General features: G+C 37.0%; 39 protein-coding genes (1 of these 39 running past the window's edge). 7 read left to right on the forward strand and 32 right to left on the reverse strand.

Annotated elements, in window-relative coordinates:
- On the reverse strand, positions 1-227 hold a 227-nt coding region (locus tag ACRD62_RS11905), incomplete at its 3' end, for a helix-turn-helix domain-containing protein (RefSeq protein WP_430820336.1).
- A gap of 370 nt (positions 228-597) precedes the next feature.
- On the opposite strand from ACRD62_RS11905, the gene ACRD62_RS11910 reads away from it, so the two are divergent.
- Together ACRD62_RS11910 and ACRD62_RS11915 are read left to right on the forward strand one after the other, a co-directional pair.
- Positions 598-834 (forward strand): DUF4248 domain-containing protein, encoded by a 237-nt coding sequence (locus ACRD62_RS11910; RefSeq protein WP_430820337.1) that lies wholly within the window; start codon positions 598-600, stop codon positions 832-834.
- Positions 835-1,361: 527 nt separating this feature from the next.
- The gene (locus ACRD62_RS11915) at positions 1,362-1,598 is read left to right on the forward strand and encodes a DUF4248 domain-containing protein (protein WP_430820338.1); all 237 of its coding nucleotides are present in this window, start codon (positions 1,362-1,364) and stop codon (positions 1,596-1,598) included.
- Positions 1,599-2,210: 612 nt separating this feature from the next.
- Here the strand turns inward: ACRD62_RS11915 and ACRD62_RS11920 are convergent.
- The 7 genes from ACRD62_RS11920 to ACRD62_RS11950 all read right to left on the reverse strand — a co-directional run bounded on the left by ACRD62_RS11920 (position 2,211) and on the right by ACRD62_RS11950 (position 11,641).
- On the reverse strand, positions 2,211-2,687 hold the full coding sequence (locus ACRD62_RS11920) for a GNAT family N-acetyltransferase (RefSeq protein ID WP_430820339.1): 477 nt from the start codon (positions 2,685-2,687) through the stop codon (positions 2,211-2,213).
- 4 nt (positions 2,688-2,691) lie between these two features.
- Entirely contained in the window at positions 2,692-3,183 is a 492-nt protein-coding gene (locus tag ACRD62_RS11925; protein ID WP_430820340.1) for an ArsI/CadI family heavy metal resistance metalloenzyme, read from the reverse strand.
- Between the two features lie 58 nt (positions 3,184-3,241).
- The gene (gene sigZ / locus ACRD62_RS11930) at positions 3,242-3,829 is read right to left on the reverse strand and encodes an RNA polymerase sigma factor SigZ (protein WP_430820341.1); all 588 of its coding nucleotides are present in this window, start codon (positions 3,827-3,829) and stop codon (positions 3,242-3,244) included.
- An 83-nt stretch (positions 3,830-3,912) separates the two neighbouring features.
- Positions 3,913-4,638: a transporter gene (locus tag ACRD62_RS11935; RefSeq protein WP_430820342.1), complete on the reverse strand. Its 726-nt coding sequence runs from the start codon at positions 4,636-4,638 to the stop codon at positions 3,913-3,915.
- Between the two features lie 62 nt (positions 4,639-4,700).
- Entirely contained in the window at positions 4,701-5,747 is a 1,047-nt protein-coding gene (locus tag ACRD62_RS11940; protein WP_430820343.1) for a Gfo/Idh/MocA family oxidoreductase, read from the reverse strand.
- 118 nt (positions 5,748-5,865) lie between these two features.
- A complete protein-coding gene (locus ACRD62_RS11945; protein ID WP_430820344.1) occupies positions 5,866-9,207 on the reverse strand; it encodes a glycoside hydrolase family 2 TIM barrel-domain containing protein in 3,342 nt (1,113 codons plus the stop codon).
- Between the two features lie 25 nt (positions 9,208-9,232).
- A complete protein-coding gene (locus ACRD62_RS11950; RefSeq protein WP_430820345.1) occupies positions 9,233-11,641 on the reverse strand; it encodes a glycoside hydrolase family 95 protein in 2,409 nt (802 codons plus the stop codon).
- Positions 11,642-11,937: 296 nt separating this feature from the next.
- Here ACRD62_RS11950 and pepE point away from each other — a divergent pair, with 296 nt between their 5' ends.
- Complete coding sequence (gene pepE / locus ACRD62_RS11955) at positions 11,938-12,648, forward strand: dipeptidase PepE (RefSeq protein WP_430820346.1); 711 nt, start codon at positions 11,938-11,940, stop codon at positions 12,646-12,648.
- Positions 12,649-12,672: 24 nt separating this feature from the next.
- On the opposite strand, the gene xseB is transcribed toward pepE, so the two are convergent.
- From xseB to glmM, 11 genes are all read right to left on the reverse strand, one after another.
- On the reverse strand, positions 12,673-12,873 hold the full coding sequence (gene xseB, locus ACRD62_RS11960; protein WP_430820347.1) for an exodeoxyribonuclease VII small subunit: 201 nt from the start codon (positions 12,871-12,873) through the stop codon (positions 12,673-12,675).
- 9 nt (positions 12,874-12,882) lie between these two features.
- A complete protein-coding gene (locus ACRD62_RS11965) occupies positions 12,883-15,120 on the reverse strand; it encodes a tetratricopeptide repeat-containing sensor histidine kinase (protein ID WP_430820348.1) in 2,238 nt (745 codons plus the stop codon).
- Between the two features lie 68 nt (positions 15,121-15,188).
- Entirely contained in the window at positions 15,189-16,565 is a 1,377-nt protein-coding gene (gene xseA, locus ACRD62_RS11970; RefSeq protein ID WP_430820349.1) for an exodeoxyribonuclease VII large subunit, read from the reverse strand.
- A gap of 3 nt (positions 16,566-16,568) precedes the next feature.
- Positions 16,569-18,191 carry a S8 family serine peptidase gene (locus ACRD62_RS11975; RefSeq protein ID WP_430820350.1) on the reverse strand — a complete coding sequence of 541 codons (1,623 nt, stop codon included), beginning with the start codon at positions 18,189-18,191 and terminating at the stop codon, positions 16,569-16,571.
- Positions 18,192-18,197: 6 nt separating this feature from the next.
- Positions 18,198-19,058, reverse strand: a complete 861-nt coding sequence (locus tag ACRD62_RS11980; RefSeq protein ID WP_430820351.1) for a toxin-antitoxin system YwqK family antitoxin — start codon at positions 19,056-19,058, stop codon at positions 18,198-18,200.
- A gap of 139 nt (positions 19,059-19,197) precedes the next feature.
- Positions 19,198-21,108, reverse strand: coding sequence for a molecular chaperone DnaK (gene dnaK, locus ACRD62_RS11985; RefSeq protein ID WP_430820352.1), 1,911 nt, complete (start codon positions 21,106-21,108; stop codon positions 19,198-19,200).
- 213 nt (positions 21,109-21,321) lie between these two features.
- Positions 21,322-22,575 carry an efflux RND transporter periplasmic adaptor subunit gene (locus tag ACRD62_RS11990; RefSeq protein ID WP_430820353.1) on the reverse strand — a complete coding sequence of 418 codons (1,254 nt, stop codon included), beginning with the start codon at positions 22,573-22,575 and terminating at the stop codon, positions 21,322-21,324.
- 5 nt (positions 22,576-22,580) lie between these two features.
- Complete coding sequence (locus ACRD62_RS11995; protein ID WP_430820354.1) at positions 22,581-24,077, reverse strand: TolC family protein; 1,497 nt, start codon at positions 24,075-24,077, stop codon at positions 22,581-22,583.
- Positions 24,078-24,080: 3 nt separating this feature from the next.
- Positions 24,081-25,466, reverse strand: coding sequence for an ABC transporter permease (locus tag ACRD62_RS12000; protein ID WP_430820355.1), 1,386 nt, complete (start codon positions 25,464-25,466; stop codon positions 24,081-24,083).
- Positions 25,467-25,487: 21 nt separating this feature from the next.
- On the reverse strand, positions 25,488-26,789 hold the full coding sequence (locus tag ACRD62_RS12005) for an efflux RND transporter periplasmic adaptor subunit (RefSeq protein ID WP_430820356.1): 1,302 nt from the start codon (positions 26,787-26,789) through the stop codon (positions 25,488-25,490).
- A 103-nt stretch (positions 26,790-26,892) separates the two neighbouring features.
- Positions 26,893-28,278: a phosphoglucosamine mutase gene (glmM, locus tag ACRD62_RS12010; protein ID WP_430820357.1), complete on the reverse strand. Its 1,386-nt coding sequence runs from the start codon at positions 28,276-28,278 to the stop codon at positions 26,893-26,895.
- A 232-nt stretch (positions 28,279-28,510) separates the two neighbouring features.
- On the opposite strand from glmM, the gene ACRD62_RS12015 reads away from it, so the two are divergent.
- Both ACRD62_RS12015 and ACRD62_RS12020 read left to right on the forward strand, forming a co-directional pair.
- Entirely contained in the window at positions 28,511-29,392 is an 882-nt protein-coding gene (locus tag ACRD62_RS12015) for a pseudouridine synthase (protein ID WP_430820358.1), read from the forward strand.
- Positions 29,393-29,462: 70 nt separating this feature from the next.
- Positions 29,463-31,847 (forward strand): DUF5686 family protein, encoded by a 2,385-nt coding sequence (locus tag ACRD62_RS12020; RefSeq protein WP_430820359.1) that lies wholly within the window; start codon positions 29,463-29,465, stop codon positions 31,845-31,847.
- A gap of 225 nt (positions 31,848-32,072) precedes the next feature.
- Here the strand turns inward: ACRD62_RS12020 and ACRD62_RS12025 are convergent, their stop codons facing one another.
- The 9 genes from ACRD62_RS12025 to ACRD62_RS12065 form a co-directional block, all read right to left on the reverse strand.
- Positions 32,073-34,688: a valine--tRNA ligase gene (locus tag ACRD62_RS12025; protein WP_430820360.1), complete on the reverse strand. Its 2,616-nt coding sequence runs from the start codon at positions 34,686-34,688 to the stop codon at positions 32,073-32,075.
- A 219-nt stretch (positions 34,689-34,907) separates the two neighbouring features.
- A complete protein-coding gene (locus ACRD62_RS12030; protein WP_430820361.1) occupies positions 34,908-36,053 on the reverse strand; it encodes an aldose epimerase family protein in 1,146 nt (381 codons plus the stop codon).
- 26 nt (positions 36,054-36,079) lie between these two features.
- A complete protein-coding gene (locus ACRD62_RS12035; protein ID WP_430820362.1) occupies positions 36,080-37,108 on the reverse strand; it encodes a family 43 glycosylhydrolase in 1,029 nt (342 codons plus the stop codon).
- Between the two features lie 52 nt (positions 37,109-37,160).
- Positions 37,161-39,194 carry a hypothetical protein gene (locus ACRD62_RS12040; protein WP_430820363.1) on the reverse strand — a complete coding sequence of 678 codons (2,034 nt, stop codon included), beginning with the start codon at positions 39,192-39,194 and terminating at the stop codon, positions 37,161-37,163.
- A 39-nt stretch (positions 39,195-39,233) separates the two neighbouring features.
- Positions 39,234-41,294, reverse strand: coding sequence for a beta-L-arabinofuranosidase domain-containing protein (locus ACRD62_RS12045; protein ID WP_430820364.1), 2,061 nt, complete (start codon positions 41,292-41,294; stop codon positions 39,234-39,236).
- A 67-nt stretch (positions 41,295-41,361) separates the two neighbouring features.
- Positions 41,362-43,860 carry a glutaminase family protein gene (locus ACRD62_RS12050; protein WP_430820365.1) on the reverse strand — a complete coding sequence of 833 codons (2,499 nt, stop codon included), beginning with the start codon at positions 43,858-43,860 and terminating at the stop codon, positions 41,362-41,364.
- A 64-nt stretch (positions 43,861-43,924) separates the two neighbouring features.
- A complete protein-coding gene (locus ACRD62_RS12055; RefSeq protein WP_430820366.1) occupies positions 43,925-44,623 on the reverse strand; it encodes a DUF3823 domain-containing protein in 699 nt (232 codons plus the stop codon).
- Between the two features lie 15 nt (positions 44,624-44,638).
- Positions 44,639-46,525, reverse strand: a complete 1,887-nt coding sequence (locus tag ACRD62_RS12060) for a RagB/SusD family nutrient uptake outer membrane protein (RefSeq protein ID WP_430820367.1) — start codon at positions 46,523-46,525, stop codon at positions 44,639-44,641.
- A gap of 12 nt (positions 46,526-46,537) precedes the next feature.
- A complete protein-coding gene (locus tag ACRD62_RS12065) occupies positions 46,538-49,648 on the reverse strand; it encodes a SusC/RagA family TonB-linked outer membrane protein (protein ID WP_430820368.1) in 3,111 nt (1,036 codons plus the stop codon).
- A gap of 264 nt (positions 49,649-49,912) precedes the next feature.
- Here ACRD62_RS12065 and ACRD62_RS12070 point away from each other — a divergent pair, with 264 nt between their 5' ends.
- The gene (locus tag ACRD62_RS12070; RefSeq protein ID WP_430820369.1) at positions 49,913-53,962 is read left to right on the forward strand and encodes a hybrid sensor histidine kinase/response regulator transcription factor; all 4,050 of its coding nucleotides are present in this window, start codon (positions 49,913-49,915) and stop codon (positions 53,960-53,962) included.
- A gap of 40 nt (positions 53,963-54,002) precedes the next feature.
- Here the strand turns inward: ACRD62_RS12070 and modA are convergent, their stop codons facing one another.
- The 3 genes from modA to ACRD62_RS12085 form a co-directional block, all read right to left on the reverse strand.
- Positions 54,003-54,791: a molybdate ABC transporter substrate-binding protein gene (modA, locus tag ACRD62_RS12075; protein WP_430820370.1), complete on the reverse strand. Its 789-nt coding sequence runs from the start codon at positions 54,789-54,791 to the stop codon at positions 54,003-54,005.
- Between the two features lie 49 nt (positions 54,792-54,840).
- Entirely contained in the window at positions 54,841-56,025 is a 1,185-nt protein-coding gene (locus tag ACRD62_RS12080; RefSeq protein ID WP_430820371.1) for a porin family protein, read from the reverse strand.
- A gap of 139 nt (positions 56,026-56,164) precedes the next feature.
- On the reverse strand, positions 56,165-56,518 hold the full coding sequence (locus ACRD62_RS12085; protein ID WP_430820372.1) for a winged helix-turn-helix domain-containing protein: 354 nt from the start codon (positions 56,516-56,518) through the stop codon (positions 56,165-56,167).
- A gap of 230 nt (positions 56,519-56,748) precedes the next feature.
- On the opposite strand from ACRD62_RS12085, the gene ACRD62_RS12090 reads away from it, so the two are divergent.
- Positions 56,749-57,399 (forward strand): cation diffusion facilitator family transporter, encoded by a 651-nt coding sequence (locus ACRD62_RS12090; protein WP_430820373.1) that lies wholly within the window; start codon positions 56,749-56,751, stop codon positions 57,397-57,399.
- Here the strand turns inward: ACRD62_RS12090 and ACRD62_RS12095 are convergent.
- Positions 57,396-57,671, reverse strand: the 3' portion of a protein-coding gene (locus ACRD62_RS12095) for a hypothetical protein (protein ID WP_430820374.1). 198 nt of this gene lie beyond the right edge of the window; 276 of the gene's 474 nt are visible here — the last part of the coding sequence; its start codon lies beyond the right edge, outside the window; its stop codon occupies positions 57,396-57,398. The two genes, ACRD62_RS12090 and ACRD62_RS12095, sit on opposite strands and share 4 nt — an antisense overlap.

Consider the following 57,671-nt stretch of genomic DNA (forward strand, 5'->3'; position numbering starts at 1 on the left):
TTGCGTCCGGTTTTCTTAAAGGCAATGATTTTATTATCGCGCATGGTTTGCAAAGTTCGCCTACTAACATTTAATAGTTTACATACTTCTTCGGTTACATACCACCTATCTTTAAAACCATCATTCTTTGCAACACTTATACTATCAATCTTATCGTTAATATGGTCGATCTTACCCATTAACTTATTAAAGAGATGCTCATCAACAATAACTACTGTTTTGCTCATTTTTTATACGATTATTAGTTAGATATTAAATTTTCATGACGCAAACCTAAGCAATACAGTACACTCACTTTATAGTTAAAGATAGGATCTGATAGTAAATGCGAGTAAATGGTAGTAAAAGAACGTATCGTAACGTATTTTATCGTTTTTGTGGTTATTAATTGAGCGCAAGTAAATATTATTGAATACAGACCAAATTACATCACAGTTATAATTCTTGGTATTTTTCTTTTTACTGCTATTTATTACTATCTAAATATCAAGCGTTTTTACTTTTATTACTATTTATTACCATGTTCTACATTCCTTTTGAAATTGCATTCTATTTCTCTATAATTGAATCAGAGAAACACAAAAATGACTCATTAAAATGATATTTAGAAGAACGGTATTGAAACAAGATTTGGCCATTAAATTATATCCACAAAGCTCAAATATAAATGCAGCGATGCAGCTGCTCCGAAAAGAAATAAAACTGTCTCCGGAATTTAATAACAAACTTGAATTGTTGACAAGAAATAAACGAGCGCATTATTATACACACAAAGAGTTGGAGGTGATCCTGGAACATTTTTGTATCAGTCAGGAAGAATTTGAGTTGTTATAAGAAATTCTTTGGGGAAATAATGGTAAAACATACTGTAAAACTTGCGAAAACAGGCTCAAAAGCACTATCTATATCAATAAACAGATAGCTTTTGAGTGCTTTTTTATACTTCAGAGTACTTTCATAGTATATACAGACTATATCCAGAGTATATTGCACTTGCTTTTAAGATCTTTGTCCATTTTGTAGAGTATAATTGGAGTGCTTTTTGAATGCTTGCGAAATTTATGAGGGTACATTTAGGATGCTTTTCTCAGTATCAATAGTGCTTGACATAAATCTCCACCAATATGAAAACAACAGCTATTATTAAATGGTGAAAATGCTTCATTTATGGGAGTATATTTTAAATGCTTTTAAGGTGATTTTTAGAGTTTGTGGAGTATTAAGACAAAAAAATGTTCTATCTGGTAGTGATTGTCCTAGCAGTGTCCGAAATTGGCACAGCTGTAAGTCGTTAGTTTTGTGATTTATAATATAATTTTACAGCCATCAAAATAAAGTATAATAAAATTAAGCGCAATACAATGATATTACCCCGAACAATATTAAAACAAGATTTAGCTAAAAAACTATACCCACAAAGTTCAAATACAACTTCTGCCATGCAATTATTAAGGAAAGAAATAAAACAATCTCAGGAATTAAACTCCAAACTTGATTTATTAGCCAGAAATAGGAGAGCACATTATTATTCACACAAGCAATTGGAGGTTATCCTGGAACACTTTTGTATTAGTCAGGAAGAGTTTGAGAGGCTATAGAAATTTTATAATCATACGATACATAACCAACTTCTTAACAGACAATAAAAAAATCACATCCCGTTTGGTATATTATTCGCTAAATATAAAATAGTATCCCGATGTGGCATAATCTCTTATTAGGTAAGACAATACAACAAAATCCATTACGCAAAGCCGGTATTTCAAAAAACATCTATCACGGTTGTTTTCTTGACAATTATTGATTTCAATATGTAACACCTCTTGCATTATGCACACAAAAATCAATAGTTCATGTTACGTGAACAGTTGATATTTATGAACGCTCGATTGTATGAATTAACAAACGACCGTCAAATATCAATCTTCAGACATATTAGTTTGACATTGTTTTGTTAACTATGCCCTAATCCAATTTTTATAGTATATTTGAGCAATAGAGGTCATTACAAAGCATGTAAAAACAGCCGTATTTTGAACCTTGTACCAAGGACTTAGCGAGGACTTTAAATTACACCAGCATAAAACATTGAGATATGAAGATTAAATCTAAGGTTCATTTCCTCTCTCCTCTGAATAAAACAGTACAACAAAGCCCTGTAAGCAAAAAACTCACAGGGCTTTGTTATAACCATACAATTTGAATAATGACTAATCCTGTCCAACAATTTTACTTCGTTTTTCAAAAATTAAATTGTCTTTCCACTTGCCATCGAGTTTACCGATTTTTTCTCTAAATCCAATTAACCTAAAGCCAACACTTTGATGAAGCTTAACGCTTGCGATGTTTTCAGTAAATATTCCGGCCTGAAGTGTCCATATACCATTCTTTTCACTATCCGTAATAAGATCATTTAATAGTTTTTTACCTATGCCTCTACCTCGATATTTATCCGATACATAAACACTCACTTCGGCAACTCCACCATAAATACATCTATTAGAAACGGGACTTAAGGCTGTCCACCCAACTATTTCATTATTGAAAGTCATAACAAACCTACCAAATGGCAAATGTGACTTATCCCAGTTCTCCCAATTTGGTGAAGACTTTTCAAAAGTGGCAACACCTGTTGCAATGCCACTTTCATAAATTGCTTTTACCTGTTGCCAATCCTCTGGTATCATGCATCTAATTTCTGCAACTTCCATTTCCACAAGTTGTTTCTACATCATCAAGTTTAGCTGTTTTTCCATCATTACCGGTCCATTGCTCCATTTCTTCAGGTGCGGGTCTTGCGTAGATTCCTTCACCATAAACAGTGGCTAATCCATGTGTATAAAATGCCTCCCAATCGACTCCCTGAGGGTCGGTTATCCAGCTTTTTTGCGATTTTGAATAACAACAAGTACAATTTCCTTCCTCTCGAATTGTACCTTTTGCCTTTTGCATATTAGCATATACTTCAGTAAGCTCAGCTTCACTTTCCATTTGTAACCCTAAGTGTTCTATTCCTTTTTCTGAATGACCTGTTGAAATGGCATAGTTAATTCGGGGATCATCTAACATCCATTTGGCATAATCAACTTTTACCACGGCTGGTTGAGTATTAAACAAAGCAGAATAGAAAGCTATACTCTCCTCAAGATTTTTCACTCTAACGTGTACATGAAATCGTTTCATATTTATAAATTTTAATTGTTACGACTTCAAGACGAAAGGAGTAAAAAAAAGACGCAAATTATTTTCTAATTTCTTTTTTAAATTTCTGTAGAGGTTCGCAACTCTCCTTTATTTCAAAGGAAATAATTTTACCTTGTTTGTCAGTTTCGATATTACAACAGGTAATAAATTCGGCCTTCAGAAGATCTCTTGCTCTTTTTATTCTGGACTTGGTTGCTGATAGATTTATATTTAGTTTTTTGGCAACTTCCGCTTGTTTCAGGCCTTCAATATCGGATAATCTTAAAGGTTCTGCATATTTCTGTGGTAAGAATTCAAGCATTGGATTAATGTAATTCAATGCCTCGTGAAAGGCTTCGTTCTGATCTTCCTCAATAATCTCTGATAACTCGTTATGATGAGTAATATTCGTCTTCTTGCGATAATGATCAACAATTGTATTCTGAGCAATTTGAAAGAGCCAACTTCTAATATTATTGACACCCGATTTTGACATACAAAAGTTATAAACTTTCAATAATACATCTTGCAAGATATCATTCGTAAGATCATCATCTTTGACCCTCTTAAAAATATAATTTCTTAACTCATTTTTGTGTTCAAGCCACAAGGCAGGAACATCACAATTTGTTTTTATATTATTCAATTGATTTTTATTTATTGGTTAAAAGTTTGGTTGATGAAGTTTAGTATAATAATAACTTAATATTCTTACATAGAATTTACTTTCTACTTATGAATGTTCCAACTGAAACCCAAAGCCAAATAATTCATAGTTTGATTTAATCCCAGTCCAAAGGAAAGATCCAACTGAAAATTCGATTTCAACAAATAGGTTAAGCCGGCATCAAAATTAGATATCCATTGATTCATATTGGTATATTCTCCATAAACTTCATAGTATGAGCCTAACTTTTCTGTTAAACCAACACTTAAAACTGCCGAATAAAGAAAGTCTCCATTTCCTTCTCCACAATTGGCATAACCTAAGTTAGTCCCTACTCCTAAAGCATCAGATAATGGTTGTGAAATGGCCAGTTTACTTACCGAACCAACTGAATTTGAAGAGATCCATTCTGTCCCTGTAGGTATTAAAACATGCGATAGAAAAGCAATTTCAGTGTCAATCGCGTCTTTCCGAAGAATCTGTACTTTAAAGCCCAATTCTAAATCACTCAAAGCTGTTTTACCCGAATAATTTACCAACTGCTCTCCCAACCTCAATTCAAAAATTCTGCTTAGTCCATATCGAAAGAGGGTTGTTGGAATAAAATAAGCTCTGTCAGATGAACGATTCAAATTTTCAACCATTAAACCCGATTCAATCTGAAAACTTCTTATTGGAATAGTAGATGATGATTCTGTCTGGTCTGGTCGATCAGTTATAATATGCTGCGAAAAAACCTGAAATCCAGCAAACAGGCAGCTTATCAATAGCAATAGTATTTTTTTCATAGATTAATCTGATTTACTATTACAAACTAAAAAGCAGCTTAAATGTTTGTTGGCCTACAATTTTATAATTGAATAGTCCGGCCAGAAGCATGACTTTCAACTGCAGCATTTAATATCCTGACTGTCTCAAGGGCTTGCTCAGGTGGTACCGGATTATTGCCTTCCAATGCTATGCACTGGTATAAATCATTATAAAACCCCGGATAATATCCAGCTTCAGTTTCAATTTTACCACTATAATTAAGTCCATTATAATCTGTCACCAGCAATCCCCAGTTACTTTCATCTTCTTTCCCCCAATCGTCACCTGTTGGCAAATATCCTTTGTCTAACAATTCCTCCTGTGGATCACCTCCATATTTAATAAATGAACCATCAACACCATGTAAAGAATACATAGGTCCAGGTACTTTCACCAGGTAAGACGAACGGAGAACAACTTGCAAATTTTCATAATCCAGGCGGATATTCATATAATCATTCACCTCAGACTGATCTCTTACTTTTGCCATTTTTGCATTGACCGATGTAGGCATCCCAACCAGTTGCACCACCTGATCAATCAAATGCGAACCCAGATTAAATAACACTCCTACCCGTTCATCACCTTCTTCTTTCCAGCTTCCTTCACGAATCTCTTTACGGTAACGATCATAATGAATCTCCAACTCCACCAATCGACCTAATAATCCCTGATCAATAATCTTCTTAACGGTTTTAAAATTACCATCATATCTCCTGTTTTGATATACGGAAAGTACTCTATTTTGCTTTTTTGCAAGATCAATCAGTTCATCTGCCTCTTCTACGGATAAAGTAAAAGGCTTTTCTGTAACCACATGCTTACCTGCCAGTAAAGCTTCTTTTGTCATACCATAATGAAGATGATCAGGCGTATTAACAATCACTAACTCTATTTCAGGATTAGCCAACAAATCAGCAAACGACCTGTATATCGTTGCCTGTGGGAAAAGTTTCTCTGATTCATTTTTGGTTCGTTCAAATACACCGATGACCTCATATTGATCTGATAAAACCTTTAATGAAGGACCATGAAATATCCTGCCTGACATGCCGTAAGAAGCAACTCCTGTTTTGATAATTTTCATATTGAAGGGATTTTTATGCAATATCGGTTTAAAAACAAACTCATCCAAGCATAAGTTCTATTCAAAAAAAATGCTGCCCTCTTATGAGAACAGCATCTTTCATATTTATTAAACACAACTACTTGATATATTTTTTCGATATTTCAATCCATTTTTCCACTTTGCCTTCAGTAAATGGAATCAGATAGAATGAATATTGGTATTTCCTGTTTCCCCTCATCATATATTCTTCCTGTGGACTGGCATACCAGCTATCATCTCCTCCAACACCACGCTGATTCATATCAATATTAACCTGTATAAGATCCTGTGGTACTATATCAATGGTATGCTTACTGATATTCACTTCCGGAATACCGTCAATCCGGTAAACATGCTCAATATCTGTGTTGACACCATAATCCAATCCTTCTGAACTATCAAAGTCCTCGTTTGGCACATTATGAGTTGTTACTGACACATTCTTCTTCCAATCGGCCGATACTACCATCAAGCCATTACCCGAAGCATTGGTCCAACTTGCCCAGCGAATATCTGTTTTGTTGCCATTTTCCTGAGGACGAATATATGGAACATACTGCTCTGCTACTGTTGATTGATACAAATCAACAAAGGAAGCCGCTTTTCTGTCGGTATAATTCTCCCATGGACCACGGCCGAAATAAGTAAATTGCTCATATTCCGAAGGCATCATAAACTTCAATCCTATTCGAGGAATATCAGGTTTATATTCTGTCTCGTTTAATGTATTATCGACCTGAACAACACCATTACCATAAATAGTATATACACTCTCAAACTCCGTTTCAACACCAGGTAATTCATAAACCACCTTTACCAACACTTTATTTACTGCTTCTTTTTTAGCACTGATTGCTTTTACTGATGCAAACAAGGTCGCCTTCTTCCATTCGATATTATTTACATGCATACGGTTACCAAAGTCATTATCGGTTACTGCTCGCCAAAAGTTAGGTTGTGGTCCGTCACCATTCAGAATATATTCATTGCCTCTGTATAAATAGGAAGTTATATGACCTGCAACCTTATCAAACACCACAGATACATCATTATTGAAAACATTGACATCACTTTTTGTCTGCTTTAAAGTCAATGCATCACCTGCTTCCAATTCCATTTCTTCTGCCTGAAATTTCTTTTCAATAGCAAACTGTTCATGTGCTACTCTGTACCCCTTCGGAAGCAATCCCCACGACTCTCTGGTGCGAGCTTCAATTACCATAAAATACTCGGTATTTGGTTCGAATTTTACATCTTTTAAAGGAAGATGAATAATCTTACCCGTATTGGGTTCAATATCAAGATCAGACAACTCATAGATCTTAATCACCTTACCATCAGCTTTCAGGAAAGCGCTAAACTCAAACGCTTTGGTATTGGTAAAATCATATCGATTGGTTATAACCGAGCGGAACTCATTTGCCCAGTTAATATCCATATCACTGAATTTAATAAACTCATGTACCTTGCGAACTTCTTCCAATCCGGGATGTGGCGTTCTGTCAGGGAATACCAAACCATTATTTAAAAAAGCATTATCACTTGGCAAATTTTCTCCAAAATCACCGCCAAAAGCATAATATCTTCTTCCTTCTTCATCAGTCTTCCAGATGGATTGATCCACCCAATCCCAAAGAAATCCGCCTTGCAGGTTTACATGCTTATCAATGATGTCCCAATAATCTTTAAAATTACCCGTACTGTTTCCCATGGCATGCGCATATTCGCTGGGAATAAACGGACGATCGGTTGGGTTATCGGCAACCCATTGAAAAGCTTTCGGACTTGGATATTGAGGACAAATGATATCTGTATCCCAATCCTGATTCCAATAGGTTCCGTCGTATTCGCTATAAGGCCTTTCGTACTGTACAGGTCGTCTGGTAGCATCAGCCTCTTTCATGGCTTTGTATCCGGCATAAAAATTAACTCCGTTTCCTCCTTCGTTACCCATCGACCAAATGATCACTGAAGGATGATTCTTATCGCGCAACACAAGGTTACGCATACGAGTCACATGAGGCATTTTCCACTCCGGACGTTTTGCCAAAGAATATTGTCCATAGTACATTCCATGAGACTCAACATTGGCTTCTGCAACAACATAAATTCCATATTTGTCGCATAATTCATAAAACACTTCTGGCTGTGGATAGTGACTGGTGCGAACCGCATTGATATTATTCTCTTTCCAAAGGGTGATATCCTTCAATATCTGTTCTTTATTAATCACATGACCTGTTTCAGGATTTGTTTCCTGAGTATTTACTCCTTTCAAAGTAACAGGAACTCCATTTACCAATAATAATCCACGCTTTATTTCAACCGATCTGAATCCGATATCTGTTGCCAGAGCTTCTCCTTTTATTTTCTTTCCATTCAAGAAAAGCGACAATGTATATAGGTTCGGATGCTCTGCATTCCAGGAACTCACATTGGGAATAATGGCCGAAAAATGAATTGAACCCTCAGCATCACCTTCAACCAATATCTCTTTCGACTCCTCCCAAACAACCTTCTTATTCTCATCCAGCAACTGAGCAACGATACTTGATTTTTGTTTTTTATCCAGATGATTTTTCAAATCAACCTGCACTTCCAGATTTCCATCTTTGTAATCATTGGTTAATGTTGATACTACCTGAAAGTCGCGAATCCGCAATTTGGGCTGACCATACAAATATACACTTCGTTCAATTCCGCTGATTCTCCAAAAATCCTGACATTCCAGATACGATCCATCCGTCCAGCGAAAGATTTGAATTACGATTGTATTATCACCTTTTTTCAAATATGGAGTAATATTAAACTCGGCCGGCAACTTACTATCCTGCGAATAACCAACAAACTCACCGTTAATCCAGACAAAACCTCCTGCTTTCATAGCTCCAATATGCAGAAAAACCTCATCCTCCCCTGTACTTCCATCAAATTGAAAATGTCTGAAATAGGTGCCAACCGGATTAATATCATGAGGAACCTGACCGGGATTAGCAGGTATCTTGCCATCAATAAAAGTTATTTCCTTCGAAATTGGAGCTTTATAATCGGCAAACTCATACTGGTGGTTCACATAGATAGGATCACCAAATCCGTGTAACTCCCAGTTGGCAGGAACAGGAATACTATCCCATCCTTCAGCAGTAAAACCTTCCTTAGTAAAATTAACCTCTCTTTTCTCCGGATCTGAAACCCAGTGAAACTTCCATACTCCATCCAAAAGCTGATAGTACGTTTGATTAGCCACTTCTCTTTTCAGAGAACTTGCAGGATCGGAATACGATCGAAATATAGCATGGGAAGGTTCTTTGTTCCATTCCAAAACAGTAATATTCTCTGTATAATACCAAGGATCTGATAATGGATCCGGAACTTGTGACTGAGCCATCCCAAGCTGCATACCCAATAAAGTAACAACACCAAAAATCGTTCTGCGCATTTAAATAATTCTTCTAGGTTTATATCTAATTCAAACAGTTTATTTCAAGCACTTGTCCTTTCTCAAGACTTACCTGTATCAAACCATTTTCTTCTCTCACTTCCATTTTCTTTCCATCAACCATAGCTTTTATTTCTTTAACTGATTCTGGATTTAGTATTTTAAAATCACCCTCTTGTAAAGCAATCAATTTAGCTGTTTTCAACTTATTTTTCTCCCATTGGGCCGATACCAAACCATTACCTCTCACCTTAAGTCCATCAAATGATCCGGTGGTATAAGCATTGGGCAAGGAAGGTAAAAATTCAATATACCCTTTATGACTTTGCACTAACATTTCAGCAAGACCTGCAGAATAGCCAAAGTTTCCATCTATTTGAAAGGGAGGGTGCGAATCAAAAAGATTAGGATACATTGATCGTTGAAATAATAATTGTATATGCTTATGGGCTTCATCTCCATTCAACAAACGTGCATAAAGATTAATTAACCATGCTCTGCTCCAACCAGTGCCGGCACCACCATTATCCAAACGACACTGCAGTGTTTTTTTAATACCTTCCATCAGCTCCGGATGGTTAATTTCGTTAACTGCAATACCAGGGTGAAAACCATACAAATGCGACATATGCCGATGTCCGGGTTCTACTTCTTTATACTCTCTGTCCCACTCCAAAATCCTGCCATCAGATCCAATTACAAAGCCCTGGCGCAAACGAGTCAGTTGCTCTTTTACTGTCTGAAGTAACTCATTATCTTCTTTTAAAATTTCGCAAGCTTCCACATACTCACCAAAAACCTCTGCTATCACCTGCTGATCCATCGCACTTCCTAAACAAGTAGCAACAGCCTTGCCATCTGTATTATAAAACTGATTCTCTGGTGAAGTTGATGGAGCTGCTACCAAAGAACCATCACGTGGATCTTCTATTAACCAGTCGGAGTAAAATTGTGTAACCTCTTTGATTGCAGGATAGGCTCTGTTTCTCAGAAAATCGTCATCCTGGGTATACTCATAATGTTGCCAGTAATGCTGCATCAACCAGCCACCGGCACCAAATGAACCACCCCAATAAGCTGTTGGAGCCCGCAACCAGGTTACAGCCCATAGATCGGTAGCGTGTGGAATAAAGGATCCACGACAACCAAAATTCACTTTAGCCGTTTCTTTTCCATTTTCAATCAGGCGATCTACATAATCAAACAAGGGCATATTTAATTCATCCAGGTTGGTATTATTGGCCAACCAGTAATTCATCTGCAGGTTGATATTTAGATGATAATCGCCATTCCATGGTGCAAAAATATGAGGGTTCCACAATCCTTGCAAATTAGCCGCTAACATTCCTTCTCGTGAACAGCCAATTAACAGATATCTGCCATAATTAAACAACAACTCTTCCATTCCCAGATCTACTTCTCCCTCCTGAATTCTTTTTAATCTGACATCCGTAGCAAGAGTATCTAACCTGTTGTGATCAACCTGAAAATGAACTCTCGAATAAAATTGCTGATGATCCGCAATATGTTCAGCTTCAATCTGAGCAAGATTTGTTGCTAAAACATTTTGAAGTTCTTTTTTATTTTGATCAACAAAGTCTGTATGATAAAATGAACTGTTCGAAACGATATATAAAACAGCTTTCTTTACACCTTTTAGTTCCAGATAATCATCACCTGAAATAAGTAAACCATTGTCAATTTTTGCTTTTAGTCGAGTTTGAAACTTAACTCCGTAAGTAATCGGATCAGGCTTAGAATCAAATGCTCCTCCATATTGGGTTACTTCACCATCCATCAATAAATCACCCGATTCATGAACACTTACTTTAACTGTTGGATGACCTTCATCCTCAGGGCGCGAGAGCATTATTTTTCCATTTATACCATTTTCAGCTTCTGATGTCAGTTCCACTATAATAACTTCATGCGGATGGCTTGCAAACACTTTTTCTGTGAATAAATTACCATTTGTTTTATATATGGTAGTCGAAATGGCTTTTTCCAAATCAAGCTTACGTCGGTAATCGGTTATATTATCATGATTCAGCTCGATTAACAAATCACCTAATGTTTGGTGAGAACGACCTACACTCTTATTGGAAAACTTCTCAATCAATAAAGCATCTGCCATATCATTTTTACCTTCAAAAAGATATTGCCTTATTTTCTTAAGATCTTCGGGCCTTCCTGCCGGATTATCCCATTCCATCTTGCCAGGCCACATAGAGTCATCATTCAACTGAATGTGCTCAGTATCTGTTTTCCCATAGATCATGGCGCCGATCCGACCATTACCAATTGGCAGACTTTCTTCCCATTGCTGGGCTGGCTGAGCATACCACATAACATTTTCGTATGTTTTGGTGTCAGTTTGAATAGAACAAGAAGTCAGTAAAAAAACAACCAGATAAACCAGATTTTTGATTTTCATAATAGCTGATATAAATATTATTCAAAATTATTTGCCAATACACATGCAAATAATGCAAAGATCAATTTATCGGAAAGAACGAATGTTCTTAATGTTGGTAAGTAAGTTTCAAACATAACAAAAATGAAGCACTATCAGAGTCATTACCACTATTATTGACAATATTTAACATACATTGTTAACATATCTATCACATTAAACCATATACCTCCTTTGAGCTAACCAATGTATAACAACTTAAGCAATAACTCAACCAAAAATTAGTATCTTACAATACACACTTTAAAATTAAATCAATGAATCTGTTATTAATTAGTAATTCTACCATGGCAGGAGAGCCTTATCTGGATTACCCTAAAAACGATATTGCCAATTTTCTGGGCACCCCATCCACCAAATGTTTATTTATTCCTTACGCAGGTGTTACAGTGAGTTTTGATGAGTATGAATCAAAAGTAAAAAAGCGTTTTATTGAGGTTGGCCACGATATTGTTTCTATTCATCATTTTGATGATCCGATAAAGGCCGTGAAAGAAGCTGAAGCAATTGTTGTAGGAGGTGGAAATACCTGGCAGTTACTAAGAATGATACACGATCAGAATTTAACTGAGCCCATTCGGGAAAAAGTTTTAAACGGAACGAAATATATTGGCTGGAGTGCCGGATCCAACCTGGCTTGTCCTACCATTAAAACTACCAACGACATGCCTATTATAGACCCAAAAGGTTTTGGCGCTTTAAACCTGATTCCTTTTCAAATAAACCCGCATTATCTGGATGCAAATCCTGAAGGCCATGGAGGTGAAACCCGTGAAGATCGAATTCTGGAGTTTGTGGAAGTAAATCAAAAAACAACAGTTGCCGGCTTGCGCGAAGGCTGTATGTTTATAGTGAACGATGGAAAATTATATTACAAAGGAATACACTCTTTGCGGATTTTTAAATATGGAATCAAGCCATACGAAGTTGAGCAGACAGAAGACTTTAATTTCTTATTGAAAGAATAACAAAAAAGAGGCTTTCGGGCCTCTTTATTCATCCATTTCTTTAAGAATTGCTTCAACTTCTTCTTCTGTTTTATGCAATTTATCTTTACAGGTTTTTATCAAAACACTAACTCTTTTTACTTTCTCTGATAAATCATCCACATCCAATTCCTCATTTTCAATCTGTTGAAGAATCTCTTCAATCTCTCCCATGGCCTCTGAATAGCTCATTTTCTTCTTGGTCATAATCACAAATTATTCAACATTATTAATGGGTAATGTAAAAGTAAAGGTACTGCCTTTTTCCAGTTCACTCTCAACCCAGATACTTCCTTTGTTTATTTCAACAAACTCTTTACACAACACCAACCCAATACCAGTTCCTTTCTCATTAAAAGTTCCCTTAGTGGTAAAAGCAGTATCAACCTGAAAAAGTTTTTCTATGTTTTCCTGTCTGATTCCAACCCCTGAGTCAGAAACAGACACTTCAATCATATCGTTTTTCTTTTGAGCAATAACATAAATAACACTTCCTACACGCGAAAATTTAATGGCATTACTTATGAGGTTACGTAACACGGTACTAAACAAATTCAGATCGGCCCATGCAACAAGATCCTTTTCTACTTTCGGACTGATAACAATATCTTTTTCTTCAGCATTTAAACGAAGCAAAGAAACAATGTTATGAGTGTGTATTGATACATCAATCTGCATGGGTTTATATTCTGTTGTACCCAACTGTGTTCGTGACCATTGTAAAAGGTTTTCTACAAGCCCCAATAATCGTTTGGTTGAATTATGTATTACCTGAGCATAATCAATGACTTCTTTTGTATTCTTGGTCTCAGCATGTAAACATAGCATCTCTGCAAATCCCATTAAGGAGCTGAACGGACTTTTTAAGTCATGCGCTATGATTGAAAAGAATTTATCTTTAGTAGCATTTAACTGAGCCAGTTCTTTGTTCTTTTCTTTCAGTTGGATAGATGTTTTTCTCTTTAATCGAAATAACAAAATAAGGAAGATTATAGAACCAAAAAGTGCCGCACTGATTATCAGATATAATGTGCGTGTTTCTTTCAACCTTTCCAGATCTTCTTCTTTAGATATGTTATCCTGCTCCAACTTTGAGATAGTTGCATCCTTTTCCAGCAAATTATAAACTGCTTCCATCCGGGCAGAATTGATTAACGCCTGTTCATCAGTGATGGAATCTTTCAAGGTAGAGTATAACTTTTGTGACTTCAGAGCCTCTTTAAAAATGCCTTCTTTCTCAAATAAACCGGATTGAGTACTGTAACAATCTGCTAATATTGTTTTCTCACCAATTTTTTTAGAGATAGTAATAGCCTTATTAAGATATTCATGAGCTTCAGAATAATGCTTTGAAGCAATAACTGTTTGAGCTAAATGCAAATAAGTTTCTGCCTCCAGAGATGCATCTTCATGAGTAACCATTATCTTCAAGGCTCTTTCGAAATAAGAAACAGCTTGTAAATAAGCCTTATTACTTTGATGCGCCCTTCCTATATTTACATATGCCACAGCAATTGACGAACTATCTTCATCCTTATTAACAAATTGAAGAGATGTTTCGTAACTATCAAGTGCAGCACCAATATTTCCTAATTGTAAATAAATCTCACCCAGATTGTTATGACAACTTCCAATGCCCGAATTATCCTCCAGCATTACATATAGTTTCATAGCATCGTTGTAATATCGTAATGCCAATTGATACTGTTTCAATGCATAATGAAGATTACCCATGTTATTCAGCAAGCTTGCCCTACTGGCATCATTGCCCGAAACCTGATTCAGTTCCAATGCTTTTTCCAAACAGCTTAAAGCTTCGGTATACTGTGCTAACTGATTTAAAACAACACCTTTATTGGTTAGCCCTTTTAGAATCAACTCAGTATCATCACTTTTAACACCTAACTCATATGCCTGATTGAAATAATTGAGTGCCAATGCATAATTTCGTTGATACCAATACATGGCACCAATGCTGTTATAAGCATTACCCTGACTAATGTATTGTCCGGCTTTTGAATAATATTGAGATGCTGCCTGAAAATAACCTATGGCTTCACCGTAGGAATTATGATCAGAAGCCAACCAACCAATGTAATTATATAATCTTCCTAATTGACTATCTGTTTTTTCCTTTGAAGAGATGGCTTTCGCTTTGTTAAGATAGATACCGGCATTTTCACTATCCTGCAAATCATACAGTCTGATACCAGTCTCGAGGTAGAGATTAAACTTATCGATATTTGATAATTCTTTCTTTTCTGCATTTTCACAGGCCATCAATACATCTTTTGCATCCATGAGTTTGTTCATCTGATCTTTATAATCAAGCGATGAACCTATCCCATCAACAGTATCTGGCTCCTGATGCATAGTCGAATCTTGTGCATTAAAAGTCAGAAATGACAGAAGAAAAAGAAACGTTACCAGGTAACGTAATTGATTTGTAATCATTTGTCCGTTAAATACTCCCCGTTAAAAATCGATTTAAATTTATAAAAAGCCTTTAACAATCAAATGATCTACTTGATTATTTTTTCTACTTTACTAATAATTAAACCTTTTTGAAGTTTGGTATGTAGTACATCTCCCTCCTTAATTTGTTCGGTGGATTTAAGTGGAAGTTGTTCCTTGTATGTAATCGAATAACCCCTTTCAAGTACATTCTCAGGATCAGACAACTTGGTTGTTTTTTCAGCTAACAATAACTTTTGCGAGGCATTTTTAAGATATGCTGCCACTTCAATCTTCAACTGGGTATGATGAAACTGGCATTGTTTTAGTCCACTATTCACCTGCTTTTTAACCAGATAATGCAACGATTGTTTAACGTGTGTGAAATACAATTGCTGATTATCGAAATAAGACTTGACCACAAAATTCAATCGTTGAGCAGCTTCTAAAGGCTGCCTTCTTTTTTGAGTGATAACCTTACTAACAATAGGTTGCAGAGTATTAACAGCAATATCAAGACGATGTTTCTGATTTTTTAACTGATCCGTCACCTCATCAATGAAATGCTCTTTGACATCGTCGAGATATGCATTAAAATCACTTATTCGATCCACTATAAATTCAGCAACAGCAGTTGGTGTTTTTAAGCGTGTATGAGCAACCATATCTGCAACTGATTCATCCCGTTCGTGACCAATACCGGTTAGTACAGGCAATGGAAATTGAGCTATATTAAGTGCTAACCAGTATCCATCGAAACACATTAAATCGGCCGTTGAACCTCCACCTCTAATAATGATCACAGCATCAAAAAAGTCCTCGTATGCATAAATCCTCTCCAGTGCAGAAATAATTGATTGTTCAGCCTCGTTCCCTTGCATGGTTGCCTTAAAGAGTTTATGGTAAATCTTAAATGCGTAAGGGTTATTTTCCAACTGGTTAATAAAATCTTCATATCCGGCTGCTGTTGGAGATGAAATAACGGCCAGCTTTTGAGGAACTGTAGCCAGTTCAACCTCTTTATTCATATCCATCACACCCTCCTCCTCCAGTTTCCGGATAACTTCCAGTCGTTTGCGGGCAATGTCCCCCAGGGTATAGGATGGATCAATATCTTTAATGTTTAAACTAAAACCATAAACTTCCTGGAATTCAACACTTGCTCTTATCAAAACTTTTAAGCCACTGGTAAGTTCCTGCTTAGTGGTTGTTTCAAAATAGGGTTTCAGCATCCGGTAGGTAAAAGCCCATATTGTAGCTCTGGCTTTAGCCTTAACAGTATCTGTGGTCTCATCCTTCTCTATCAACTCAAGATAACAGTGTCCGCTTCTTACGGTTCTTATTTCACTTATCTCAGCGATCACCCATACAGTATCAGGAAAAGATACTTCTATTGCCTCTTTGATCTGACTGTTTAATTGAGATAATGAAATGTGTTCGGGCATAACTTAATTCTTCAAGACCTTATAATACTTCTTCCCAAAATCCGATTCAATGATAAGTATATATATTCCTTTTGAGGTATTATAAAAGCCTTCCAACTTAATCATTTCGCCAACCTCGCTTTGCCCTGAAAAAATAATATTACCTGCTATATCGTACAAACTAATGTTTACTTTATGAATGATGCTGCTGGTGAACGAAGGTTTTATCAACAGATAATTGCTAAACGGATTGGGGCTAACAATCCATTCAAGTTCTTCATTCAATTGACTATCAACATCGGTTTTCAATGCCAAATTAAAATCAGGTATTCCGTAACCAAAAGAATCGTCAGGGTTATTGTAATTTGAAGAACTACTCGTAATCAGATTTATAATATCCAATGAAGTATAATTAGGCAATGCCTGCCATAAACTCGCCACTAAACCTGCAACAACCGGTGATGAGTATGACGTTCCGGCACCAAATTCAATACCACCACCCAAACTCTGAACAGCAGTATAATACCCCACAGCAGCAACCTCAGGTTTCACCCTTTGATCATAACTTGGGCCGTAAGACGAGAAATACGCTCTGGTACTATCAGGGCTCATGGCTGCCACCGATAAAATATTTTTAGCATCAGCAGGCACACCAATATAATGCCAGTTATCATCTCCTTCATTACCAGCACTAACTACCACTACCATACCTTTCAACGCAGCAATTTCAGCTGCTTTCGATGCTCTTGAAGTTCCATCCAGTGTTTGATAAGTATATGATGTAAAAGGTGAATCAAACTCATAATACCCCAGTGAACTATTGATAACATCAACCCCCACACTATCGGCAAATTCGGCAGCACAAACCCAGTAATCTGGCTCAACAGGTGTTTCAGTTGCAACATCTTCTGTTCTTAACAACCAATATGAAGCTTTTGGAGCTGTTCCCAAATATGTACCCGATATTTCGCCGCCCATAATCGAAAGAACCTTCATTCCATGGTAATGAGTACTAAAAAAATCGGAATGAGGATTTACAAAATCTTTATACCCAATAATCTGTCCATTGTCCCACAAATGCTGCAAGCTTGGCATATTATCGGCTGCATTAAAACCCGCATCCAAAACAGCTATTTGAATTCCTTCTCCTTTATAACCATTCTCATGAAGATAATGACCGTTTACAGTTTGTATCTGATCCCATGCATATCCATACTCCTCTTCTGATTTTGATTTATATACTCCTTGCCCCTCTTTAAACTTCACAACAGTACTAACATAGTTACTTCTTGTTGTCATCTCTACATATGATACAAAACAATAGTTGGATAAAGTATCCATCAATTCAATGTCGGAAGAAAACACAACCGCACCGTTCAACCATTTTGTGGTGTATCTCACATCAATTCCCAGAGATCGTAAACTATCGGTATATTTCTCAGATACCGGCAGGTCTTCTTCGGTAATTTCAATATTCTGTCTGAACCGCCTGTCAATTGCTCTTTGACTTAAAAATTCTGTCGGTCTGTCTATGCGAAAGGTTGAATTATTTTTATCTGAGAATTGCACAAAATACCCATTACTTTGACCCAGCAAAGCATAAGTGGATAAAAACAGTAGGAGTAAAAGAGTATTTAGTTTAATCATGCAATTTTATCTATAATATCCTTCCGGATTATTTTGCATCTTTTCCGGATCTTTAATCTTTCCTTTATTTTTTTCAAAATCAGCCTGCTCTGCAGCTCTTATTGCATCCAGAACTTCCGGATTTAATAAAGTTCCTTTGCTGTATTTCAGCTCATAATTAACTTTTCCATCCTGATGAAAAAAAGTCCACTTGCCATCTTCTAAATTATTTTTATAATTGGCTTCAATCTCAAGCTGACCACTTTCGTAATAATACAAATAACTCCCTTCGAGTTTATCATTAACATAATTTGCCTTCAACATTGGAGCCCCACTTTTGAAAAACTTAAGCCAGGGTCCATGTTTCATCCCATTAACAGAAGTATATGATTCAGCAATCTGACCACCTGGATAATATATAATTGTTTCTCCATGCGGTTTGTTGTTTTTATACTCTTCAGTAGAAGCAATCACATCTTTGGATGAATAAAAGATCCATTTACCATCCTTATTCTTTCCTACAAAATTACCTGATGACGTTAGCTCCTCTGCTTCATTAAACATTTCTGCTTTACCATTCAAGCCTGACTCATCGTAAATAATTCGCAGACTCATTTTTCCATTAGGGTAATACCGTATATACTCACCTACCGGTTTATCATCCTTAAAGATTGCCTTATACAAAGGAGCGCCATTTGTATAACGCTTTTCCCATGGCCCCTGTTTCAACCCTTTGGCATCTGTTTGATTGTAGTTATCCGGAACAGGCACAACCTCCTTTTTCTTTGCGGGAATTTTATTACCAAAAACATCTGTAACCTGAGCATTCATATTTAATGCACAAAATATAATTACCAATGCTGATAAAAAGCGTTGTGAGTTTTTCATTGCCTATTCTTTTTTAATGAATGATATTCATCATCCAAATCTAATAAATGATACTTAAGTGGGTAAAAACAGTTTCAAAAATATAAAAAAAAGTCCTCAGTAATGAGGACTTTTTCAATGAGTCATTATTTACGGAAAATTATTTTACTTCTTCGAAATCAACATCTGTAACTTCGTCATCTTTTCCACCCTGCTGAGCTCCGGCATCTGGTCCTGGTTGAGCACCACCTTGTGCATCAGCCTGAGCCTGACTTGCATTATACATTTCTTGTGATGCAGCCTGGAAAACAGTATTTAATTCTGTTGTTGCAGCGTCGATTGCAGCAATATCCTGAGCTTTGTGAGCTTCTTTCAGTTTACCCAAAGCAGCTTCAATTGGAGCTTTTTTGTCAGCTGGCAATTTGTCACCAAACTCAGTCAATTGTTTCTCTGTCTGGAAGATTAAACTGTCAGCAGCATTCAATTTATCGATTTTTTCTTTAGCTTGCTTATCAGCATCAGCATTTGCTTCTGCCTCATCTTTCATGCGCTTGATTTCGTCATCAGATAAACCTGATGATGCCTCGATACGGATACTTTGCTCTTTACCTGTTGCTTTATCTTTAGCAGTAACATGAAGGATACCGTTAGCATCAATATCGAAAGTTACCTCAATTTGTGGCGTTGCACGTGGTGCTGGTGGAATACCATCAAGGTGGAATCGTCCGATTGTTTTGTTATCCTTAGCCATTGAACGTTCTCCCTGCAACACATGAATCTCAACTGAAGGCTGATTGTCTACTGCAGTAGTAAATGTTTCTGACTTTTTAGTTGGGATTGTTGTGTTGGCCTCGATTAACTTAGTCATTACACCACCCATTGTTTCAATCCCCAATGAAAGAGGAGTAACATCCAACAACAATACATCTTTTACTTCACCGGTTAACACACCACCTTGAATAGCTGCACCAATCGCAACCACCTCATCAGGGTTAACACCTTTTGAAGGAGCTTTACCGAAGAAGCTTTCAACAACTTGCTGAATAGCTGGAATACGAGTTGAACCACCCACCAAGATTACTTCATCAATTTCTGATGGAGACATTCCTGCATCTTTTAATGCAGCCTTACATGGCTCCAATGTACGTTGGATCAATTTATCTGCCAATTGCTCAAACTGAGCACGTGACAAGGAACGAACCAAGTGTTTTGGAATTCCATCAACTGGCATAATATATGGTAAGTTGATTTCTGTATTTGTTGAAGACGACAACTCGATTTTAGCTTTTTCAGCTGCATCTTTCAAACGTTGAAGTGCCATAGGGTCTTTACGCAGGTCAACGTTCTCATCTTTCATAAATTCATCAGCCAACCAATTGATGATAACATCATCAAAGTCATCACCTCCCAGGTGAGTATCACCGTTTGTTGATTTTACCTCGAATACGCCATCTCCTAATTCAAGAACTGAAATATCGAAAGTACCTCCACCAAGGTCGAAAACAGCCACTTTCATATCTCTGTCCATCTTATCCAAACCATACGCCAAAGAAGCAGCTGTTGGCTCATTAATGATACGGCTAACTTTTAAACCGGCAATTTCACCAGCTTCTTTAGTGGCCTGACGCTGAGCGTCGTTAAAATATGCAGGCACGGTTACTACGGCTTCAGTTACTTCCTGTCCAAGATAATCTTCAGCAGTTTTCTTCATTTTTTGAAGTACCATAGCTGAAATTTCCTGAGCTGAGTACATACGATCATCAATCTTTACACGAGGAGTATTATTGTCACCTTTTACAACTTCGTAAGGTACACGTTTTACTTCGTTTGGAATTTCATCGTACATAGCACCCATAAAACGCTTAATAGAATAAATGGTTTTATGTGGGTTAGTGATCGCCTGACGTTTTGCAGGATCACCTACTTTGCGCTCTCCACCTTCGATGAATGCCACGATTGATGGCGTAGTTCTTTTTCCTTCGCTGTTAGGGATTACAACTGGCTCATTACCTTCCATTACAGATACACAAGAGTTGGTTGTTCCCAAGTCGATACCGATAATTTTTCCCATTACTATATAATTATTTTATTTTTTAAATTCTTAATATGATCTAAACTCTGGTCCCTAAACTTCAAATGGTGTGCCATTTGGTTTTTCAAGAGTTTTCAGGAAAAATTGACACGACAAAGACAAAATTCAACTTTGATGTGACAGATTGATATGACAGAATGACAAAATCCAGGCGAGAACCTGGATTTTGTGTCACTGATATGTTTTAATGTTCTAATTATTACTCAAACGGATCAGAGAAATATCGTCCGGATTCTTATCGTAGTTAATATATACCTTATCGCCTTCATTTAAGCCTTTATTAATACTGTAAAACAATTCATTTTCCTGGCCCAACTCCACTTCCTGCTTTACAACACTTAACCCATCTTTTTTAATTACATAACGTATCGAATCATTTCCAAAAATAGCTTCCTTCTCAACAAATAGAGCTGTATCAATACTATTGGTAACAATTGTATTCGAAGAAGTCATACCCGGCAAAAGGCTTTCTTTATAGTCTACTATCTTTACAATTACCTTAAATCCATTTTGAAATTCACCCGCTAATTCTTGCCCAACATTGGCAATACTAATTATTTCACCATTGAATATTTTTTTAGGAAATGCATCAATTTGGATCTTTACCTTTTGCCCCAATTCAATTTTAGCAATATCAATTTCCTTAACCTGAATTTCAGAGATAATTGTACTCAAATCAGGTAAAGTAGCAATAAGAGGCATCCACATACCCACACGTGAACCAACCCTTACTTTCTGCCCATCATAACCATAACCGTAGATAACCATACCGTTCGCGGGGGATTTAATTCCTAATTCACTTTTTAGTTGTTCATAAAGTTTTTTGCGGTTCTCGAAACGATCAACCCGTTCCTGATTACGGGCAATCCTCCTTTTATGGTTTTGAGTTTGTGTTATTAAATCTCTCTTAGCCTTTGCCAGGGCACGTACTGCTTTTTCATAAGCAATCTGACTCTGACGCTGCACTGCCTTTGACTCGTAGGATGACTGCTGAACTTTTAATTCAGCATCCAACACCTCATCTTTATGTTTCTGAATTTTTTCACGAGCAGCCATAAGCGTTAGGCTGGAATCTATTTTGGCATCCTCAACCCAGGTATACATTTCATTTAAACGGTCATTAACCTCCGTAAGTCTTTCTTCCACTTCAGTAGGATCAAGCCTTGCTACTTCGTCTCCTTTTTTAACAATTTTACCTTCTTCAACAATACTCATTATTTTGAGCTCCCAGATTCTCAACTCTCTATTAAAACTAACTTCAGGTATAGTTATATCCATTGCATCCTGCGCTTTTAATTCTCCCATAGCTGTAACAGAAGTTTCAAAAGCTCCTTTTTGTACCTGAACGATACTAAACGTTTCGTCAGTGGTTTTCCAGGGCCTCCAGATCAGTATTACAATCACCAATAAAACGCCCAGACCAATTCCTATCTTTTTTTTATTCATAATCATTAATTTTCAAGTAGGTAGTCTAAATCTTTTATCAGTAATTCTTTTTTCTCAAAATCATAAAGTGTTAACTCTCTTATACGGAAATACATTTGCCAGTATTGAGATAATGAACTTATATAAGATCGCTTAGCCTGATCGTATGAAGACCGCGCAGCATTTAATTTAATTACATCCACTTTATCAATCATAAAGCGTTGTTTCGTTACATTAAATCCCAGTTGAGCTACCGTATCAGCTTTTGCAGAGATATTTACCTGTTCTTCCTGTAGGTTAAATTCAATGGCTTGCATAACCACTTCCTGTTCAAAATCTATCAATGCCTGATCAACCTCAGCCTCTGACCTTTTAAGTTCAAATTTAGCCATTTGAATTTGTCCTTTTCTGGTACCCCAATCCAATATAGGGGCATATAACGATATCCCAAGACCTCTATCATCACCATATGGCGTTTTATAAACATCTTCCAAATTATAGGCTTGTCTGTTAACACCAACGTTAGCACTTAAACTGGCACTTAATCCACTTGTTGCTTTCTTCTCGGCTAGATTTTGTCTCCTATTAATCAAGGTTGCTTCTAGTTCCAGTATTTGCGGATTATTCTCCTTAGCCAGATCCAGTACTTCATCAGCTTCCACTTTAAGTTCAGGAATTTCATTTGGAATAATTGGCTGAATTACAACATCCTTATCAAAGCCTAGAAATGAGTTCAGCAAATTCCTTGCTTGCTTTAAACTTACCTGAGCTTTTGTTTTAGCCATTTTAGCATTCAGATAACTTAATTCCAAATCAAGTAACTCATCTTGTGTAACCGTTCCAATATTAAAACGACCTTTACCAATATTAAACAAGGTATCTGCATTTGCCAGGTTTGTCTCAGCAATTTTTAAATCAATCTCTGCACTTACAGAATTAAAAAACACATTTACCGCCCGTTGTGAAAGAGCTTCCATATTGGTCAGATAAGTCTTTTTGGCCTGCTCATATTCTAATGGCTTTAACTTTGACAACCATTTAAACTCGTTATATCCATTTAAAGGTTGAGTTAACCTGATACTTATCGGTACCGAGGTATAACTTGTATTGTCATATTCAATATCTTGAAGCCTTCTTACATTAGAAGATAGACTTAACTGGCCACCTGTAAATGTAACATTCTGACTTAGTGATAGTCCTACCTGCGAACTCACATACTCGTTAAATACAAACTTGTTCTCTCCAGTATTTGGATCAACCAACTGAGTCACTGAACGATCATAATTAATGGGAGTTGTGTTTAATCTTAATCCTGGCAATTGAGAAGCTTTGTAACTTCTAAAATCCCAATAACTGGCCAGGTACATATTTTTATATCGAAAGCTATAAAGCGATTGTAACTTTGCTAGTTGAATAGCTTCGTTTAATGTCAATTGCATTTCGGGCCCACTACTCTCAGTTTCCTGAGCCTTACTATTTGTAATAAATAAAACAACTAAAATCAGGGTTAATATACGGTACATATTTTAATGTCTTAAAGATTCTACAGGATCCTGGGCAGCAGCACGCTTGGCAGGAATATATCCAAAAATAATTCCAACAGTAGCCGAAACACTAAAGGCTACAATAACAGAGAAGAAAGAAACGATGGTTTTAATATCGGCGGTAAGATGAATTAAATGGGCTAAGAGAACACCTAATAAAATTCCAATCAATCCGCCAGAGATACTAATCAAAGTTGATTCGGCCAAAAACTGAACAATTATATCTTTTCGGGAAGCACCAATTGCCTGACGGGTACCAATTTCGCGAATTCGCTCCCAAACAGATGCAAGCATAATATTCATAATACCAATACCTCCAACAATCAGTGAGATACCGGCAATCGCACCTAATACGATATTAAAGATTTCATTCGTTTTTTGTTGCTGTTTCAATAATAACTCTGGAACCGTTACTTCAAAGTCAAATATATTTGAATGTCTTCGAAGGATCAATCTTTTAATCACATCCGCGGTAGCAGAAAGATGTTCTGTTTCATCTACCTGAACGATGATCTTATCCAGCTGATTACTAGTTTTACTTTCCTTGGCAGTACTTCCTTCTTCTTCACCACCACCCATAAAAAACACCATTCCGCCGCCGGCCATATTATCCATTACTTCAGGATTGATTGAGCCCTTGTCTTTAAAACGCATTAACATGGTTTTTATAGGAATGATAATGGTATTATCGGTACTGCTAATTCCCATCTCATCAGAAGCAGAAGTAGTGAAATCACGCTTTTCGATGGTTCCTATAACCCGTAACCAAACCTGTCCACATTTAATATACTGACCTATTGGATCATCCTGATTGAAAAACTTCGAACGGATATTATCACCAATGATACAAACGGGCACTCCCTTACTGGTTTGTTGTTCACTAAATATTTCTCCGCGATCAATATTTATATTGAGCATTTCGAAATAACTGGGAGAAACACCTTCGAGACTTACCGGATAACTCTTGCCATCTTTTATGGCATGATAATTAAGTGATACAACAGGAGTAATTTTACCAACTGTTGGGATGGTTTCCAATATGGCCTGAGCATCCATCTGATGCAAGCCTCTTGAGAATTTCTTGTTCTTATTATTATCGCTATCTGAATCCTGATTATTTGCTTCGATAGATTGATCAACCGGAGTGATAATGATATTATTCACCCCTACCAATTTAATTTGTTCCAACACTTCCTGTTGGGCTCCTTTACCTATTGCCAACATACTAATTACAGCAGCAACACCAAACATAATACCCAAAGCAGTAAGAAAAGACTTGACTTTATTGGATAGTATGGCTTCGACAGCTATTATAACATTATGCGAATAGCGTAAATATAATTTGCTAGGTGACTTTATATTTTTCATGATAAAAAATTCAGATGAGATTTAGTTAACAGTCAGGCTATCTTTTTCCATCGACTTCAAACGAGAATAAATCTCCAAACCTTCAAAAGGCATCTCATCTGGTTTTTCAGGCTGATTCATTAAAAGGATCTCACCTTCATTTACACCTTCGTTTAGTACAACAAAGTTTTCGTTGGCGGCTCCCAAGGCTACTATTTGTTTTTTCACCTGCCTACCTTCAACAAAAACATAACTTAATGTATCATTTGAAAAAACTGCTTCCATTGGAACATATAAAACATCCTCGAGATCAGCTGTGTTAATAATATTACTGGTTGTCATTGCTGGACGTAAATCCTTATCGTAACCCTCCACTTTTACAGTAACCTCAAAGACTTTTGCATCGCCATTGGGTATAACCTGTCCTATGTTGGCTACTTTAATTACCTCTCCATCAAAGCTCTTTTCAGGAAAGGCATCAATTCCGATTGTCACCTTCTGGCCAATTTTAATTTTAGAAATATCAATTTCATTAATAAAGGTTTTAGAGATCATACTGCTCAAATCAGGTAATTCAGCAATTTGAGGACGCCAGCGACTGATGGTAGCACCTGCTTTAATTTTTTTGCCAAACCGATCGTAACTGTAAATCACCAAACCGGGTTTTGGAGCTTTTACTTCAAGCTGATCAAACAATTTATCAATGTCATCAATACGCTTTTGCTGTTTTCTAACCTGTTCAAAAGCTCTGAAAACTTTGTACTCATCTTGCTTTTGCTTCAGTGAGTAATTACTTTCTTTCTGCTCCAAATCGCGCTTTGTACGTTCTACATCCAGCTGTGCCTGACGGCGAACTGCCGGAGATTCATACACCGACTGATCCAGAACAATTTTCTTTTCTTCCAGATCAACCATCGCATTTAGCAATTCATCACGAAGAGTACTCAAATTAAGATTCGTGTCAATCTTTGCATCTTCATAAGCATTGTAAGCTGTTTCATAATCTTCTGCTGCTTTGGTTCTTAATTCTTCAACTGCAGCATGATCAAGTGTAGCAACATAACCTCCTGAATCAACTTCTGTTCCTTCCTCAACAATGCTTGTCACCTTAATCTCATAAAGATCAATATTGCGACTGTTCATCTCCTGAGGCAAAACAATTAATTCGGAGTTTTCTGTTTGGAGTTGACCGGTTGAGTATACTTGTGAAATAAAGTTACCTTTTATAACCGGTGTACTTAAGTAATTTGAAACGTCTGTTTTGGCAGGGGTAAGAATATAAATTGCCAAAAAAATTAACACAAGGGTGCTAAGGATAAAGTAGGTTTTCTTATTCAACTTCATTATTTAAGGGTTTAGACTACGATGATAGCCAAAATAAATTATTATTAACATAAAAGGCTCGTTAAAACAACGAGCCTTCCTGTTAAATATTGTTAACTACGAATTAAATTATTGACTTTATATCCGATATGATGCTCTTTGCAAGCTCATTGGCATCTTCCATTGTTTTTGCTTCAGCATAAATACGAATAATTGGCTCGGTATTACTTTTACGTAACTGAACCCATTTTTCAGCAAAATCAATTTTCAATCCATCAATATCATTGATTTGCTCATTTGAATATTTCTCTTTGATTTGTTCCAGTATTTTATCAACATCAATACCTGCGGTTAATTCAATCTTGTTTTTAGAAATAAAATATTCAGGATATTTAGCGCGTAAAGCAGAGCAACTGATTCCAGCTTTTGCCAGATGAGTAAGAAATAAACCAATACCAACCAGCGCATCTCTACCATAATGGCTTTCAGGATAGATTACTCCGCCATTGCCTTCTCCACCGATTAACGCATTTGTGTCCTTCATGGCGGTAACAACATTTACTTCACCAACTGCAGCAGCTGTATATTCCCCGCCATAAGCTCTTGTAACATCAGCCAAGGCACGTGTTGATGATAGGTTTGAAACAGTATTACCTGTTTTATGAGCCAGAAGATAATCAGCCACTGCAACCAAGGTATATTCTTCACCAAACATCGAACCATCTTCATTGATGATTGCCAAACGATCTACATCCGGATCAACAACAAAGCCAACATCTGCCTTTTTCTCTTTAATAGTATTTGAAATTTCTGTCAAATGCTCTGGTAAAGGTTCCGGATTATGAGGAAATTGTCCGTTGGGCTCGGTATATAATTCAATAACTTTTGATACACCCAAAGCTTTAAGTAAATCAGGAAGAACAATTCCACCAACACTATTTACACAATCAACAGCTACTGTAAAATTGGCATTTTTAATGGCTTCCACATCAACCATTTCCAGATTCAACACATGTTGAATGTGAAAATCATTATATGTATCTTTTTCTTCTACTTGTCCCAATTCATCAACATCGGCAAATACAAAACTTTCTTCTTCAGCAATTTTAAGTACTTCTGCTCCATCGGCTGCACTTAAAAATTCACCCTTCTCATTTAAAAGCTTTAAAGCATTCCATTGTTTTGGGTTATGACTGGCAGTAAGAATGATTCCTCCGTTGGCATTTTCTTCCGTAACAGCAATCTCGGTGGTTGGTGTGGTTGCCAAACCGATATTTACTACATCAATACCCAGACCTTGCAAACTACCGATCACGAGGTTCTTTACCATCTCGCCAGAGATGCGGGCATCACGGCCAACAACAATCTTAAGTTTAATACCAGGATGACGAAGTTTAGCCCATTGCCCGTAAGCCGAAGTAAACTTAACTACATCCAATGGAGAAAGGCCTTCTCCGGTTCTACCTCCGATTGTTCCCCTGATACCTGAAATAGATTTAATTAAAGTCATAAATAATGTATTTGTTTTGCTGAGGCACAAAATTGAATGAATTTTTTAACAATGCAAATGATATATGATAGGCTTTTCATTCTGTTTGACAGGATTTCACATTTAATTAACGAATAAAAATACCAATTATTGATAAAAAGACTTCTAATCAGACATTTTTTCACTAAAAGCTAAGGTATGGCAATTGTTTTTTTATCAACTTTGCATTTTGCAATTTATACACACAAAACAAATGCGTAACGAGCGTAATTTTAAGCGAAAGCCAGGGCGAAAATTTGGCGATCAGGAAGAGAGAGAAGAGCGTAGAGATGCTGCCAAAAAGGTGGTTAAAAAAAATCAATCTAAAATCGCTATTGAACCTCCTAAATATAACGAAACAGAAAAATCGGTTATTAAAGATAAAATCAGGTTAAATCGTTTTGTGGCGAATGCCGGAATATGTAGTCGTCGTGAAGCAGATAAGTTAATTGCTGATGGTGAGATTACGGTTAATGGCAAAGTAATTACCGAAATGGGCGTTAGCGTATCGATGAAAGATGATGTGCGTTATCAGGGCAAGAAGCTAAATGCAGAAGAGAAAGTCTATGTTCTTTTAAACAAGCCGAAGGATTACGTTACCACTGTTGAAGACAAGCATGCCAAACATACTGTAATGGAGTTGGTTCAAGATGCTGCTCCTGTTCGAATTTATCCTGTTGGCCGACTGGACCGTATGACAACCGGACTTTTACTTTTAACCAATGATGGTGATTTAACCAAAACACTTACGCATCCTAAATATAATGCGAAGAAGATTTATCATGTATTTACTGATAAACCTGTTTTTGCTAACCACCTCGACCAATTGGCAAAAGGTATTACTCTGGAAGATGGTCCTATTCATGCAGATGCCATCAGCTTTGCTGATAAAGATGACAAAACACAGGTAGGAATCGAAATCCATTCGGGTCGTAACCGTATTGTTCGTCGTATGTTTGAGCATCTGGGATATAAAGTTGTGAAGCTCGACCGTGTATACTTTGCAGGTTTAACAAAGCAAAACATACCACGTGGAAAATGGCGTTACTTGACAGTTAAAGAAGTAACCCGATTAAAAGCCGGGATGTTAAGATAAAATTAGAAGAGCCTTTATATTGGCTCTTTTTTTGTATTTTTCGCTTACTAACAAATATCGAGAAGTTACTATGCCTACCAAAGCTTCAAAATATCTGACATATTTCTTTCTCTCAATCCTAATAGCAGGTTTTACAAAAACCACCGCACAGGAAATAAACGGAGTCGTAGTCGATGCGATCACCCGTCAATCAATTCCTTTTGTAAATGTAGCCTATGGAGATCAAAAAGGAACCATAACAGACATTGATGGTAAGTTTAAAATTGCAAAAATAGAATCAACGGACAACATTCGTTTTTCTTGTCTGGGTTATTATCCATTTCAGCTTAAAAGTAATGAGATTGATCCCTTCCTTACCATAAAACTACAACCAATACAATACGAACTGGACGAAATCAATGTAGTTCCCGGTGAGAACCCTGCTGTTGCCATAATGAGAAATGTTATAGAAAACAGCGACCAACATAACCCTTCCTTATATCAACCTTTTAGTTGTATTCTCTATCATAAAATGATTGTAGAATATGATATGCCCGAAGAAATCAGAGAGGAAGAACTACCCAAACTAATGAATGATTTGGGCTTGAGTAAAGACAGCTACCTGATGTTGTTTGAGTCGGTCTCGGAGAAAAGACATTTTAAGAAAGGAATGGATAAAGAACGGATTCTATCGGGAAGAGTCAGTGGCATGAAGAATGCAACCCTCGCATCTTTACCTGCAATGCTTCAACCTTTTTCATTTTACGATCAATATCTTAAAATACTTGACAGTGACTATTTAAATCCGGCATCCAAACCGGGGTTAAATAATTATTACTTTCAATTGCTCGATACTATTGTAGATAACAAAGGAGATTCTATTTACTACATCTCGTACAATCCCAAACCCACTCAAAATTTCAGAGGGCTAAGCGGTACCTTTCATATTCAGAAGTCAGACTGGGCAATTAAAAGTGTTGTTGCCAAAACAGCAGGTTCCAATAAAGGTTTAAGTTTATACATCAAACAAAATTACCAACCTACTGAAGAAGGATTCTGGTTTCCACATCAGCTGGAGAGCAGTCTCGAATTTAAAAGCATTGGATCATCACAGCAACTACCCTATCCGTTGATTGGAAAAGGAAAAAGTTATGTGACAGCAATTAATACAAAACCTGATTTTACTGCCCGGGATTTTGATAATGTAGTTTTTGAAGATGCCACATTGGCACAAACATCTCCCGAGGTAGGATTATACCGTTACGAGCCTCTTACAGCGCGTGATTCATTAACTTATCATCTGCTTGATAGCATTGGCAAAAGAGCACATCTGGATGCTATAATTAATCTTCAGCTTTCGATGATTAAGGGTTATTTGCCTGCTGGCAAATTTCAATTAGACCTGAGACGTTTCTTTGATTACAATGATTTTGAAGGATTCAAAATAGGTTTGGGTATTTATACCAGTCCAAAAATTTCAACAAAATTCTCAACCGGTGGATATATAACTTATGGCTTTGGAGACAAGGAATGGAAATATGGTGGTTCTTTTTTTCTTACACCCTTTAAAAGAGACGAAAACCGATTTATTATCGATTATAAAGATGATGTGTTTGCTACCGGAGAATTAAGCTTTTTGGATGGTGTTCAAAAGAATTCGGCAGAGATATTCCGAGGCTTATTAACTGAAACCATGGATCGAACACAAGAAATTAAATTGGGTACTGAGTTTCGCTTTCTGAGGTATTTTAAAACCGGATTGTATTATAAAAACGCCACAGTAACTCCGAAAAAAAGTTATCGCTTTTTAGAAACTGATGAAGTTGCTCCTGAATTTGATTTTCAGGAAGCGTCAGTGAAATTAAAGTGGGCACATCGCGAAACATTTACAAACTCAGCACTTGGATTTCTTTCGGAAGGAACTAATTACCCAACAGTATGGATAAACGGTACCTATGGACAATGGCAGCAAAACGGCACTTTTAATTATCAAAAGCTGGAAGCACAGGTAGAAAAAACCTTTAACTACCCCAATGCCATGTATACAAATTTAAGAGTACAAGGAGGCAAGTTATTTGGTGAATACCCATCAACTTTTATGTACAGTTCACTGGGATCGTATAAGAGATTTACCATTTTCATCCCTAACTCTTTTGCTACCATGCGCCTGAATGAATTTGCAACAGAGCAATTCTCAGCTGTTTATTTTTCACATGGCATACCACTTGCACTAAATACCAACCAACGCATTAAACCTGAGATTATCCTTACCACCAATGCCGCCTGGGGTGAAGCACCCAATGGTATCAGTTCAATGGAAAAGGGCTATTATGAATCGGGATTCTATTTACGAAACCTGCTTTCTAATTTTATTTTCCGATATGGGTTATCGGTTCATTACCGATATGGTCCCTATAAACTGGATAAAGAAATTGACAACTGGGCTTTTAAACTGGGAGTGGAATTTGCTCTATAATCAATATGTCTATTATTCAATGAAATAATTCCGATTTTCCAATGACAAAGTTTTTAAAAAGACGATAGTTTAACCCCCAATATGATTATTTTTTGAAGGCCGGAGGCCTGACTGTAACAACACAGTACGTCAGTGCAGTGTTTCCGGATAATTGCACTAAACGGACACAAACAAAAAGGGCTGCGAATAAACACAGCCCTCTCCTTTATTTCAAATTACCTCTTTTTATTTTTCCAAACGAGCAATACTTTCAGTAAGGGTTTTAATCTTTGCCTCAGCATCTGCTTGCTTCTGACGCTCTTTGGCAACCACTGCTTCAGGGGCACTACCCACAAAACGCTCGTTACTCAGCTTCTTCATCACTCCATTAAGGAATCCTTGCTGGTGAGCCAGTTCTTTACGCAGTTTTTCCAATTCGGCTTCTACATCAATCATGCCATCCATCGGAACAAAATATTCGTTGGTACGTGCCATAAACGACACGGCTCCTTCTGTTTTTTCTGATACCATTGTCATTTCTCTGATGTTTGCCATTTTCACTAATACGGCATCAAAGTCAGCAGCGTAATTCTCACCTCCCAGTACATCCAGATTCAAGGCATCTTTCATTGGAATATTTTTCTCCTTTCGAATGGTACGAATTCCACCTACAGCCTCCTTCATGATCTCAAACTTATCCAGTAAGTCAGCATTCAAAGGCTTTGCAACAGGCATATCCGATACCATTATACTCTCACCCTCTTTACGATCTTCCAAAGTCTGCCATATTTCTTCTGTTAAGAAAGGCATGAAAGGATGTAACAAGCGCAACATCTTGTCGAAGAATTCAACCGTTGCTTTGTATGTTGCTCCATCCAATGGTTGCTGGTATGCAGGCTTAATAGCCTCTAAATACCAAGATGAAAACTCCTGCCAGAATACAGTGTAAACCGTCATCAAAGCATCAGATATACGATATTTCGAGAAATGATCGTTTACTATTTCAATGGTCTGATCCAGTTTGGCATCGAACCAGCTGATTGCTTGTTTCACATATTCAGGTTGCTCAATAGAATTATTTATTTCCCAACCTTTCACTAAACGGAATGCATTCCAGATTTTATTGGCAAAGTTACGTCCTTGCTCAGGTAAACTCTCGTCGAACAATAAGTCTCCACCTGCAGGCGAACATAACAACATACCAACGCGAACACCATCAGCACCGTAAGTAGCCATCAGATCCAATGGATCGGGTGAGTTGCCCAGCTGTTTACTCATCTTACGTCCTTGCTTATCGCGCACCATACCTGTGAAATACACATTACGGAATGGGAATGTACCTTTGAACTCATAACCCGCCATAATCATACGGGCCACCCAGAAAAAGATAATATCATGACCTGTAACCAAATCGTTGGTTGGGTAGTAATAATCCACTTCGTTATTCTGATCGAATACCGACATCGGCCACAACCATGATGAAGCCCATGTATCAAGCACATCTTCTTCCTGAGTTAAATCAGCAACAGTCAATGCACTGTTTCCGGTAGCAGTTTTTGCTTTTTCAACTGCATCTTCGATGGTTGATGCTACAAAGAATTCTCCCGATTCCAAATAAAAAACAGGGATTCGATGTCCCCAGTAAAGCTGACGTGAAATACACCAGTCTTTAACATTCTCCATCCAGTGACGGTAAACATTCTTGAATTTAGCAGGATGAAACTTAACCTCATCATTCATTACAGCATCCAGGGCAACTTTTGCCATATCGCTCATTTTCAAGAACCATTGGGTACTTAATTTAGGCTCTATAACAGCACCTGTACGCTCCGAACATCCTACTTTATTATCGTAATTCTCAACTTTCAAAAGATTACCTGCTTTTTCCAGTTCAGGAACAATCTCTTCACGGACTACAAAACGATCTTTACCAACAAACAGCTCAGCCTTTTCGCTTAAAGTACCGTTGTCGTTTAAGATATCGATGCTTTCCAAATTATGACGCATTCCGATTTCGTAGTCATTGATATCATGTGCAGGCGTAATTTTCAAACATCCTGTACCAAATTCCATATCAACATACTCATCCTCAATGATAGGAATTGAGCGGTTTACCAAAGGAACCAAAACACGCTTGCCTCTTAAATGTGCGAAGCGTTCATCATTAGGATTGATACAAACAGCGGTATCACCCAAAATCGTTTCAGGACGTGTTGTAGCAATCGTTACAAACTCATCTTCGCTACCTTCAATCTTATAGTTCAGATAATATAGCTTTGAGTGAACTTCTTTATAAACTACTTCTTCGTCCGATACAGCTGTTAAAGCTTCCGGATCCCAGTTTACCATTCGAATACCGCGGTAAATCAATCCTTTCTCGTACAAAGTCACGAAAGTGTCGATTACAGCCTTGCTTCGTGGCTCATCCAGAGTAAAACAGGTTCTGTCCCAATCGCATGAAGCACCCAGTTTCTTTAACTGCTCTAAAATAATCCCACCATGCTCTTCAGTCCAGGCCCAGGCATGATTTAAAAATTCATCGCGGCTTAAATCAGCTTTATCAATTCCCTGCGTTTTTAAACGATTTACAACCTTTGCTTCTGTAGCAATGGAAGCATGGTCTGTACCTGGTACCCAACAGGCATTTTTACCCATCATTCGGGCACGTCGAATTAAAATATCTTGAATGGTATTGTTAAGCATATGTCCCATGTGAAGGACACCGGTGACGTTTGGTGGTGGGATTACAATGGTGTATGGTTCCCTTTCATCAGGTTCCGACTTGAAAAATCCCTTGTCCATCCAATACTTATACCACTTGTCTTCAGTAGCATTAGGACTGTACTTGCTTGCAATTTCCATATTCTAACTTTATCTACTTTATGTGCATTGTCAATAAGACTGCAAAAGTAAGAAAAATTGAGAAATGGTGTTGATTGATAAGGTTTATAAAATAAAGAATTAAAATGAATACCATTGACGTTAATAAAATCAAAAGAAAAGGCTGCTCACATGAGCAGCCTTTGATAAACCGTGACAATCTATTAACACTAAAACAAGCGAAATAATTTTTGAGCTTATTTATTTTTTAATTCCAAATCGATATACCGATTGAGAAGTATATTTCTTTCCGGGTTCTACTTCAATTGAAGGAAATTCAGGATGATTTGGTGCATCAGGAAAATGTTGAGTTTCCAAACAGAATGCTGTTCTGAAATCATCTTTTGAACCCGTTTTAAATGTATTTTTTGATTGCATGAAGTTACCACTGTAAAACTGTAATCCTGGTTCCGTTGTCAGAATCTCCATTGAAATACCCGTTTGATCACCAACAACTTCAGCAACTTTTTGTAATCCTTCGGAGCTTCTGTTTAATTTGTAATTGTGATCGTACCCTTTACCAAACAACAACTGCTCGTTAAGCAAAGTATCAATACGTTCTCCAATGGTTGTAAATTCTCTGAAATCAAAAGGTGTAGATTCAACTGACAACATCTCTCCTGTAGGAATTAAAGTTGCATCAACCGGAGTGTACTCATCGGCATCAATCATTAATTGATGATTAAGAATGGTTCCACTACCTTCTCCATTTAAATTAAAGAATGCATGATTGGTAAGGTTTGCTAAAGTAATTGCATCAGCTTCCCAGGTATATTTAATATCCAGTGCATTATCAGCGGTTAAAGCATAAATAACTTCTACTTCTAAATTACCCGGGAAATTCTCTTCGCCATCTGGTGACAGATAATTTAGTTTCAAGGTTGAATCATTTAGCTGCTCTGCATCCCAAACCACATATTGATAACCTTTAGGACCTCCATGTAAAGTATTAGGCCCATTATTTAAATTCAATTGATACTCATTCTCATTCAACATGAAATGTCCTTTACCAATTCGGTTTCCAACACGACCAATTAAGGCTCCAAAATAGGGTTCTGTTGCATTCTTATAATCATCAAGAGATTTAAATCCTACAACCACATCGGTCATTTGACCTGATTTATCCGGAACCCAAAGTCCTACTACACGACCTCCGTAATTAGTTATGGCAACTTCTGTTCCTGCTAAATTCTTAAGAATATACAGATCCGTTTTCTTACCATCTATAACAGTTTGAAAATCTGCTTTATTCAAAAGTTGAGAAGAACGAATACTATCGCCCTCCCCTGATTTATGAAAGTGACAGCCTGCCAGCAAAATTGTCAGGCTTAAAAGGATTGATCTCATCAGATACTGATTTTAATTAGTTTATATTATTCAAATACTGGTTTCTTCATCAATGCAGTTCCTGGAGTACCCTCAACTTTAACTAGCGGCCAACCATCTTCCCATGTCAGTCGATCCAGCATCAACACACGCCCATGTGGATTTTCTTTATCAACCGCATGGTAAAGAAGCCATTCGGAGCCTTCATCATCGGCAATAATCTCAGAATTATGACCAGTACCCACAAATCGTTCATTTGCTGAAATCACAATCTCGAACTGATTATCCATCATCGATTCTCCATCCTTATTCAGGTATGGACCCAATAAGTTATCTGATTTGCCAACAACAGTAGTATAGGTGCTCTCAACACCATTGCAACAGGTACCGATAGATGCAAAAAAGTAATAGGAATTATCTTTCTTATAAACATAAGTCCCTTCATACGCTGTTCCGGCAACCTGTTGTTTATGGGCACCTTCCTTAATACTTAAGCCATCAGCACTCAATTCTATGGCATAAATACCTCTAAAGCTACCCCAGAAAAGATATTTCTTTCCTCCATCCTCAATATAAAAGGGATCAATAGAATTCTGAACATCAATCTCGTTACTTCTAAATAACTTACCCTGATCGGTAAATGGTCCTGATGGATTATCAGCCGTTGCCACTCCAATTCCACAAGTCCATTCGCCACCCCATACCGACATGGAATAATACATCACATATTTACCATTGATGAAGTTAATATCAGGAGCCCAAAGCCCTCCCTTGGGCTCAAAATCAGGTCTTGTCTCATCAGTAAAGGCAGTTGCAACAAACTCCCAATCAGTTAGGTTACTAGATTTGTAAATAGGTAAATTACGTATATCCTCAGTTGCATATAGATAAAAATTACCATCAGAAGCTTTTATCACAGTCGGGTCAGGAAGACTTCTGCCAACAACCGGATTTACGTATCCGGTTGTCTGATCCAATTCTGTGATAATTTCTTTGTTGCTCTTAGCACTTTTGTTAACAGAACACGCTGACAAAAGCAGTGTTACTGACAATAACAATATTGATTGAATATGCATATATTTTAAAATATCTTATTCATTATACATTCTCACTATCAATATTACTCAATTATTTGCTCATAAATTTTTGTGCACTACCAGTACTTAACAACTCCCATAACGAAGCAACAGTCCAGCCCGGAGCAAAATAATTGTTATAAAAACCTTTCCCGTTTCTACCATAATCCCAGTTAGTGTGCTGCACAACTTCAGGATAATAACCCACACGCTCAATACCACACATATGACCTTCAAATGGTAACAATTGCATCATGCTTGTTTTGATTACCTCAGCAAAAGCGGTAAATCGAGGTTCGTTTGTTGTTTGATCCAACCAGGTAAGAACATCGGCTAATTCAAAAATAAATACATCAATGTGGTTGTTCTCAACCGATACATTTCCCCAGCCCCTTGACTTCAGACCTATGTCTCCTAACATTTGTCCCTGAGCAAATGGTACATCCCATGTATAATACCACGACAAAGCAAAATAAGCTGCTTTCTTTGCCAGGTCTGTATAATGTTTGCTTTCCTTTCCTTTTGTTGTCAGAGCCAAATAATACATGGCTGTTGATGCATATAACGATGCTTCTTTATCTTCACAATTGGCATCTAAAGTAGAAGAGAAATAATCTGATTTTGAAATGATTTCACTCTCAAGATAGGCACCTGTTTTTTTGGCACTTGCCAAATAGGTTTTATCTTTAAAATATTTTGATGCCATTACCAATGGCAATGTTGCTGACGGTGTACTACCTCCACTGGCATCAATAATTTTACTGTTTTTATCGAACTTGCGTGGAAAACTTCCATCCTCATTTTGTATCGCTAAAAAGTTACTTAAGATCTTATGCATACGATCTTCCCACTGCGGATGCTTACGACCTTTTTCCTGCTCATACTTTAAATAATGCATGATGGCATAAATACCTTCTGACTGACGACGAATGCTGTAAACATTAGGTTCATCGTTGTGATCGTAATGGATAAATTCACGGAAGAACCCCGTTTCAGTAAAACCATTCTTCAGGTAACTATCAAAAATGCTATTGGCATCATTTTTTATTTTCTCATTTCCTGTTTGTTCAGCATATTCCAATGCAAAATAAGCGTTTAGTAAAACACGGCCGATAAATCCAACCTCGGCACCGCCATTATTATAACACTCATGTGTTAAAAGATGAATTCCCGAATAGTATTTTAAGTCATGGTTTGAGGTATAACTTTCCACAAAAAAGTTTGACAGAACCTCTTTTACCTTATCAAATGAATAATCCAGTTTTACGGGTTGTGGTTGATACGAATCATATGAATACTCCCATACTTTTGCCACGAAATCAGAAAAACCATCAGCCTGTCCTTTGTGGAATGTCCAGGTAAGTATTTTCTCCTGACCTTTTTCAAGTTTTTCGAATGCAACAACAGAAGGAGCCAAATTTAATTTACGGATATATGTTTTTGGTGCTTCCTGAAAAGGAAAGCCATATGAAATCCAGGTTTTACCATCTCTGTTTTCAAAACCTGTAAAACCGATAGAACTAGGTTCTGAAAGTATTACTTCTCCCTCATGAACTGCTGTGTAAGCGGCTTTGTTTATTTCATTAGCTCGCAAAACAGTATAAAACTCTCCTGTTTTCTCATTGAAAGCACCTGTTAAAGGTGTACTCAATCGATCTTCGCGAACCAACCATGAATCACTTGAATGGAAAGATGGAGCTTCTTTTGGTGAGCGAAGGTTGCGACGATACCAGAATCCCGGCATTAAAAACAGGCAATCATCGTGGTTTGATTCGCCTGCTGCAACACTTTGCTTAAAATTAAAATAGACATCTTCATTTGCCTTAATGCTGATTACATATTTGTCGTCTGCACCTTCTTTTATAATGGTACCACTTATACTTACAGGTAGCTTATCAAAACTTTGGTATTCCAGCTTATCAGCCTTTGTATTAATTTCCAATGTATGAGTAGTAGCCTTGTTTCCCGGTGATTTTAATTGTAACCACGCTTTCAAATTATTCTGCTGTGCTTCAGCCATCGAACCGGTTAAAAGCAAGGTCCCGGTCAAAAATACACTTAGCTTATTTTTAAATCGACTTTTCATATTCGGTTTCTTTGATTCAAGTTGTTTTCTATATTATTTCTATTCGATATCTGTCACTACTGGAAATGCTGAGATGCGCAAACGAGCCGCTCCCATAGGTATTAATTCAATTTCTTCTAATTTTCCGTTTGATTTGGCAGGATATTTTGGCAGTACATCTGCCAGACCAAACTGATCTATCTTCCATGAAGGAATCTGAGCTCCTTTAGCAATCAGTTTTATGGGCACACCCTCAGGCGAGAAAGGATAATTATCTATTGGCCAATCCTTTTCAACTACCCGAAAACTATGCGATGGATTAGACATATTCAATCTTAGACCATAATTCCAGGGTGATGAAGGACTAATTTCATAGGATGGCCATTTCTCAGGATCTGCATCTTTTTGCCATTTTGAATCATAAATAGCCGTCTCAATGCTGTTCAATTCTTTATAATCCTCATCTATCTTTAACGAAAATGTCAAAGCACCATAATCAACCGAAACACTGTTCTGATTAACCTGCCATTGACGTATTTTTATTTCACGTGGCAGTGTTAAAACAACTTTATCTCCCGACTTCCAGTTTCGTTCTAACTTAAAGTATGAACCTGATTGCCCTGTTACATTGGATTCCACACCGTTAATCATCACTTTAGCATTTGAGCACCAGCCAGGTATTCTCAAATAAAAAGGAAATGAAACTTGTTTTTCTGTATTGATTGTAAATTCAATTTCTTCCTCAAAAGGATAATTGGTTTCCTGATGCACCTCAACCTCTACTCCACTTCCCACTTTTGCCTTGGTTACACACGAATTATACATAACAGCCGCCAGTCCATTATCATTGGTTGCCATCACCAGATTCTGCAGGTAATAAGGAAGTGCATGTCCATGATTATGCTGACAACAACGACTACTGAAAGGATTCATTGCCAGGAAAGGACCGGCATTGGCAATTCCCGGAGCATGATTTAACCCATCGGCTGTTACACCATTCGGACAGGTGATATAGCGCAGACTTTTCATATCAGTTGTGAAAGCAGCAGTGAAACTGTTAAACAATACATCTTCACAGTTATCTGCCCAGAAAGTATCACCTGTAATAGCAATCAATATTCCATCAGATGTCATTTGCTCTGCAAAACCGCATGTTTCGGTTCCCTGGCGAGGATCGATATAACCCATTCGGGCATTTTCATCAGATCCAAACATACCTCCCGGCACCTGACCAAAAGTTCTTCTTATTAAGTCATAATCGTTATAACTGGCAGCTAAATGTGATGAATCACCTGTTTGCATAAAATAAGTGGCAGGCTCTCTGAAACATTGTGCAATATTTACATTGTGCCAGTTAGGCAAACTGGACTTTTGCGTCCAGTCGGCAGTGTTTTTATGAATTTTATGAGCTAGCTCCAGAAGCCAGTCCTCCTGTGTTATATTGTACAACCAGTAAACACTGTATAAATTGTCACCACCCCGGCTATTCTCCCAATAACTAGACAAAAATTCTTCGTCCGTCAAATTTGACTCATATTTAAAATAGGATTTCATAAAATCGAGAACCCTGTTATCTCCACTATACTCGTAATAGTGCTGAAGCGTGAATAGCACAATCATGTTTGGCCAGTAATCAATGTGACCTGTCTGTCCAGATCGTACTTCCGGTCCAAACCATCCATTTTCCTTCTGACTGTCAAGAATCGCTTCAATCCAAAGCATACTTTCTTCCATCATGGCTTTATCTTCAAAAATGAAGGCCATATCGGCATAACCTCTTAACCAGTATGGAACCTCTTCCCAACCATGATCACCTCCTTCTGCCAACCAGGCATTATTATCTTTTTCGAGCCAGGCACTAATCTCACCTAACTGTCCACACAATCCATCTTTTTGTAATTCAAGAAGCTTTAAAATCCAACCTTCCGGTTTGATACTACCCAATGGAAGTTTTATCAAATGAGCCTTTTGAAGTGGAGCTTTGTTCCCCCAATAAAAGTTATTATCTCCATTCAAAGGCAATTGATTTACACTGCTCACTTCTTTTAAGTCCGTTGCAGAACAAGCCACTACGATTACTGAGATAATCAGTATAAATGATTTTAAGAGTATTGTTTTCATAAACTGAATTTTAGGGTAAAAACAGGTTCTGATACTCCCCCAAGATTAGTATCAGAACCAGAAAGGTTTACTCAAGCATTTTAATGAAATAACCGCCAACCACAGATCTGGCCTGAAAACCAACTTTTTCCCCCGTATTAGTTTGGTACCAGTCCGTCATTGGAACTCTGTCAGGTGTTTCCTCTAAAAATTTATGTAAAGGATCTATCAATATCTCAAACTTCTTCTGATCGTTTGATAAGGTTGCAGTCCAGACAATCCAATCAGACTTCGTGTATGTTTCCCTGTTATCCAGAGGCAAACCATAGGTATTTTGTTTCTGCAGATAATAGTCTATTTCCTTTTCAGCCACATCCTGACTAAAAATACAGAAGTCAAGTAACTTATCCCATACCAGATTATACTTCTGACTCCAGGTGCCAGGTTTATCGAAAGTCAACCTAAAATGATCACCATCATCGGCCATTGCAATCCATTCATCAGCCATTCTTCTGGCTTCTGTAAGGTACTCATCAGCAATATCAGTCTTACCCAAAGTATTGGCCAAAGTGCCATAACCGGCAATTCCCATAATGGCCTTTATTGACAAGTTGGTATTGTGAGCAAAATGACCTGCAAAATCATCTGTACACAACTGATTTTCTGGATCCAACCCATTCTCTTTTAAATAATTTGCCCAGGTAGTTAACACATCCCAATGTTGCTGGGCATAATCTGCGTTTCCTTCAACATGTGCAATAGCTGCCGTAAGAATTAACATATTACCACATTCTTCAACCGGCATATCACCTCCGTATGTTTGTCCATTTGCTAACGGATATGTACCTACATCGTGCGCAGCAAAAGGCTTGGCCCATTTTCCACTTTCGGAATAATAAAAGATTGGATTTAGCATCCCTTTTAGAAGTTCGGGATTATATTTTAAATATAACGGAGCCGATGGATAGGTTACATCAACAGTTCCGATGGATCCGTTACTGAAATTTTCTTTCGATAAGAATAATAAATTGTCCTGATTATCTTTAACCAGTTTATGTGCAGCAATAGATTGACGAAATGCAAGAATACACAGATCTGCATAGTTTTTGCCACCTGTACTTAACGCATCCTGCATTATTTGTCTGTCAACCATCAGACATTTTTTCATCACTTTTTCATAATCTGATACCGCTGCATCAAATGCTTGTGTGATCGTTGATGTTTTACCATGTTTCCATAGAGCCATCAGGTTTTCACCAAAATATTGTATTGCTTCCACATCATCATAACCTATCATAACATAGCCGGTAGATATTTCAGCTGAAACATTACCCAAATCATGAGAAAGTCCCATAGCAGGCATTACCTGAGTCATATTAACAGGATTATTTATATCTCCTGAATGAACTTCTCCATTATTGGCAAAATCTTTTTTGCTGTTAAAATAGTCGTTGATGCTTGTTAAATATCCTTTGTTATTGGGAGCCGCCAGATATTGATATCCCCAATCGATACGAATATCATCACCTTTTTTACCCAATACATTCTGCTCGACAGTTCCTGCCTGTATAAATTTTATATTTTTGGTATCACCCAGTTCCACATTCACTTCCTGAGCAAGGCCATTTACAGCCCATTGAGGAGTTGTTTCAAAATATATCTGAACGTAGTGATTTTTTCCATCCAAAGATTTAACCTGATAATTAATGTAATTGATTGGTCGGGATAAAAGATCCAAATCATCAGGTATAAGAGGTGCCACAAATTGCACATTTAATTGAATCGGACCACATTCAAACGCATATTGGGTTTGTGTAGCCGACATAGTAGCTGCTGTTTGAACAGCTGTTTTTGAAAATATTTCAGTCTCTGTATTATCCTGAAAAATTCCGAAATCAACATAACCTCCACCCACTCTGTTATGACAATGGACAGCAATCACATTTTCTCCGTCTTTATTTAAAAGACTTCTGTCTAGTTCTATTTTTACATTATTCTTCCATGAATAGCCTGTTTCTACCAATTGATGGCCATTCAGATACAATTCAAAAATATCATCGTGTGAATAAACGAGGTAAACCTTATCATCACTCAATTCTGATATTGTAAAATTACGTCGAACCCAGATATCCTGTGTTTCCCACAAGGTATGTAGTTCAGGCATATTAGGTGTACCAAATGCACCTTCTCCGGTTTTCCATGCACTATCATCAAACACTACATCTTTCCAACCTTCATTTGGCTCTTCAAATGTATATTGCCCTTTCCATGCTCCATATTCAGCCATTGGCAATACAGCTTTCATAGGTATTTCTTCTTTTCCCAGAAAACGAAATACCTCACCATCTACGCGAATTGCACCAATTAAACTGTGAACTTTACCGGTCCAATGTCTCACTGCATCTCCATACAAAAGATCATTATTTGACCATGCACTGGTATATGGATCAATTGTAACCAATGGATAAGATGGTGCTCTTAGCTGGCTTATATCTGAAGAAACAAAGGTTTTCACTTCCTTTTGACAAGATGTTAAAAACATTGCCACCAGAAAAGAAAAGGATAGAAATAATGAGAGTTTGTTCATCTTGAAGAAGTCTTAAAAAGAGGGCTGATTGATACAATTTTCAACCAGCCCTGAGATAAATAGATTACAAATCAATTTTCTGAACAGCTGTGAAGATCATATCTTCAACACCTGCCATTTTTACGCCAACACGAGCGTAAACATAACTTTGATCTATGCGGGTTTCCGGTACAGTTACACTCATTGTAACAGAAGATAAATCAGCTATATCACCACCAGCAACTTCTGCAGAATTAATTTTTGATTGAACATCAACGAACTGAGTTGTATTGATATATAGATTAACTCTTTCGATACTCTTGGCATCTTCATCAGTAATGATTTGTTCCAAACCAAAACTTGCTGATACAGTACCTCCACTCTGAGAGAACTGAGCATTACGAATCATGTAATAAGGCTCTACTTCAATATCCATTTCCTTATTACCACCCAAATTCACAATAATAGTATCCGATTGTGTTTCGGTATTGGTAATGTTTCTGAATGGTCCCTGATGTGAAGGAATAATTAACTTATAAGTTGAAGGGAATAGCATAGCTGAGTATTCACCATCCTGATTTACATCAACCTGAATTGAATTGGACAATTGCCATCCGGGTTCCCAAAGCTGAAACGTTACTTCATGTGCTTCTACATGAATAGCTTCGCCCTGATACACTAGCTTACCGTATAAACGGGCACTTGGTGCATCATAGTTATCTTTCTCACATGACATAAATATCAATGAGAAGATAAGCGGTATATAAAATAATATCTTTTTCATGTTCATCACTCTTAATTAGTTATGATTTGGGTTTCTTACAATCAATGGGTTACTATTTATCACACCATCACTAATGCTTGAATAATAATTACCCATTCTGAATCGATGAGAAGCAATTACGTTGGATGGTTTAACCACTTTGAATACATACTTGTAATTGTTTTCGCTTCCGTTCTCATCGTAATATTTGTATGGCCATAAACCAAATACACGGGTTTGAATTTCATCAGCTACACCAATATTGGTTGATAAATCTACTGCTTCACCGTTCCAAACCTGGTGTGCTAAACGCCAACGTTTCATATCCCATAATTCATGACCTTCAAATGCTAACTCAACCTTACGTTCATTAACTATACGATCAAATGAGATATCACTTTGATCTAAAGGAATTGTTAAACCGGCACGAGTACGAACTGTATTCATATAAGTAGCAGCCACATCCGGATGTCCTAATTCAAAAGCAGCTTCTGCAGCATTTAAATAAACTTCTGCCAATCGGTAACGCACCCACCAGACATCACTTTTCACACCACGCTGACCTGATCCGGTAGCTTCATCCATAAATTTGCGAACATAGAACCCTGTTTGGGCTCCCCACTCAAGTCCGTCTATTGGTCCATCTTTACCAACTACTTGTTCATCTACATCCTTACCTGGCAAACTTCCTGTATCACCAAATTTATCAGATGAAATAACTGAACCGTCAGCCAACATAAATCCGGCCCATATATCAACTGGTTTACCTTTAAAAGTTGACCCAGGCAACATAATCGTTCCAGCTAAACGAGCATCTCTGTCCTTGAAGATATCCATTGGATCATCGTAATAAATCCAGTCTCCATCCTCAGCGTTAGTTTGAAATGGTTCGTAAGTATTATCCACTTTTTCGAAAAGCTGTGCCAGGTTTAATGATGGATTCAATCGTCCACCTTCCAAATCTTCAGCTTCTCCCCATGGTTGATTCACCAATGTCCAAGGGTTAGATTCTTCATTGTTCATACTTTGTACATAATCCTTTGCAAAAATAACCTCAGGATTATTCGATTTATCCTGAAATAATCTTGCAAAATTTTCAGAAAGATTTTCTTTCTTGTTATACAAACTATAAGGTCCTGTTCCGATTAATTCTTCAGCTGCATCAAAAGCTGTTTGATAATAAGCATTGGCCATTGATGATGAGATACCTACTTCTCCATCTGGCAATGTAACTTCCGGAGTATTGGCACCATACTTAGCAATTGAAGCAGCATATAATGCAACTCTTGATTTCATCGCTAATACCAGTCCTTGAGTAGCTCTGGATTTAACATTAACATCATTTGGTAAATCTGCCTTAATATCATCTAACTCTGAAAGAATGAAGTCATAAACTTCATGTTCTTTTGCACGAGGGTACTGTAAATAACTTGGATCGCCACTAAAGTCATATGTTAATGGTTCCAGAATAAGAGGTACACCACCCATTCGCTTTACCATCTCGAAATACAAAGTAGCTCTGATAAAACGACCTTCAGCAAGGAAACGTGCTTTTGAAGTAATTACCGTTTCATCAGCAGCCTCGCATTTCTGGATGAATAAGTTAAGCTCGCGCATATAACCATAATCCCAAAGTCTCCACCAATCATAACCATAGTCCCAAAGGTCACGGTGTCTCCAGTAATCACCAGCATTTGAGGCAAAAGCTTCATCAAAATTGGTATATTCCCACCACGATTTTACCGATTGGTAATCGTTAATTCTCCAGTACAAATCAGATACAAGACTAAACACAAGGCTTTCGTCCTGCCATAGCTGCTCATCCAACAAAAGACTTGTTGGTTCTCTATCCAGGAATTCTTCATCATTACAGCCAGGCATTACAGCCAGAATGATGAGAGCGATTAATATAAATTTTTTCATTTTTTCCATTTTTTATAATGTTAGATTCACACCAACATTCACCATACTGTTTTGTGGATATTGTAAACCATTCGGATCCATCACTTCCGGTTCAACACCAACATCCTTCAAGTTATCCAATGAGAATAGGTTATAAGTACTTACATATACTCTCAGATTTTGTACACCTACTTTAGTAACTAAATCTTTAGGAAGAGTATATCCTAATTCCATTGTACGAAGTCTTAGGTAGCGAACATTTGTTAACCAGAAAGTAGATTGCTTATTGTAGTTACTATGACCACCTTTGTTATAGCGTAATGCCGGATATTTACCTGCAATCCATTCACTATTGATATCGTATGGATCTGCACGATGCCATCTGTCATTGTAGAAGTCAGACAATAATGCGCCTTCATTCTGATATGGCCAACGCATTTCCCAGTTTCTGTTATATGAATACATGGCTCCTCCTGAGAAATCAGCTCTGAAGTCAAATCCTTTATAGGTTAACAATAAGTTAAATCCATAATTTAGTATTGGGTTTTGATCTCTTGCATAACCAATTGGGCGTTCATCACGACCATCAATAAGTCCATCGCCATTGACATCCTTGTAGATAATATCTCCTGGAAGTAAACTAGTGTTTCCTTGTCCGTCAATATCAACCGTATAGTTGTTAATTTCATCCATTGACTGAAACTGACCAATAGCCTCATAACCCCAGAAAGTGCCTGTCCAACGATCTTCACCAGATGATCTGTAATGCTCCCATGAGTTACCCCAACGAGGTTTGTATGATTCAAGGAATCTATTTCTAGCATATGAGATATTTCCACCAACTGAATATTTAAGATCACCTGCTTTACCATCGTATGATAATGAGATTTCAGCTCCCATGGTTGCATCACTATTAACATTCTCTTGAGGTAAAGTGTAACCGATTTCAGCAGGCGTCAAAACATCATACTTTAGTCCTTTTAATCCATCACGTTTTCGATAGAAATAATCAACTGTACCATTTAATCGACTGTTCATCAAAGAGAAATCAACACCAATATCTGAAATCTTAGAAGTATACCAGCTAATATTAGTAATAGGCACACCTTTATCACGAGAACCTGCTACAACAGTACCATCCATAACCGTAGTTACAGAATTATAATTATAACCTGTCATATAGTCAAATGCACCAATACCAACATTATCATCTCCTAACTCACCATAAGAAGCACGCAGTTTAATATCAAGAGAAGAATCGCCAATCAGATTTTTCGCAAAATTCTCTTCTGTAATTCTCCATCCAACTGATGCAGAAGGGAAGAATCCCCAACGTTTATTATCAGCAAACTTCCATGATGCATCGCGGCGACCTGCCACCTCAACATAGTACTTATTGGCATAGTTATAATTTGCACGACCTACATATCCAATACGAGCAGACTCCCAGTCAGAATCATTGTATGTATCCATATCAGCAAAATATAACAGCGGCAATGCATTTGTCTTTGGAACAGCATGTACCCAAATATCCAATTCTCTGCGCTCAATACGCTCAGCCACAAAAGTTGCTGCTACATTATGCTTACCAAAATCACGAATATAATTTAACTGTCCTTGATATACCTGTTCAATATTTTTATGAGTTCCACGCTCTCTCCATGGGTTTTGCATACTGAAGGTCACATCATATTGTTCTCCTTCAGGACGATCAGGATAATAAGAGTAAGCCTCATAAGTATACTCATGACCATTCATAACACGATCAGCATAATAGTATGAATACATACCTTTGGCTGTCAAACCTTTTACCGGAAATTCATATTCGCCAGTAAAATTTAATTGCATTACACGCCAGTCTTCAGTCCAGTATCCTGAATCCTTTTTATTCAACAAAGCCCAATTGGTATCGTTATGGCCAATATTATTAATGTACATTGGGTTATCATTGGCATAAGGACGATCCATTGGAGTATTGCGGAATAAAGCAAAACGAGGTGCCCAATAATCATCACCTCCAGGAACACCTGGATTATCACGAGTTTCAATACGTCCATTGATGTTTGCCCCAACTTTTAATCTCTTGGCAATTTGAGCATTTACATTCGATTGAATATTCTGACGATTAAAGGTAAATTCACGTCCTAAAACCGAATTCTGATGAAGTTTTGTATAAGACAAATAGTAATCAATCTTATCAGAACCACCTGAAGTACTAACATTAACTGAATTTTGAGGAGCATTCGGTTGAATAATAAAATCATACCAATCAAAACTTTGATAACCAGGTTCAGTTCCTGCCTTCCACTTAGCCAACTCTTCAGGGCTAAGTACATTATTTACAGACCTTCCATCATTAATATCAGCTTCAACCTTACCTAATTGCCATTCATATGCATTGGTTGTTTTTGGAAAACGAGACCAGTTTTGCCAGCCATAGTAAGCATTAACGTTAATAGTATTGCTCTCACCTTTTTTACCGCTTTTTGTTGTTACTACAATAACTCCATTGGCAGCACGCACACCATAAATAGCAGCAGAAGCATCTTTCAAAACAGTAATACTTTCAATATCGTTTGGAGATATGTTATTGAACTGACCGGCATCCTTTTGAATACCATCGATAACATAAAGAGGTTCTCCCATGTTACGAATAGAAATAGTAGCTGAAGCTCCCGGACGGCCATCAGGCATACGGAAACTAACCCCAGCAATTTTACCGGCTAACGCAGAACTTACAGTGGCAGCAGGAACTGCCTCTAAATCCTTTGCACCCACACTTGAAATTGCACCAGTTAATGACCCCTTCTTCTGAGTACCATAACCAACTGCGATTACTTCGTTCAATCCAATGCTGGATTCCTGCATTACGACACTAATCGATGTTCGACCTGCAACATTTTCTTCAACAGTTTCCATCCCTATAAAAGAGAAAACCAAAACACCATCACTAGGAATACCTTGTAATGAATAATTACCATCAATATCTGAGATGGTACCATTACTGGTAGATCCTTTTAATAGAATTGAGACTCCGGGAACAGGATCTCCCATAGAGTCTTCAATCTTCCCTGCCACTGTCACCGTCTGGGCCAATAACCCAATCGGTACCATAAGTAGCAATAGAAAAAAGATTTTTTTCATAATTAATGAATTTGAGTTTATTTAAAACACGTTTTTTAAATCGGGGAACAATACTCTCCCACGATTCAAAGGAAGCTTCAATAAAGAGAATGGCCTGCTATGTTTTAACCAAACAATACAATTTTCCGGTCAAACCTTAAAATGTCTTAAAAACGAAATATTTAAGCCTATTCTGTTTCATTTTATGACCAATATTTTTCATTTAATTCAGGTATTTTATACCTTATTGTTACATTATTTTGAATGCAACGAATTAGTATTTTCATGAAAATTCCAATTATTAATAAAAGGTATCTACTGTTTTTTTGGCTTGTATATTCAGCTGTTTCTGCTTTTGCTGATGCTCACAAGATGACATTCAGAAAATACCAGGTAAATAACGGACTATCAGAAAATTCTGTCCAGTGCATTCTTCAGGACAGACAAGGCTTTATGTGGTTTGGAACCAAAGATGGACTTAATAAATACAATGGTTATGAATTTAAAGTATTTAAAAACGATCCTTTAAATCCTAATTCCCTTGGCAATAATTTTATTAGATCTCTTTATCAGGATAATGAGGGTAATATTTGGGTTGGAACTGATCAACGCCTTTATATATTAAATACTCAAACCGAAACATTTAGTCTGTTTGATATAAAAACTGAAAATGGCACAAATATTAATAGTACCATCACCTCTATCGTTGCAGAAGACAAAAACACAATATGGATTGGAACCGCAACTCAAGGTGTATTCGTTTATGATATTCAAGCAGGTAAATTAAATCAATACCTTAAAGGTAGCGATTCCTCTACCTTACACTCTAATCTTATTTGGCGCATTTATAAAGATGCGTCTAACACTGTTTGGATTGGCACTCGTAACGGACTAAGCAGATATTATAAGGAAACAAACAGTTTTGTGACATATGGGTCACGTGAAAATCCTGAATATATTGATGACCCTGAGATACTTTCTATTTATGAAGATTCCGATGGAATAATCTGGCTTGGAACCTGGTCCGGAGGTCTTGTTAAGTACAATAAATCAACCAACACATTTAAACATTATTTCGGAAAGTCAGACAAAAACTATGTCACTCATATCAGAAGCATTCTTGAGTATCGTAAGAATGAACTACTTATTGGGTCGGATGACGGCCTCTATTTGCTAAACAAATCAACCGAAGAATATCAGCGATTGGATGACCAACGTGATCCTAACAGCCTAAGTGATCAGAATGTGTATTCATTTTATAAAGATAAAGAAGGCGGAATCTGGATCGGAACTTATTTTGGTGGAGTTAATTATATGTCGGCTAATAGTACCATTATTGAACATTATTACCCAAGTTATAAAAGCAACTCCCTGTCGGGAAAGGCGGTCAGTCAGTTTTTAGAAGATGAAAATGGAAATCTATGGATTGCCACAGAAGATGGAGGCTTAAACTTTTTTGACACTAAAAACAAAAGTTTTAAAACCTACCTCTCGGGCGAAAAAGGCAAGTTTCTAAGCTACCATAATCTTCATGCTCTTACCTTTTATAGGGATAAGCTTTGGATCGGAACTTTTTCCCGAGGTTTGGATGTGCTTAATCTCGAAAAGCAAACTTTCAATAACTATCAGTACAGCTCAACCGACTCAGCTACCATTGATGATAACTGTGTTTTTTCACTATTTAAAAGTTCGAACAATGACCTGTATGTGGGTACACCATTTGGATTAAGTAAATTCAATAGTGATAAAAACAACTTCGAAAGAATAAAGCAGGTAAGAGGCTTTGTTTACGATATTATCGAAGATTATATGGGTAACCTTTGGATTGGTTGTTATGGAGAAGGCATTTACCGATACAACAGGCAAAACCAGAGCTGGACACATTTTGTTCATGAACACGGCAATCCCAATTCACTTTGTCACAACAAAATAATAGACATTTACGAAGACGAAAAACATCGTTTATGGTTTGCCAGTGAAGGAGGTGGATTAAGCAAATACAACTACGATACGCAAGACTTTACCACCATCAACCGGAGTAAAAATCTACCCAACGATGTTGTTTATGGAATACTCGACGATAAATATGGTAATATATGGGCAAGCACCAATAAGGGTATTTCTAAAATCAATCCGGTAACACTGGAAATATCAACCCTTACTCAGGAAGATGGATTACAAAGCAACCAGTTTAACTACCGTTCCAGTTTTAAAGCTTCTGACGGAAAATTTTATTTTGGCGGCATTAATGGTTTTAATGCATTTTATCCTGATCAAATCAAAGACAACAGTTATATCCCGCCGGTTCATATCACCAATTTCGAACTTTTGGAAGTAGATCAACCGCTTAAAGCTGATTCAGCCTTTAATACCGATTTTAATATCCGAAAGAAAATAGTTCTCAATCATGATCAGGCTTCTTTCAGAATTAGTTTCGTGAGTTTAAGTTTCCAGGCTCAGGAAAAAAATCAGTATGCCTATTTTATGGAGAATCTTAACACCAGATGGGTAGAAATAGGAAACCAACGTCAGGTATCATACATAAATCTTGCTCCGGGAGAATATACTTTCAGGGTAAAAGGTTCGAATAACAATGAAAAATGGAATCCCAAAGAAGACTTCTTAAGTGTTATTATTCTTCCTCCCTGGTGGAAAACCAAAACCGCCTATTTTATGTATTTCCTGCTAATAATGGGTGTGACTTATTCTATTTTCAGATATTATCTGAACATTGTTCGACTACGACAAAGAATTAAACTGGAAGAATTTCAAAATGAAAAAGAGAAGGAGATTTACACATCAAAAATCAATTTCTTTACCAATATTGCACATGAAATACGTACGCCTGTTAGCCTGATTCGTGCACCTCTTGACAGTATTCTGGCTTCGAAAGAAGGTAGTGCCGAAACAAAGGAAAACCTTTCCGTTATTAACAAAAACACTGAAAGACTTATCAACCTTGTTAATCAATTGCTTGATTTCCGGAAGATTGAAAAAGACACCTATTCTATTGAAGTCTCTAAAGTAGATCTGAATCAATTAATTACAGACACATGTTATCGATTTACACCCGCTGCAAAAAAAAGAAACATTCAATTATCCTCCCATATACCTGATAAAACAATTACCATTGATGCAGATAAAGATGGAATTACGAAAATTATAAGTAACCTGATTACCAACGCCCTTAAATTTACTAACTCTTTAATCACTGTTGAACTTGAAACAAACCACGTTCAGAATAAAGTGCGTGTAAAAGTTTCGGATGATGGACCCGGCATTGATGAACAATACAGAGAAAAAGTATTTGAACCTTTCTATCAGATTGACAAGGATATTAAAGATGATAGAAAATTTGGTACTGGTATCGGTTTAGCTTTATCAAAACAATTAGTTGAACGACATAAAGGGAAGATATATATTGAAAGCAATTCAAAAAATGGCTGCACCTTTATTGTTGAACTAAATACCCAACTATCCTTGCCTTCTAATGACTTCAAGGAACCAGAAAAAGCCATTGATGAGAAAGAAGTAAAACAGAGTGCAGCTATGATTGACTTTGGAAGCAGATCACAACAAACTATTATGGTAGTTGAGGATAATGAGGATCTGTTGAAATTTCTCAAAAACAATCTAAAGAGCGAATTCAATGTTTTAACTGCATTAAATGGCAAAATAGCACTGGATATCATTGAAGAAAATGCCATTGATTTAATTGTTAGTGATATTGTAATGCCAGAAGTTGGTGGATTAGAGTTGGTTGAAAAAATAAGATCAAATCAACAATACAGCCACATACCCATTATTATTCTTTCTGCCCGAACCAATCTCGATACTAAAGTTGATGGTCTGGATCTGGGAGCCGAAAGTTATATTGAAAAACCTTTTTCCATAGAGTTTTTGAAAGCTCAGATTAAAAGTTTATTGGCTAACCGTGCGCGATTAATAGAAAAGTTTGCCCAATCGCCTTTTATTCCATACGGAAGTATTGCAACCAATAAGAAAGACGAAGAATTTATTGAAAAACTAAATCAGGACATAGAACTTCACCTTACAGATCCTGAGTATAACATTGAAAGTATAGCCTCAACCTTATCGATGAGCCGCTCGAACCTGCAAAGGAAGATCAAAGGTTTAACCGACATGACACCAAATGATTATGTACGTGTCTATCGTTTGAAAAAAGCGGCTAATTTAATTACAAGTGGTGAGTATCGAATTAATGAGGTATGTTACCTGGTGGGCTTCAACAGTCCATCGTATTTCTCAAAATGTTTTAAAAAGCAATTCGGAGCTCTGCCCAAAGATTTTGTAAAAGACAATAATCAAGCATAAAAAATCAGCCGGTTTGACCATTATCAAACCGGCTAATTTTCTATTTTTTGAATCCAAACTTTTGCCAGATCATCAATGTCTCATCTGAATTCAAAAATTCATAAAAATCAATTGCTGCTAGTTTTGCATTACAAACACCGGCAACATAAACAATGGGTTTATGTGTTTCTTCAGGAAAAGTACCTGCAATTTTAACTTTTTTTGATTTCATTGCATCAGTGCGATAAACAATACCCAAAGGTGCCTCTCCAAGTTCCACCATCATCAGAGCAGACCTGACATCTTTAGAAGGAAGTAACTTATCCTTCAAACCATTATAAACATTAAGATAATCAAGAGATTGTTTGGCATACCTGCCTGCCGGAACATGCGAGGGATCACCAATGGATAAACGACTCTGTCCCAGCAATGAAACAAAATCAGTTTCGTTATTTATGTTTAAACTATCTAACTGAGAATTAAGAGGTACAATTAAGACCAATTCATTTGCCGCAATATCAGTTCTTAATTTTTGTTTGATAAAACCCAAACTATCAACATAATCAGCCCACGACTTACTGGCCGACAGAAAGATATCTGCTTCTCCACCTTGTTCTATCTGTCTTGCCAATGTGCCGCTGGATGCCAGATTTAGTTTTATTTTAACAGCATTTTCTTTTTGATACAATGTTACAATCTCAGAAAGAACATCAGTTAAACTGGCAGCTGCAAAAACCATTACTTCACCTTGTGCTTCGTTTTGACTCTTTCCGTTGCTTCCTCCACATGAACTTAAGTAAACTAATACAAAAAGAAACAATACAACCTTTGACATATATTTCATGATCATTCTTTATTATTTTAAACTTAATCTGATTATTTATTTATTACAACTTTAACTATAATCTGAATTGAAGAGCCAAACCGGCATAATCTCCAACCCGACTGGCAGCCGATCCACTCTGCAGTATATAATGGGCAGACATTTTTAACTTGTCTTTATTTAAGTACCAGTTCACTCCAAGGTCCCATGTTTCATCATTTCCAATTTGTTTAAATAACTCTTTTGGACCTTCCCCTTCATAATAATCGTAAGTTATTGTTGGCTCAAGATATTTATTGCCAATAATCAGATTGTAGGAAACACAAAGATGGCCCTCTGTACCTTTAAAATCATCATACCCATCTGCTGTCCTGCTCATTTTATAATACTCTCCATCTATATGCAATCCAACATAGTCAATCGCAACATCACCTCCATAAGTCTTTGTCTGATTGAAATACAGAGACTCATTCAGGTAACCATTATTTTGGTTTGAACCACCAACAGCAACCGAAACTCCTTTACGATTTCTCCACTGATTACCAGATAACATATAATTGTATTTGGTTTGTTCGGGTTCACCAAACGAAAACATTAAACGTCCTGTTAAAAGTTGACTCGCATAATCAGGGTTTTCGAAAGCTTTGGGCTCATACACACCTATCCTGTAATTTATTCCGAATCCATTCCAGTTTTTAAATCCTCCTAATCCGATACCACTTTCAATACCATTGCCTTTTCCCGTAGAAAAAGAGCGCAAATACCAACAAGCTCTGGTTTTATCAAATCCACTTACAGCCCAGGGTGATGTATTAAATTGTCGACTGGTGGCTGCCCAGAAATATCCAGCATGAACGTTTAACAGATCACTGTTTTTTAATAATTTGGCAGTAATATAGGCATTCCACACATCAATACCTCCGTAGGATCCTTTGGTTGAAGAGTAACCATCCTGCCCCAAACGATCGAGCTGAAGTTGAAAACTGTATCCTAAAAACCAATAGGGTTGTCCCTGGGCCCCTGCACGAAATCTGCGTATCTGAGTATCATTTCGATTCGCATATTCATGATCCTCATCTTTCTCCTGTGAACTATAAGTAGCCCACGTTTCAATCGAAACAATTGGTTTAAAGGCCTTATCCATGTTAGGTTTTAACCACACTGAAATATCCTTTTCTTCGGATTGGGCATGTACCGCTCCTATCAACAGGTTGCAGGCCAATCCCAGAACTAGTACTGAGAAAAATTTAATCTTCTTCATCCATCTGGTTTTATAGTATTTTGTTAGATTCTGTTTTCGTTATTCACAACACCGAATAACGAGGATTAAAAAAATCATTATTCATTTATCTGAATAACGACGTTTAAAAAAAATTCTTTATACATTTTTATGAATAACGCTACCTAAAAAAAGTATCAGCCATTTTTTCATTTAATTTTTGTTTACAAGTGTTGATCTCATCCTTAATCATTTCAAACCGTGCAATAATTTTATTACCAAACTTGGTTACTTCAGCTCCTCCTCCATTACTCCCTCCACGCTGACGAACCACCAACGGTAAAGGAGATAGCTCATTCATTTCTTTGATAAAATGCCAGGCTTGTTGATAAGACATTTTCATTTGTTTAGAGGCAGCATTTATAGATCCTTTGTCTCTTACCAAACACAATAAATCTATTCTTTTCTGATTGATGAAAAGTTGATCAAACTTATAGATCTCAACATTAGAACTAATTGTAAATGGTGACTTCATATCTTACCACTAATAAATACAATGCCATTAACATTATCGATCTGAAAAACTGAAGATTAAACAAAATATAATCATTCCAATTCTTACATTCTTGTAAGAAACTACCGTTATGTAATACCGAAATGTTAAAAGACAGATATACTTTCTGACACAAAACCCCTATTTATTGGTATTTGAACAAAACCAATAAGTGGCTAGCTTTGTTAGCTAACCAGCCAAGAATTGGAAATATGCACGAACATAAACACGAAAGAAAAACTTTTTGGGTAGTATTGCTAACAGCTGTAACAATGGCTGTGGAGATATTTTTTGGTTTAACAACCAAATCTATGGCGCTGTTGGCTGACGGAATTCATATGGGATCTCATGTTCTGGCAATAGGTCTTAGCTGGCTGGCTTATGTATTTGTTCGAAAAGTTTCGAAAAGCAAATCATTTACCGGCAATTCCGATAAAATCTTATCCCTTTCGGGCTACAGCAGTGGCTTAATGCTATTGATTTTTGCCGTTGTTATAATGGTTGAAGCTATTGAACGTCTTTATAATCCTCAAGAAATAGTATATAAGGAAGCAATCTTAGTAGCGATTATCGGTTTAGTTGTAAATATTGCGAGTGTCTTTTTATTGCATCACGATCATGAACATTCAGACCATAATATACGCGCAGCATATATGCATGTAATTGCAGATGCTTTAACAAGCCTGTCTGCCATTATTGGATTAACTGCTGCAATGCTTTGGGATATACCATTTATTGATACCATAGCTGCATTAATCAGTTCGGTTGTTATAATTAAATGGTCTGTTGGATTATTAAAGGATTCTGGAGCTTCGTTATTGGATATGGAAAAAAGCGAACATTCGCATAACCATCATCATTAACAGCGATCAATCAGTTCTTGGATTTCTTTCAGATGTAAATAGAAATGCCGAGGAAAATCCTCCACCATTTCCTTTAATGAGACCATTCCATTTCCAGAATCCCACTGGTTATTCAGTTTTGCTATATCAATCTGGGCCACTACATGCAGAAAATGCAGATGTCCATATTTCCATGTTTGTACCAGATTATTCCAATCTTCATCCAGATAGTTTTGAATGGCAATCCATCTGTCATTATTTCCATTACTTGCATAACATGGAAATTGAAATGG

Origin of the sequence: Carboxylicivirga caseinilyticus, assembly GCF_050589785.1 — a bacterium.
GTDB lineage: Bacteria > Bacteroidota > Bacteroidia > Bacteroidales > Marinilabiliaceae > Carboxylicivirga > Carboxylicivirga caseinilyticus.

Coding starts and splice junctions, on each gene's coding strand:
- ACRD62_RS11910 (WP_430820337.1), top strand. CDS start 598: ATGATATTTAGAAGAACGGTATTGAAACAAGATTTGGCCATTAAATTA.
- ACRD62_RS11915 (WP_430820338.1), top strand. CDS start 1,362: ATGATATTACCCCGAACAATATTAAAACAAGATTTAGCTAAAAAACTA.
- ACRD62_RS11920 (WP_430820339.1), bottom strand. CDS start 2,687: ATGATACCAGAGGATTGGCAACAGGTAAAAGCAATTTATGAAAGTGGC.
- ACRD62_RS11925 (WP_430820340.1), bottom strand. CDS start 3,183: ATGAAACGATTTCATGTACACGTTAGAGTGAAAAATCTTGAGGAGAGT.
- ACRD62_RS11935 (WP_430820342.1), bottom strand. CDS start 4,638: ATGAAAAAAATACTATTGCTATTGATAAGCTGCCTGTTTGCTGGATTT.
- ACRD62_RS11940 (WP_430820343.1), bottom strand. CDS start 5,747: ATGAAAATTATCAAAACAGGAGTTGCTTCTTACGGCATGTCAGGCAGG.
- ACRD62_RS11945 (WP_430820344.1), bottom strand. CDS start 9,207: ATGCGCAGAACGATTTTTGGTGTTGTTACTTTATTGGGTATGCAGCTT.
- ACRD62_RS11950 (WP_430820345.1), bottom strand. CDS start 11,641: ATGAAAATCAAAAATCTGGTTTATCTGGTTGTTTTTTTACTGACTTCT.
- pepE (WP_430820346.1), top strand. CDS start 11,938: ATGAATCTGTTATTAATTAGTAATTCTACCATGGCAGGAGAGCCTTAT.
- xseB (WP_430820347.1), bottom strand. CDS start 12,873: ATGACCAAGAAGAAAATGAGCTATTCAGAGGCCATGGGAGAGATTGAA.
- ACRD62_RS11965 (WP_430820348.1), bottom strand. CDS start 15,120: ATGATTACAAATCAATTACGTTACCTGGTAACGTTTCTTTTTCTTCTG.
- xseA (WP_430820349.1), bottom strand. CDS start 16,565: ATGCCCGAACACATTTCATTATCTCAATTAAACAGTCAGATCAAAGAG.
- ACRD62_RS11975 (WP_430820350.1), bottom strand. CDS start 18,191: ATGATTAAACTAAATACTCTTTTACTCCTACTGTTTTTATCCACTTAT.
- ACRD62_RS11980 (WP_430820351.1), bottom strand. CDS start 19,058: ATGAAAAACTCACAACGCTTTTTATCAGCATTGGTAATTATATTTTGT.
- dnaK (WP_430820352.1), bottom strand. CDS start 21,108: ATGGGAAAAATTATCGGTATCGACTTGGGAACAACCAACTCTTGTGTA.
- ACRD62_RS11990 (WP_430820353.1), bottom strand. CDS start 22,575: ATGAATAAAAAAAAGATAGGAATTGGTCTGGGCGTTTTATTGGTGATT.
- ACRD62_RS11995 (WP_430820354.1), bottom strand. CDS start 24,077: ATGTACCGTATATTAACCCTGATTTTAGTTGTTTTATTTATTACAAAT.
- ACRD62_RS12000 (WP_430820355.1), bottom strand. CDS start 25,466: ATGAAAAATATAAAGTCACCTAGCAAATTATATTTACGCTATTCGCAT.
- ACRD62_RS12005 (WP_430820356.1), bottom strand. CDS start 26,789: ATGAAGTTGAATAAGAAAACCTACTTTATCCTTAGCACCCTTGTGTTA.
- glmM (WP_430820357.1), bottom strand. CDS start 28,278: ATGACTTTAATTAAATCTATTTCAGGTATCAGGGGAACAATCGGAGGT.
- ACRD62_RS12015 (WP_430820358.1), top strand. CDS start 28,511: ATGCGTAACGAGCGTAATTTTAAGCGAAAGCCAGGGCGAAAATTTGGC.
- ACRD62_RS12020 (WP_430820359.1), top strand. CDS start 29,463: ATGCCTACCAAAGCTTCAAAATATCTGACATATTTCTTTCTCTCAATC.
- ACRD62_RS12025 (WP_430820360.1), bottom strand. CDS start 34,688: ATGGAAATTGCAAGCAAGTACAGTCCTAATGCTACTGAAGACAAGTGG.
- ACRD62_RS12030 (WP_430820361.1), bottom strand. CDS start 36,053: ATGAGATCAATCCTTTTAAGCCTGACAATTTTGCTGGCAGGCTGTCAC.
- ACRD62_RS12035 (WP_430820362.1), bottom strand. CDS start 37,108: ATGCATATTCAATCAATATTGTTATTGTCAGTAACACTGCTTTTGTCA.
- ACRD62_RS12040 (WP_430820363.1), bottom strand. CDS start 39,194: ATGAAAAGTCGATTTAAAAATAAGCTAAGTGTATTTTTGACCGGGACC.
- ACRD62_RS12045 (WP_430820364.1), bottom strand. CDS start 41,294: ATGAAAACAATACTCTTAAAATCATTTATACTGATTATCTCAGTAATC.
- ACRD62_RS12050 (WP_430820365.1), bottom strand. CDS start 43,860: ATGAACAAACTCTCATTATTTCTATCCTTTTCTTTTCTGGTGGCAATG.
- ACRD62_RS12055 (WP_430820366.1), bottom strand. CDS start 44,623: ATGAAAAAGATATTATTTTATATACCGCTTATCTTCTCATTGATATTT.
- ACRD62_RS12060 (WP_430820367.1), bottom strand. CDS start 46,525: ATGAAAAAATTTATATTAATCGCTCTCATCATTCTGGCTGTAATGCCT.
- ACRD62_RS12065 (WP_430820368.1), bottom strand. CDS start 49,648: ATGAAAAAAATCTTTTTTCTATTGCTACTTATGGTACCGATTGGGTTA.
- ACRD62_RS12070 (WP_430820369.1), top strand. CDS start 49,913: ATGAAAATTCCAATTATTAATAAAAGGTATCTACTGTTTTTTTGGCTT.
- modA (WP_430820370.1), bottom strand. CDS start 54,791: ATGATCATGAAATATATGTCAAAGGTTGTATTGTTTCTTTTTGTATTA.
- ACRD62_RS12080 (WP_430820371.1), bottom strand. CDS start 56,025: ATGAAGAAGATTAAATTTTTCTCAGTACTAGTTCTGGGATTGGCCTGC.
- ACRD62_RS12085 (WP_430820372.1), bottom strand. CDS start 56,518: ATGAAGTCACCATTTACAATTAGTTCTAATGTTGAGATCTATAAGTTT.
- ACRD62_RS12090 (WP_430820373.1), top strand. CDS start 56,749: ATGCACGAACATAAACACGAAAGAAAAACTTTTTGGGTAGTATTGCTA.